The organism is Hymenobacter perfusus, from assembly GCF_003944765.1.
GTDB classification, from domain to species: Bacteria; Bacteroidota; Bacteroidia; order Cytophagales; family Hymenobacteraceae; genus Hymenobacter; species Hymenobacter perfusus.
Genome location: NZ_RWIU01000001.1, coordinates 229,539 through 286,121, shown reverse-complemented (window position 1 = coordinate 286,121; position 56,583 = coordinate 229,539). Strand labels below are relative to the sequence as shown.

52 protein-coding genes (2 of these 52 running past the window's edge) are annotated in these 56,583 nt (G+C 59.5%); 24 read left to right on the top strand and 28 right to left on the bottom strand.

Features of this window, described 5'->3' with window-relative positions:
* The 4 genes from EI293_RS01215 to EI293_RS01200 form a co-directional block, all read right to left on the bottom strand.
* Positions 1–419, bottom strand: partial view of a YDG/SRA domain-containing protein gene (locus EI293_RS01215; protein WP_125434935.1) — the 5' end (the start) only. 466 nt of this gene lie to the left of the window's left edge; only the first 419 of its 885 coding nucleotides appear in the window; it begins with the start codon at positions 417–419; its stop codon lies off the left edge, out of view.
* A 15-nt stretch (positions 420–434) separates the two neighbouring features.
* A complete protein-coding gene (locus EI293_RS01210) occupies positions 435–881 on the bottom strand; it encodes a YDG/SRA domain-containing protein (RefSeq protein ID WP_246010495.1) in 447 nt (148 codons plus the stop codon).
* Between the two features lie 78 nt (positions 882–959).
* On the bottom strand, positions 960–2,213 hold the full coding sequence (locus tag EI293_RS01205; protein WP_125434931.1) for a M16 family metallopeptidase: 1,254 nt from the start codon (positions 2,211–2,213) through the stop codon (positions 960–962).
* 344 nt (positions 2,214–2,557) lie between these two features.
* Complete coding sequence (locus EI293_RS01200) at positions 2,558–3,586, bottom strand: glycosyltransferase family 9 protein (protein ID WP_125434929.1); 1,029 nt, start codon at positions 3,584–3,586, stop codon at positions 2,558–2,560.
* 299 nt (positions 3,587–3,885) lie between these two features.
* On the opposite strand from EI293_RS01200, the gene EI293_RS01195 reads away from it, so the two are divergent.
* The 3 genes from EI293_RS01195 to EI293_RS01185 all read left to right on the top strand — a co-directional run bounded on the left by EI293_RS01195 (position 3,886) and on the right by EI293_RS01185 (position 7,669).
* Complete coding sequence (locus tag EI293_RS01195) at positions 3,886–5,175, top strand: aminopeptidase P N-terminal domain-containing protein (protein WP_125434927.1); 1,290 nt, start codon at positions 3,886–3,888, stop codon at positions 5,173–5,175.
* Positions 5,176–5,501: 326 nt separating this feature from the next.
* A complete protein-coding gene (locus tag EI293_RS22545; RefSeq protein ID WP_125434925.1) occupies positions 5,502–6,968 on the top strand; it encodes an OmpA family protein in 1,467 nt (488 codons plus the stop codon).
* Positions 6,969–7,114: 146 nt separating this feature from the next.
* The gene (locus tag EI293_RS01185) at positions 7,115–7,669 is read left to right on the top strand and encodes a DUF4252 domain-containing protein (protein WP_125434923.1); all 555 of its coding nucleotides are present in this window, start codon (positions 7,115–7,117) and stop codon (positions 7,667–7,669) included.
* Between the two features lie 105 nt (positions 7,670–7,774).
* Here the strand turns inward: EI293_RS01185 and EI293_RS01180 are convergent, their stop codons facing one another.
* From EI293_RS01180 to EI293_RS01165, 4 genes are all read right to left on the bottom strand, one after another.
* On the bottom strand, positions 7,775–9,349 hold the full coding sequence (locus EI293_RS01180) for a hypothetical protein (RefSeq protein ID WP_125434921.1): 1,575 nt from the start codon (positions 9,347–9,349) through the stop codon (positions 7,775–7,777).
* A 167-nt stretch (positions 9,350–9,516) separates the two neighbouring features.
* Entirely contained in the window at positions 9,517–9,924 is a 408-nt protein-coding gene (locus EI293_RS01175; protein WP_125434919.1) for an EVE domain-containing protein, read from the bottom strand.
* 162 nt (positions 9,925–10,086) lie between these two features.
* On the bottom strand, positions 10,087–10,461 hold the full coding sequence (locus EI293_RS01170; protein WP_125434917.1) for a hypothetical protein: 375 nt from the start codon (positions 10,459–10,461) through the stop codon (positions 10,087–10,089).
* A gap of 77 nt (positions 10,462–10,538) precedes the next feature.
* The gene (locus EI293_RS01165) at positions 10,539–10,934 is read right to left on the bottom strand and encodes a hypothetical protein (protein WP_125434915.1); all 396 of its coding nucleotides are present in this window, start codon (positions 10,932–10,934) and stop codon (positions 10,539–10,541) included.
* Between the two features lie 211 nt (positions 10,935–11,145).
* Here EI293_RS01165 and EI293_RS01160 point away from each other — a divergent pair, with 211 nt between their 5' ends.
* The 3 genes from EI293_RS01160 (at position 11,146) to EI293_RS01150 (ending at position 14,812) form a co-directional block, all read left to right on the top strand.
* Positions 11,146–12,900: a DNA polymerase/3'-5' exonuclease PolX gene (locus EI293_RS01160; protein WP_125434913.1), complete on the top strand. Its 1,755-nt coding sequence runs from the start codon at positions 11,146–11,148 to the stop codon at positions 12,898–12,900.
* Between the two features lie 78 nt (positions 12,901–12,978).
* Positions 12,979–14,043: a glycosyltransferase family 9 protein gene (locus EI293_RS01155; RefSeq protein WP_125434911.1), complete on the top strand. Its 1,065-nt coding sequence runs from the start codon at positions 12,979–12,981 to the stop codon at positions 14,041–14,043.
* 115 nt (positions 14,044–14,158) lie between these two features.
* Positions 14,159–14,812: a hypothetical protein gene (locus EI293_RS01150; RefSeq protein WP_125434909.1), complete on the top strand. Its 654-nt coding sequence runs from the start codon at positions 14,159–14,161 to the stop codon at positions 14,810–14,812.
* A 109-nt stretch (positions 14,813–14,921) separates the two neighbouring features.
* Here EI293_RS01150 and EI293_RS01145 read toward each other — a convergent pair whose 3' ends face one another.
* Entirely contained in the window at positions 14,922–16,661 is a 1,740-nt protein-coding gene (locus tag EI293_RS01145) for a hypothetical protein (RefSeq protein ID WP_125434907.1), read from the bottom strand.
* A gap of 488 nt (positions 16,662–17,149) precedes the next feature.
* Here EI293_RS01145 and EI293_RS01140 point away from each other — a divergent pair, with 488 nt between their 5' ends.
* The 4 genes from EI293_RS01140 to EI293_RS01125 are packed head-to-tail and all read left to right on the top strand — an operon-like array spanning position 17,150 to position 21,681.
* The gene (locus tag EI293_RS01140; RefSeq protein ID WP_125434905.1) at positions 17,150–17,719 is read left to right on the top strand and encodes a biliverdin-producing heme oxygenase; all 570 of its coding nucleotides are present in this window, start codon (positions 17,150–17,152) and stop codon (positions 17,717–17,719) included.
* The gene (locus tag EI293_RS01135) at positions 17,701–20,019 is read left to right on the top strand and encodes an ATP-binding protein (RefSeq protein WP_170170193.1); all 2,319 of its coding nucleotides are present in this window, start codon (positions 17,701–17,703) and stop codon (positions 20,017–20,019) included. The genes EI293_RS01140 and EI293_RS01135 overlap by 19 nt, the downstream gene beginning before the upstream one ends.
* Complete coding sequence (locus tag EI293_RS01130) at positions 20,016–20,459, top strand: response regulator (RefSeq protein WP_125434901.1); 444 nt, start codon at positions 20,016–20,018, stop codon at positions 20,457–20,459. The genes EI293_RS01135 and EI293_RS01130 overlap by 4 nt, the downstream gene beginning before the upstream one ends.
* 10 nt (positions 20,460–20,469) lie before the next feature.
* Positions 20,470–21,681, top strand: a complete 1,212-nt coding sequence (locus tag EI293_RS01125) for a sensor histidine kinase (protein WP_125434899.1) — start codon at positions 20,470–20,472, stop codon at positions 21,679–21,681.
* A 72-nt stretch (positions 21,682–21,753) separates the two neighbouring features.
* Here EI293_RS01125 and serS read toward each other — a convergent pair whose 3' ends face one another.
* The gene (gene serS, locus EI293_RS01120) at positions 21,754–23,028 is read right to left on the bottom strand and encodes a serine--tRNA ligase (RefSeq protein WP_125434897.1); all 1,275 of its coding nucleotides are present in this window, start codon (positions 23,026–23,028) and stop codon (positions 21,754–21,756) included.
* Positions 23,029–23,550: 522 nt separating this feature from the next.
* Here serS and rho point away from each other — a divergent pair.
* The 3 genes from rho (at position 23,551) to EI293_RS01105 (ending at position 28,489) form a co-directional block, all read left to right on the top strand.
* On the top strand, positions 23,551–25,782 hold the full coding sequence (gene rho, locus EI293_RS01115) for a transcription termination factor Rho (RefSeq protein WP_125434895.1): 2,232 nt from the start codon (positions 23,551–23,553) through the stop codon (positions 25,780–25,782).
* A gap of 602 nt (positions 25,783–26,384) precedes the next feature.
* Positions 26,385–27,704 carry a T9SS type A sorting domain-containing protein gene (locus EI293_RS01110; protein WP_125434893.1) on the top strand — a complete coding sequence of 440 codons (1,320 nt, stop codon included), beginning with the start codon at positions 26,385–26,387 and terminating at the stop codon, positions 27,702–27,704.
* 128 nt (positions 27,705–27,832) lie between these two features.
* Positions 27,833–28,489: a DsbA family protein gene (locus tag EI293_RS01105; protein WP_125434891.1), complete on the top strand. Its 657-nt coding sequence runs from the start codon at positions 27,833–27,835 to the stop codon at positions 28,487–28,489.
* A gap of 94 nt (positions 28,490–28,583) precedes the next feature.
* Here the strand turns inward: EI293_RS01105 and EI293_RS01100 are convergent, their stop codons facing one another.
* From EI293_RS01100 to EI293_RS01085, 4 genes are all read right to left on the bottom strand, one after another.
* Positions 28,584–29,213 (bottom strand): hypothetical protein, encoded by a 630-nt coding sequence (locus tag EI293_RS01100; protein WP_125434889.1) that lies wholly within the window; start codon positions 29,211–29,213, stop codon positions 28,584–28,586.
* A gap of 73 nt (positions 29,214–29,286) precedes the next feature.
* Positions 29,287–30,159 carry a UbiA family prenyltransferase gene (locus EI293_RS01095; RefSeq protein ID WP_125434887.1) on the bottom strand — a complete coding sequence of 291 codons (873 nt, stop codon included), beginning with the start codon at positions 30,157–30,159 and terminating at the stop codon, positions 29,287–29,289.
* A 67-nt stretch (positions 30,160–30,226) separates the two neighbouring features.
* Complete coding sequence (locus EI293_RS01090) at positions 30,227–31,021, bottom strand: class I SAM-dependent methyltransferase (RefSeq protein ID WP_125434885.1); 795 nt, start codon at positions 31,019–31,021, stop codon at positions 30,227–30,229.
* Between the two features lie 57 nt (positions 31,022–31,078).
* Positions 31,079–31,501: a hypothetical protein gene (locus EI293_RS01085; protein WP_125434883.1), complete on the bottom strand. Its 423-nt coding sequence runs from the start codon at positions 31,499–31,501 to the stop codon at positions 31,079–31,081.
* A gap of 350 nt (positions 31,502–31,851) precedes the next feature.
* Here EI293_RS01085 and EI293_RS01080 point away from each other — a divergent pair, with 350 nt between their 5' ends.
* From EI293_RS01080 to EI293_RS01050, 7 genes are all read left to right on the top strand, one after another.
* Positions 31,852–32,523: a hypothetical protein gene (locus EI293_RS01080; RefSeq protein ID WP_125434881.1), complete on the top strand. Its 672-nt coding sequence runs from the start codon at positions 31,852–31,854 to the stop codon at positions 32,521–32,523.
* A 77-nt stretch (positions 32,524–32,600) separates the two neighbouring features.
* Positions 32,601–32,894: a winged helix-turn-helix domain-containing protein gene (locus EI293_RS01075; RefSeq protein WP_125434879.1), complete on the top strand. Its 294-nt coding sequence runs from the start codon at positions 32,601–32,603 to the stop codon at positions 32,892–32,894.
* A 59-nt stretch (positions 32,895–32,953) separates the two neighbouring features.
* Positions 32,954–34,570 carry a DUF4153 domain-containing protein gene (locus EI293_RS01070; RefSeq protein WP_125434877.1) on the top strand — a complete coding sequence of 539 codons (1,617 nt, stop codon included), beginning with the start codon at positions 32,954–32,956 and terminating at the stop codon, positions 34,568–34,570.
* Positions 34,571–34,617: 47 nt separating this feature from the next.
* Complete coding sequence (locus tag EI293_RS01065; protein WP_125434875.1) at positions 34,618–34,857, top strand: hypothetical protein; 240 nt, start codon at positions 34,618–34,620, stop codon at positions 34,855–34,857.
* Between the two features lie 5 nt (positions 34,858–34,862).
* A complete protein-coding gene (locus EI293_RS01060; RefSeq protein WP_125434873.1) occupies positions 34,863–35,255 on the top strand; it encodes a hypothetical protein in 393 nt (130 codons plus the stop codon).
* A complete protein-coding gene (locus EI293_RS01055) occupies positions 35,243–35,623 on the top strand; it encodes a hypothetical protein (protein ID WP_125434871.1) in 381 nt (126 codons plus the stop codon). The genes EI293_RS01060 and EI293_RS01055 overlap by 13 nt, the downstream gene beginning before the upstream one ends.
* A gap of 276 nt (positions 35,624–35,899) precedes the next feature.
* On the top strand, positions 35,900–38,284 hold the full coding sequence (locus EI293_RS01050) for a transglycosylase domain-containing protein (RefSeq protein ID WP_125434869.1): 2,385 nt from the start codon (positions 35,900–35,902) through the stop codon (positions 38,282–38,284).
* 91 nt (positions 38,285–38,375) lie between these two features.
* On the opposite strand, the gene EI293_RS01045 is transcribed toward EI293_RS01050, so the two are convergent.
* The 4 genes from EI293_RS01045 to EI293_RS01030 form a co-directional block, all read right to left on the bottom strand.
* Positions 38,376–39,551, bottom strand: a complete 1,176-nt coding sequence (locus EI293_RS01045) for a hypothetical protein (protein WP_125434867.1) — start codon at positions 39,549–39,551, stop codon at positions 38,376–38,378.
* A 43-nt stretch (positions 39,552–39,594) separates the two neighbouring features.
* Complete coding sequence (locus EI293_RS01040) at positions 39,595–40,509, bottom strand: TIGR01777 family oxidoreductase (protein ID WP_125434865.1); 915 nt, start codon at positions 40,507–40,509, stop codon at positions 39,595–39,597.
* 81 nt (positions 40,510–40,590) lie between these two features.
* Positions 40,591–41,277, bottom strand: a complete 687-nt coding sequence (gene folE / locus EI293_RS01035; RefSeq protein ID WP_125434863.1) for a GTP cyclohydrolase I FolE — start codon at positions 41,275–41,277, stop codon at positions 40,591–40,593.
* A complete protein-coding gene (locus tag EI293_RS01030; protein WP_125434861.1) occupies positions 41,270–41,677 on the bottom strand; it encodes a 6-pyruvoyl trahydropterin synthase family protein in 408 nt (135 codons plus the stop codon). Before EI293_RS01030 ends, folE begins: the two co-directional genes overlap by 8 nt.
* 272 nt (positions 41,678–41,949) lie before the next feature.
* On the opposite strand from EI293_RS01030, the gene EI293_RS01025 reads away from it, so the two are divergent.
* Positions 41,950–42,660 carry a DNA repair ATPase gene (locus EI293_RS01025; protein WP_125434859.1) on the top strand — a complete coding sequence of 237 codons (711 nt, stop codon included), beginning with the start codon at positions 41,950–41,952 and terminating at the stop codon, positions 42,658–42,660.
* Positions 42,661–42,723: 63 nt separating this feature from the next.
* Here the strand turns inward: EI293_RS01025 and EI293_RS01020 are convergent, their stop codons facing one another.
* Together EI293_RS01020 and EI293_RS01015 are read right to left on the bottom strand one after the other, a co-directional pair.
* The gene (locus EI293_RS01020) at positions 42,724–43,320 is read right to left on the bottom strand and encodes an inorganic diphosphatase (RefSeq protein WP_125434857.1); all 597 of its coding nucleotides are present in this window, start codon (positions 43,318–43,320) and stop codon (positions 42,724–42,726) included.
* Positions 43,321–43,417: 97 nt separating this feature from the next.
* A complete protein-coding gene (locus EI293_RS01015) occupies positions 43,418–46,369 on the bottom strand; it encodes a M1 family metallopeptidase (RefSeq protein ID WP_125434855.1) in 2,952 nt (983 codons plus the stop codon).
* A 150-nt stretch (positions 46,370–46,519) separates the two neighbouring features.
* Here EI293_RS01015 and EI293_RS01010 point away from each other — a divergent pair, with 150 nt between their 5' ends.
* Positions 46,520–46,888, top strand: a complete 369-nt coding sequence (locus EI293_RS01010; protein ID WP_125434853.1) for a hypothetical protein — start codon at positions 46,520–46,522, stop codon at positions 46,886–46,888.
* Positions 46,889–47,063: 175 nt separating this feature from the next.
* On the opposite strand, the gene rplS is transcribed toward EI293_RS01010, so the two are convergent.
* The 8 genes from rplS to EI293_RS00970 all read right to left on the bottom strand — a co-directional run bounded on the left by rplS (position 47,064) and on the right by EI293_RS00970 (position 55,415).
* Entirely contained in the window at positions 47,064–47,438 is a 375-nt protein-coding gene (rplS, locus tag EI293_RS01005) for a 50S ribosomal protein L19 (RefSeq protein WP_044002956.1), read from the bottom strand.
* A gap of 181 nt (positions 47,439–47,619) precedes the next feature.
* Positions 47,620–48,297, bottom strand: a complete 678-nt coding sequence (gene trmD / locus EI293_RS01000; RefSeq protein ID WP_125434851.1) for a tRNA (guanosine(37)-N1)-methyltransferase TrmD — start codon at positions 48,295–48,297, stop codon at positions 47,620–47,622.
* A 9-nt stretch (positions 48,298–48,306) separates the two neighbouring features.
* Positions 48,307–48,888, bottom strand: coding sequence for a ribosome maturation factor RimM (gene rimM, locus EI293_RS00995; protein WP_125434849.1), 582 nt, complete (start codon positions 48,886–48,888; stop codon positions 48,307–48,309).
* A gap of 115 nt (positions 48,889–49,003) precedes the next feature.
* A complete protein-coding gene (locus EI293_RS00990) occupies positions 49,004–49,561 on the bottom strand; it encodes a 30S ribosomal protein S16 (RefSeq protein ID WP_125434847.1) in 558 nt (185 codons plus the stop codon).
* A gap of 195 nt (positions 49,562–49,756) precedes the next feature.
* Positions 49,757–50,512, bottom strand: coding sequence for an acyl-CoA desaturase (locus EI293_RS00985; RefSeq protein WP_125434845.1), 756 nt, complete (start codon positions 50,510–50,512; stop codon positions 49,757–49,759).
* A 249-nt stretch (positions 50,513–50,761) separates the two neighbouring features.
* Entirely contained in the window at positions 50,762–51,469 is a 708-nt protein-coding gene (locus EI293_RS00980) for an RluA family pseudouridine synthase (RefSeq protein WP_125434843.1), read from the bottom strand.
* Positions 51,470–51,588: 119 nt separating this feature from the next.
* Positions 51,589–52,404: a 3-methyl-2-oxobutanoate hydroxymethyltransferase gene (panB, locus tag EI293_RS00975; protein WP_044002947.1), complete on the bottom strand. Its 816-nt coding sequence runs from the start codon at positions 52,402–52,404 to the stop codon at positions 51,589–51,591.
* A 152-nt stretch (positions 52,405–52,556) separates the two neighbouring features.
* Entirely contained in the window at positions 52,557–55,415 is a 2,859-nt protein-coding gene (locus EI293_RS00970) for a putative LPS assembly protein LptD (protein ID WP_125434841.1), read from the bottom strand.
* Between the two features lie 87 nt (positions 55,416–55,502).
* Between EI293_RS00970 and EI293_RS00965 the strand changes: the two genes are divergently transcribed.
* The gene (locus tag EI293_RS00965; protein ID WP_125434839.1) at positions 55,503–56,309 is read left to right on the top strand and encodes an N-acetylmuramoyl-L-alanine amidase family protein; all 807 of its coding nucleotides are present in this window, start codon (positions 55,503–55,505) and stop codon (positions 56,307–56,309) included.
* 63 nt (positions 56,310–56,372) lie between these two features.
* On the top strand, positions 56,373–56,583 hold the 5' portion of the coding sequence (locus tag EI293_RS00960; protein WP_170170192.1) for an MlaD family protein. 794 nt of this gene lie beyond the right edge of the window; 211 of the gene's 1,005 nt are visible here — the first part of the coding sequence; it begins with the start codon at positions 56,373–56,375; its stop codon lies off the right edge, out of view.

Sequence of the window (56,583 nt, the reverse complement as noted above, 5' to 3'; positions counted from 1 at the left end):
ATGCGGTGGCCGGATTTTCCTGCCTCCTGGCTGAACTGCGTTACATAGTACAACCCGGCGTACTGGTAAAACGACAGGCTGCCTTCCTGCACTTTGCGGATAACCCGCACCGGCGTTTGCCGGGCGAAGCTCAGGCTCAAAGCCAGGTTGCCGCCGCTCAGCTGCTGGTCCGCTACCTGCCGGCCCTCCTGGTTGCCGCCTTCTCCGGTGTACAGGATGCAGCTGCCCAGGTCCATATCGTCCTCATAGCCGCCGGAAAGCACAATGGCCTCCGCGGGGTGGCACTTCAGGCTGGATATTCCCTTGTATAAGTCCCGGTGCAGACCGGCGCTTTTCACTTCCTGCCGGTTCAGAAACTCGTGGCCGGGGAGAATATTGGGTATAGTACCGAGCTGAACGGGTGCCGGTTGATGTCGCATAAATAATAGACTTGCTTATAATTTGAGAGAATCCGGCTCCAGCCGAAACTTCCACACCCGGAAGCCCGATTTGCCCGGCTCATACACCGCCCCGACTACCCGGTACAACCCTTCATAGCGGTAGCCGCTGCCCGTTATATCGTTGATTTTGCGGAAAACGCGCACCGGCCGGCCGGTTTCTAGGCTGCGGCGCAGCATCACGTTGCGGCCGGTCATCTGCTGGTGGGTGGTCTGCCGGCCGGTGCGCGGGTTGCGGCCCCCGCTGCCGGAATAGGTGATGATGGCTTCCTGAAAATCGTCGTCCTCGTACTGGTTGGCCAGGATGATGGATTCGGCCCCTTCCGCTTCCGAGCCGCTCACGCCCGTGCGCGGCGGCCGGTGCAGCCCCGCCCGACTCAGCGCCAGCCGGTTCTCCAGCACGTCGCCGGGCCGGTAGTAGCTGATATGGCCGAAGATGGGCAAGCGGTGAGGTGGTGAAATGGTAATTTAGTGAGTTGGTTGTTCTGTCATTGCTTCGGCTCCGCCTCGCAATGACGGGGACTATTTTACCTTTTTGGCCTTCTCTTCTGGTAAGTATTGTAGGATGCTCAGGTTCTCGTCGGTCAGGATGTCGTTGGCCAGCTCCAGCAGCTGCGGGGCGGTGATGCGGCGCACCTGCTCGAAGATTTCGTTGATGCTTTCCACGCGGCCGATGTCGAGGGTGCTTTTGGCCAGCAGCTGCATGAGGCCGCCGTTGCTTTCCTCAGCCATGGCCAGCTGGCCCATCAGCTGCTCCTTGGAGGTGTGCAGCTGCGAGGTGCCCAGCGTCTGCTCACGAAGCTTTTTTAGCTCCTTTTGCACCAGCGAAACGGTCCGGTTCACCTGCTTTTTCTCGGTGCCGAAGTAGATGCCGAACAGCCCCGTGTCGGTGTAGGGAGAGTACGTGGCGTCGATGGTGTAAACCAGGCCGTACTTCTCGCGCACGGCCAGGTTGAGGCGGGAGTTCATGCCGGGGCCGCCCAGCAGGTTGCTCAGCAGGAAAAACGGAATCCGCCGCTCGTCGTGCAGGGCGTAGGCCGGGCCGCCAATCAGGCAATGCGCCTGGGTGATGGGTTTGTGCTCCAACCGCTCCAGCCGCTGGTAGCCGCTGAACGAGAGCCGGGGCCGCGCGCCCAGCCGGGCCGGCAGCGGGGCCAGAAACTTGTCGGCCAGCCGCTTCACTTCCTTGAAAGGTAGGTTGCTCACCGAGCTGAACACCAGCCGGTCGGTGCGCACGTTTTCCTGCAGGAACTGGTAGAAATCGGCCTGCTGGAAGCCCGAGACACTCTCGCGAGTGCCCAGAATGTTGTGACCCAGGGAGTGGCGGGCAAATACCACGTCGTCGAAGTCGTCGATGATGGCGTCCTCGGGGGCGTCGTGGTACATGGCCATTTCCTCCAGAATTACGCCGCGCTCCTTCTCAATTTCCTTCTCGGGGAAGGTAGAGTTGAAGGTCAGGTCCGTCAGCAGCTCAAAGGCCCGCTCGAAGTGAGTGCTGAGCAAAGAGGCGTAGAAGCAGATTTTCTCCTTGGTGGTGTAGGCGTTCAGCTCGCCGCCCACGGTTTCGAGGCGGTTGAGGATGTGAAAGCTCTTGCGCTTCTCGGTGCCTTTGAAGGCCATGTGCTCCCAAAAGTGCGCCAGGCCCTGCTGGTGCGGCTTCTCGTCGCGGGAGCCAATGTCCAGCAGGAAGCCACAGTGGGCAATTTTGGTGTGCAGCACTTGTTTATGCAGAACCCGGATGCCGTTGGGCAACTCGTACAGGTCGTAGTCGGACATTTGATGGGGTCTTGGGGTCGTGGGGGCTATTAGGACCTGGTTTCAGCGGCCAGTTCCTGCCCCGGCCCGGTATAACCACGCCGGGCGGCATGTGGTTGCAAAGGTACGGGCGGTGAGTTAGTGATTCGGTGAGTTAGTGAGCAAGAGAACGTCATTGCGAGCAGCGCGAAGCAATCCTTCCTTTTTCAGGGTGCAGAGCGTCGGGCAGCAGAAAGCCCCGTGGCTCGCGCGGGTGTCAGGGGGCTTTTGAATAATGCAAGGGTTTGTGCTTCGTGAAGGAAGGATTGCGTCGGCTTCGCCTCGCAATGACGTTTACTAACTTGCTAAATCACCGAATCACTAACTCACCGAATCACCACTTCCGCTTCCGCCAGCACGGCCAGCAGCTGCTGGGTGCGGATGCCGTGGGCGCAGCGGAAGTGGCCCAGTGGGCAGGCTTTGTAGCCGTGCAGCCCGCAGGGCCGACATTCCAGTTCTTCCTCAGTTTCCACGATGCGCGAGAATGGACTCAGCGGCCCGAACCCGAAAAACGGCACTGTGGAGCAGTACACCGCGCACACCGGCGCGCCCACGGCCGAGCACAGGTGCATGGGAGCCGAGTCGTTGACGTAGTTGAGCACCGCCCCGCGCATAAGAGCCGCCGAGGCCAGTAACGACAACTTGCCCGATAGATTCACCACGCTGGGCCGCGGAGTACGCTCCAGCAGCTGCTCGCAGGCGGCCGTATCGGGCGGGCCGCCCAGCAGGTATACGGTGTACTGCGGGGGCAGGGCCGCCAGCAGCTTCAGCCATTCCTCCTCCGGAAACTGCTTGGTAAACCACACCGAGGTGGGCGCGATGCAGATATAAGGCCCCACGGCGGCGTAGGGTGCGGCGGCGGCTTCATCCTTGGGAGTAGGGTAGAGGCGGGGCGGTACCACCGGACCCTCATAGGCCGGGTCGAGCAGGTGCAGGTTGCGTGATACCTCGTGTACCCCCGCCCCGATAACGTGCGGAATAACCCTCGTAAACCGGAACGCCAGCGGATTCTTATCAAACCCAATCCGCTCGGGCGCGCCCGAAAAAGCCGTGAGCAGGCCCGTGGAGGCAAACCGCTGCAGCGTAACCACGCGCCCGTAATTTGTCTGCCGGATTTGCTTCAGCAGCTGCCAGAGGCCGCCGTACTTATTGGCTTTCTTATCCCACACCAGCACCCGGCGTACGTGCGGGTGGTGTTGCACCAGCCCCTCGTTGCCCTTGCGCACCAGAAAATCCACCGGCGTGGCGGGTTCCGTCTGGCGCAGGTACTCCAGCAGGGCCGTGGCCAGAATCACGTCGCCGATGAAGGCGGTCTGGATCAGCAGGATGGCGGGCGGAGCGGCTGGTTCGGGCATAGTGCAATATCAGGTCACAAAGATACCGGTTCAGCGCAGGCTTGCCACCTTTTCGTCTAATTTAAGCTGGGTCCGGAATCCGGCCTGTCCAGCCGCCCGCCGGAACGACTCTGCGCAAACCTCTGCGTCCTCTGCGGGCTAAAGACACCTGAACGATTCGCAACGAGTTTCTTTGCAAGCTCCGGCTGATGATTCGGGAACAGCCAGTGTCCTTATCCGGAAGCCGGCCGCTTCTGCCTAACTTGGGCCGGCCGCTTAGGTGGCCCAAGTTTCTGCCACTTTACCCCCGCTGCCACCCCATGCGCTACGGCTCCATCTCCCCCAACCTGTTCACTGAAAACCGCCGCCGCTTCCGCGAGCTGCTGCCCCCCGCCTCGCTGGCCATTTTCCACTCCAACGACGTGATGCCGACCAACGCCGACGGCACCATGGCCTTCCGCCAGAACAACGACCTGTTCTACCTTTCGGGTGTGGATCAGGAGGAAAGCATCCTGGTACTGTTCCCCGATGCGGTGCTGCCTCAGTACCGGGAAATCCTGTTTCTGAAGGAAACCAGTGAGCATATTCTGGTGTGGGAAGGCTACAAGCTCACCAAGGAGCAGGCCCGGGAGCAGTCGGGCGTGCCCACCATCATGTGGCTGGAATCGTTCAAAAGCGTGCTGCCGGCCCTCATGAACGAGGCCGAAAACGTGTACCTCAATACAAATGAGCACATCCGCTCTACGGTGGAGGTGGAAACCCGCGACGCCCGCTTTATTAAGTGGATTCGGGAGGCCTACCCGCTGCACCAGTACCGCCGCGCCGCCCGCCTCCTGCACCAGTTGCGCGCCATCAAGAGCCCCGAGGAAATCCGGCTGATGCAACGCGCCGCCGACATCACCGAAAAGGCCTTCCGCCGTTTGCTGGGCTTCGTGCAGCCGGGCGTGATGGAGTACGAAATCGAGGCCGAAATCTTCCACGAGTTCCTGCGCAACGCTTCCCGCGGGCCGGCCTACGGCAGCATCATCGCCAGCGGGGCCAACGCCTGCATCCTGCACTACGTCAGCAACGACCGGGAGTGCCGGGACGGCGACGTGCTGCTGATGGACTTCGGGGCCGAGTACGCCAACTACGCCGCCGACCTTTCGCGCTCCATTCCCGTGAATGGCGTTTTCACCAAGCGCCAGCGGGCCGTGTACGAGGCCGTGCTCAGCGTGATGAAGTTTGCCACCGCCCGCCTGGTACCCGGCGGCAACATTGAGGAGTACCACGCCGCCGTGGGCGGTCAGATGGAGCAGGAACTCATTAAGCTGGACCTGCTGAATGAGCAGGACGTAAAAAACCAGAACCCTGCTGCCCCGCTCTACAAGCAGTACTTTATGCACGGCACCAGCCACTACCTGGGTCTCGATGTACACGATGTGGGCTTTAAGTACCGCACCTTCGAGCCGGGCATGGTGTACACCTGCGAGCCGGGCATCTACATCCGGGAGGAAGGCTTAGGCATCCGCCTCGAAAACGACATCCTCATCACCAGGAACGGCCCCGACGACCTGATGAAGAATATCCCACTGGAGGCCGATGACATTGAGCGCCTGATGAAGCGGTAAGCCCATACCAAAATAAACCGAGCGGTGAAAGCCCGTTGTTCCGGCCGGAGCAACGGGCTTTTGTTATTTTTTTTGTGGGGGCTGACAGTAGGAGCTGGAAGCAGATCGGGGCCGCTGGCGCGTCGGAAGTAGCGAGGCTTGTGGTTGTATATAAATTGTTGAATATGTAGATTTTACCGGGTTGAATCGGCTTGAAAAAAGTTCCGTAAAGTAGAGCAGTCACAACTTTATTTTGGCCGGAGCGGTATAGGCCGGTAACCTGGCTGGTAGTACTACGCTGCTGCCGCAGTGCTTTTTGTGCCATCTGTTCCACCTACTTTCGCTCTATGAGACACCTTTTAGCAACTTCAACGGCCCTGGGTCTGACGCTTCTGGCGGCAGCTCCGCGGGCGCAGGCCCAGACGGCCGACCGCAAGACGGCCATCGGCCTCAACGTAAGCGCCATGCAGTACAAGGGCAACTTCGGCTCCGACTACTGGAAGTTCGGCGAGAACAAGTATGCCCCCGGCATCACTTTCAGCCGCTACATCTCGAAGGGCCTGGACGTGCAGCTGAGCGGCAACTATGTGGAGTTCAAGCAGACGGCTCCGAACAGCGCTCCGTACTTCGGCAGCAGCTTCGCCACCAACGTGGTAAACGTAAACCTGGGCCTGAAATTCAAGGCATTTAAGGAAGGGTCGCGGATTCGCCCTTACCTGCTGGCTGCTCCCGGCCTCACCTACATGAGCCGCGAAGCCACTATCAACCGCAATGGTACCTCTACCAATCAGGATGAGGACAAAAACCATTTCGACCTGTTCGGGGCCGCCGGTATCGACTTCCGTCTGGGAGATGCCGTGACCCTGTTCGTGCAGACCGGCCAGCACATTCCGCTAAACGCCAACATTGATGGCGACCCGGTGCGCGATGACAACAAGTTCGACGACCGGTTCCTGCAGCACACCGTGGGCCTGAACATTGCTCTGGGCAAAGCCAAGGATACTGACGGTGACGGTGTACCGGACCGCAAAGACAAGTGCCCCGATACGCCCAGCGGCGTAACCGTGGATGAAAACGGCTGCCCCCTCGATGGTGACAAGGACGGTGTTCCGGATTACCAGGATCAGTGCCCCACTGAAGCCGGTACGGCCGCTATGCAAGGCTGCCCCGACCGTGATAATGACGGCGTAGCTGATAAGAATGACGACTGCCCCGACGAGGCCGGCCTGCCCGCTCTGCGCGGCTGCCCCGATGCCGACGGTGATGGTGTTGCCGATAAAAACGATAAGTGCCCCGCTACCCCAGCCGGTACCCAGGTAGATGCCAACGGCTGCCCGCTGGTGGTTGACGCCGACGGCGACGGTATTCCGGATTCGGCCGATAAGTGCCCCGATACCCCCAAAGGTGCCAAAGTGGACGCTAACGGCTGCCCCATGGAAATTGATCCGGGCGTGCGCAAACTCGAGCAGCCAATCCGCTTCGAGACGAACAGCACTGTTATCAAGCGCACCTCGTATGGCACGCTTGATAAAATGACCAAGGCCCTGAAAGACCACCCCGAGTACAGCCTGCGGGTAATCGGCCACGCCGACTCGCGCGGTACTGATGAGTACAACCAGGCTCTGTCGGAGCGTCGCGCCGGTTCGGTGAAGCGCTACTTCACTGGCAAGCAGGTTGACCCCGCCCGCATCGTAACCGAAGGCCGTGGCGAATCGGAGCCCGCTGCTCCGAACACGTCGGCCGCCGGCATGTCGCAGAACCGTCGTGTAGAATTCAAGTTTGAGTTTTTCATCCCCGATGCTCCCCAGCCCTAAGGCCGGGAGGTAACTACCAAGAAAAGCGGCGTACCGGTTGGTACGCCGCTTTTTTTACGCCATCTGCCGTTGCCCGCCCGCTTTAGCTGAACGGTTGCGCCGGGGTTGCGTACAGACTTTTTACTCACTCCTTTTTTCTGTTCCGTATGAAACTGCGTCACTTTTCTTTCCTGCTGGCTTTTGGATTACTGCTGCTGGCTGGCTGCCGCGCTGGGGGGCCGGGCAACCCGGCCCGCACCGTTACCGAGTTCTTCAACAAGTACGAAAACCGCTCGGGCTTCAAAGCCACCGACTGGAACGCCGGCCTGGGTACGCGCTTCGTGCTGGGCCGCATTGCCAAGCTGGGCGGCGGCAGCGACATCAGCGAGGCCCTGACCTCTATCCGGACGGCCCGCATCCTCACCTTCACGCCCACCACCGGCAACGCCCGCGACTTGGTAGCGGAAGGTCTCACCAAGGAAGTAGATGGTCTGCTGGCCAATGAGCGGTACACGCCGCTGGCCGTTACCACGGCCGAAGGTCCTAACCAAATGCGCTACTCGGTGCGGGAGCAGGGCGGCAAAGTCTCGGAGTTTGTGGCCGTGGGTACCCAGGGCTCCACCGATTCATTTGTACTGGTTTCGGTAGCCGGCAGCTTCACCCGCGAGCAGGTGGCTCAACTCAGCAAAGTACTGCCCAGCGTTATCAGCGGCACGAATTAAGCAGCCAGAGCTGTAACAGAATAGCGGAGTAACTGAGCAACCGTTCTGACGCCACACTTGGTGCCAGAACGGTTGCTCAGTTACTCCGCTATTCTGTTACAGCTCTCAGAATTCCAGTACGTTCAGAAAGAAGACGTCGCGACCGGGGCCTTTTTCGGGACGTACGTGCTGGTAGCCGCAGGCTAGGAACCGCCCGCCGTACCACGTTAGCAGATGCTCCTGCGAAGTGTCGTTGGTTTTCTCCGTGGGGTCAGCGGGGCGGAGCTGAATCTGCCAGTCATTAGGCGCAGAAGCCGCTTGGTCTACCACCTTATAGTGAAATTCATCATTCTTCAGATAAGCCATAGCCATGCGGCGGCCATCGGAGAGAGGCCGCATTCGCACGGTTTCCTGCAGCTGGAAATGCTCAATTTCCTTTAATAAAAAAGAGTTGTCCCAGAGTAGATTGCCCTGCCGGTCAAACCCGCAGATGAGGGCGTGCGTGGTCCGGAAGCCTTCAGAAGCCCGGCGGTTGTTGTAGAAATTGTTGTAGCGCGAAGGATAGCCGAAGCCCCCATAGCCGTAATTGGCAAGGCTGCCCAGGTTACCGTAGTTGAAGTTGGAGGTATTGTAGCGCGGGTAGTACACCTCCGAGACCAGCACGAAGCCTTCGGCCGTGGGCACCATATCGTGCATGAGCAATTGGTAGCGGTGGCGGAACTGCCGGTCAGAAGCCCGAAGCCGCTCACTGCGCTGCCGCATGCGCGCTACTTTGGCCGGCTTCATGAAATCAAAGAAGTGCTTGAAATTCAGAAAATCATAGTACCGCAGGGAGCGCCGCTGACCGGTAGGAGTGACGCCGGCGGTGAGGTCGGAAGCAAACAAGCCCTGGGAATAGCGGGAGTCGCGCAGGGTATAGGTGCCGGCCAGCAGGCGGGCGGCACTGTCGCCGGGGCTGAGCTGCGCGTCCAGCAGGCCCCGCTCACTGCTGGCCTGCACGAACTCGGAGCGTATGAGGCGGCCGTCATCGGAGAGCTGCTTGAGCTGCAGCCGCGACTTGAAGCCGTTGGTTTCGCTCAGGATCAGCTCGGCCCGCTTCGTGACGGAATCGGCCAGAAAGGTGAAGCGGGCAGGTAACGGCTCATATACGGAAGGCAGAAACTGAAATTTGGCCGTGTGCAGATCCAGCAGCAGAATCGTCAGGTGCTGATCTACTTCCACCGTTACAAACAGATTGCCATCCAGGGCCTTCAACTCATGAATTCCCCGGGTGCGTTTGGTTTTAAACTCACCGTTACCCAACTCCCCCGTCCGCGAATCGAAGGCCGCAACCCAAAGAGTGCCCGGATCAAGGCCGCTGAAAATAGCATACACATCGGTGCCTTCGGAGCAGAGCCGCTGAAAATCGTAGCCGCGCGGCACCGGAATATCGGCCCGGCGGATGGGCTGCAGGTTGTGGTTGAACTTCTGGAAATAATACTCCGACTTACCGCTCAGAATAGGGTCGCGCTCCACCAGCAGTACCACGCTGCTGTCTTCGGGCAGCGGCTGCACCTGCACGTCGCTGCTGTAAGCCTCCAGCAGCAGCTCGGCCCGGGCGGGCTGGCTCGGCTCAACGGAGAACTTGGGCGGGGTGGCTTTCTGGGCCCAACCCGTCGAAATACTCAGCAGAAAGCCCAAAAACAGGTATAGTTGTTTCATAACACAAGCCAAAAATGCCAGGCCACGCTGTGCATTAGGAAGATACGGCGAAAGGCGCGCATCACCTAACACGGCCCGCTGGAAATAAGATGCCGACTTGGCCTGAAATGCACACGGCCCACCCTAAAATACTAGGGCAGGCCGTACGCAAAAGTTTGGGGCGGGGCTTAGCTGCCTAACTCCAGCAACACATCAAACTCCTCTGGCTTCAGGGCCATTACCGATAAACGGGACTGCCGCAGCAGGCCAATCTGGCTGAGGCGCGCGTCCTGCTTGATCTGGGCCAAAGAAACGGGCCGTGCCAGCGGCTGCTGCGGCTTGAGGTGAACGGCTACCCAGGTACTGCCGGCTTCGGCAGTAGCATCGGGCGCGGCGGGGGCAGCTACTTCGGCAATGCCTACTACCTGTTTGTCGGTTACGCTGTGGTAGTAGAGGACCAAGTCGCCAGGCTGCATCTGCTGCAGGAAGTTGCGGGCCTGAAAGTTGCGCACGCCGGTCCAGTCGGTGCCATTATCGCGCACAAACGTGTCCCAGGAGTACGCCGCCGGTTCTGATTTAACGAGCCAGTAGTTCAAAGGTGAAACGGGTAAAGAAGTGAAAGTGCTGTCCGGATAACCGGCAGCCAACAGCAATGGCCGGAGCGAAAATAGCACCGTCCCGGCGGGCGGCCACTGCCTCGTCATGACGAAGCAAAAGCCGCCCACCGGGACGGACCAGAAATTCAGGTTCGAAGGAGTCTATTGGCGGCGCGCCACCAAGCGGCCGTCTTCCACCGATTTTACTTCCAGCACGAAGCCGGTACGTTGCGCATCGGTGAACTGAATGCGGTAGGTATTGCTTCCGGCCGCTTCCCAAGTGCCGGGCCGGGTTTCTGGTGCATCGGCCGGCCCCAAACCGTGTTCCAGAAACGTGCCGTCGGTATTCAACCGGATGCCTTCGTAACGCCAGCCAACTGCTGAATTAGTTGGGGTGTACACATCGTATTGAGCTTCAGTTTTCTGGAAAGTGTTGAACCACTCCCGGTCGAGCAACGCGGCCGGCGGCGTCACTTCATCGGCTTTAGAACAGGCTCCTAGGGCCAGGGCCAGGCTGCAGGCAATAAAGAGGCGCATACGCATAAGGACTTTTAAGTGAGGAAAATACTATTGGCAGGAGTTTCCCTCGGCCCGAATGGTTGCAAGTGCTTCGGCTACAACTCAACCCGGCGCACTTTCAGCACGTCGTTTTCCAGCGACACTACTTCCAGCGTGTAATCGGGGTCTTTTTTGTCATCAAGGGTTATGCGCAGGGTATGGTCGTTTTCGGCGGTCCAGCGGCCCTTGCGGCCCTCAATGCCATCGGTCGGGGCAATGTCGAGCTGGGTGAACAGACCGTTATGGTCGAACGTGAACCCCGTACGGCCCCGTGACGGAGGAAAGGCATAAGTATTGGGCCGGTACACGCGTACATCGCCCTGGTCTTCTTCGTGGGCGTGCAGCCAAGTGCGCTCCAGTTGCTTCAGCTGGGCGTTGGCTTTCGGATCGGGGTTGCAGGTGGCGGCCAGGAGCAGCACGCTCAGGCAGGACAGCAGAGTGAACAGACGCATAGGTAGAGAAATGATGGCCTGAGCTGCGCCCAGGCCGTAGGAAGAAAATCCGGTGACCCGCTGCCTGGGCATTTGCCCCGTAGGTCAGGCCACTCAAAAGTAAACAAATTGGCCGCGTAGCCTGAAAAGCAGGCGGCGCTCCGGCTGTATACGGCCCCCCGCCCCGAAAGCTTAGGCCACGTTGGCCGCACCGCCTACCTTTGCCTGCCTTATGGATAACCGCGCCCTCATCCGAGCCTTCCGCCTCACTGCCCAGCTCATGGAGCTGCACGAAGAGAATCCGTTTAAAATCCGGGCCTACGAAGGCACGGCCAACGCGCTGGAGCAGCTCTCCGTGCCCGTGGCCGACCTGGACCGTACCGGCCTGCCCGACCGCACCGGTCTGAGTAAAACTGCCGCCGCCAAAGTGGCCGAAATGCTCGATACCGGCTCGTTTGAGGAGCTGACGCGCCTGCTGGCCGCCACGCCGCCCGGCGTAATTGGGTTGCTGGGCATCAAAGGCATCGGCCCCAAGAAAATCCGTAGTCTGTGGAAGGAACTGGGCATTGAAGGGCCCGAACAGCTGCGTGAGGCCGCCCAGAATGATGAGGTGAGCAAACTCAAGGGCTTCGGCCAGAAAACCCAGCAGGCCATTTTGGAAGCCCTCGATTTCACTGACCAGAGCCGGGGAAAACTGCTGTACCCGCCGGCCGAGGAACTGGCGCTCGACCTGCTGAACCGGCTGAACGCAACTGCCGGGGTAGAGCAGGCCGCCGTGGCGGGCGAAGTGCGCCGCCGCCTCGAAACGGTAGAAACCATCACGCTGGTAGTTGCCACCACTCAGCTGGCAGCCGTGCATCAGCTGCTGAATACGCTGGATGGCCTCACGCCCGACCCGCGCCGGAGCGGCCCTTTCGCGTGGCGTGGCTCGGCTACGGCTTCGGGGGTGAAAGTGGAAATAGTGCTGGTAGCTGCCCCCGACTTTACCAACCAACTCCTGCTCAGTACTGCTGCCGAGGCGCATTTATCCGAGCCGCTGGTCCAGGAACTGCAACCCGGCCAGCCGGCCACCCTGCGCCAATGGCTGAAGCGGGAACGGTTTGCCACCGAACCCGCGCTCTACCAGCGGGCCGGCCTACAATACGTGGAGCCGGAGCTGCGCGAAGGGTTGGGCGAGCTGGGCTTGGCCCGGGAAAATAAGCTGCTGCCTTTGCTGGAAGACGCCGACCTGCGCGGCTCCCTGCACAATCACAGTACCTATTCCGACGGCAACCACACCCTGCGCGAAATGGCCACCTTCCTGCGCGACCAGGGATACGAGTACCTCGGCATCTGTGACCATTCGCAGGCGGCGCATTATGCCAATGGCCTGCCGCCGGAGCGGGTACGCCAGCAGCAGCGCGAAATTGATGAGCTGAACCAGGAGTTGGCCCCGTTTCGCATCTTCAAAGGTATTGAGTCCGATATTCTGTCGGATGGCTCGCTGGATTACCCGCCGGCGGTGCTCGAAACCTTCGATTTTATTGTGGCCTCGGTGCATTCCAACCTCAAAATGGACGAGCGTAAAGCGACCACGCGGGTGTTGCGGGCCATCGAAAACCCCTATACTACCATGCTGGGGCATCCTACCGGCCGCCTGCTGCTGCGCCGGGAAGGCTATCCGCTCAACCACAAAGCCGTTATCGATGCCTGCGCCCAGCACAAGGTAATAATCGAAATAAATGCCAACCCCTGGCGCCTCGACCTGGACTGGCGCTGGGTGCGCTACGCCCTCGACCAGGGCGTGCAGCTCAGCATCAACCCTGATGCCCACCACACCAATGGCTACGCCGATATGCGCTACGGGGTGTTCATGGGACGTAAGGGCGGCCTTACCAAAGACATGACGTTCAACGCAAAATCAGTAGACGAAATAGCCGCCTACTTTGCCGAGCGTAAGGCGGGTATCAAACCCCCGCTGGAGTTTAAAGATTCGTTGTTTGGGTAGTGGCAAGTGTCGGTTACCCGCAACGGGGCTGTTTGCTTAAGCCGGGTAGCCCCTGATTTCCCGACGTCAACTGATCAAATGAAAATTCTTGTTCTGCGCTTTTCTTCCATTGGCGATATTGTGCTGACGACGCCCGTGGTGCGGGCGCTGAAGCAGCAGGTACCAGGCGCGGAAGTGCATTTTGCCACCAAGCCGGCTTTTCGGGGCCTGCTGGAGCCTAATCCGTACGTGGATAAGGTTCATTGCCTGACCGGCTCGTTGCCGGAGCTGGTGGCAGAGCTGAAAGCGGAACAGTTTGATTTCGTGGTGGATCTGCACCACAACCTGCGTACGGCGCTTATCAAGGCACAATTGGGCGTAAAATCAGCCAGCTTTGATAAGCTGAACTGGCGCAAGTGGCTGCTGGTGAACCTGAAAATCAACACGCTGCCCAACGTGCATATTGTGGAGCGGTACCTGGCAGCAGCGGCACCGCTGGGGGTGAAAAACGATAAGCAGGGGCTCGATTACTTTATTCCGGCCCAGGATGAGGTAGATATTTCGGCCGCGTTGCCCGCCGCTTTTCAACGCGGCTACGTGGCTTTTGCCATTGGCGCGCAGCATGCCACCAAGCGGCTGCCGGTGGAGCGGATTATTGAGCTGTGCGGGCAACTCCGGCGGCCTATTGTGCTGTTGGGCGGCCCCACCGATGAAAGTACCGGCCACATCGTGGAACTGGCTTTCGGACAGGGTACTGCCAGTTCGCCGCCGGCCCCCGGCCGTATTCCGGATAGCCCCTATTACTTTCCTGCAACGCCCCCCACTGCGGAGGCATCGGCAACGGTTATTTACAATGCCTGCGGTAAATTCAACCTCAATCAATCGGCCTCCCTGGTGCGGCAGGCCAGCCTGGTGGTCAGCCACGATACCGGCCTGATGCACATAGCCGCCGCCTTCCAGAAGGAAATCATTAGTGTGTGGGGCAACACCGTGCCGGAGTTCGGGATGTACCCGTACCGCACCGAGTTTCGGGTGCTGGAAGTGCCGGACCTCGCGTGCCGGCCGTGCTCCAAAATCGGCTACGAAAAATGTCCCAAAGGTCACTTTCGCTGCATGCATGATATCCGCTTTGACCTGGACTTGCCGGACCCCTACGGATTGTAGTAGAAAAAGGTTGCGGTTGAGCTGCCGGAAAATGAGAAATATTCTGCCTGGTTTGTAATATTGTGTGATTCGGTCAGGCAGAATCCTATTTTTCTCATCTTCCTACTTTCTCTTTATGCGAGTTTCTACTCTGCGTCTTTTAACGTTTGCCGTTCTGGCAGTATGGCTGACGGCCTGCGGCCCGAGCATTTACATGGCGCAGGATTTCCGTGCCTACGTTCCCAAGCACAAAACGGTAGCTATTCTGCCGGCTTCAGTTACCATGCAGCTGCGCCCCAACCAGGCCCGCAATACCTCGGCCGAGCAGCTGCGGAACCTGGAGCAGCAAAGCGGTTCCGATTTCCAGGAGAAAATCTATTCGTGGCTGTTGCGCCGCGCCGGCCAGCGCGCTTACACCGTCCAGTTTCAGGATATTATGCAAACCAACTCCCGGCTGCGGGAAAGCGGCATTCCGTTTTCGGAGCTGCGTAACCACTCACCGCAGGAGCTGGCCAAAATTCTGGGCGTAGATGCCGTGCTGACCACCAGCGTGCGGACCAGCAAACCCATGAGCGACGGGGCCGCCGTGGCCCTGGGAGTACTGGTAGGAGCCTGGGGGGCCACCAACCAAGCCAATATCACCGTGAACATTCACGAATCGGATGCCGGCAAACTACTGTGGAAGTACGACTACGTGGCCAACGGCTCGGTGGGCAGCTCTACCGAGGGCATGGTGAACGTCCTGATGCGCAACGCTTCCAAGAAATTTCCTTACACCCCCAAATCGTAACGTGGCGGCTGCCTGACCAGCCACCTACGGGGCACTTACCGGAAGGGCCGCTTTTGCACCAGGCAAAGGCGGCCCTTTTCTATGGCCGGATCAGGTAACCTGCGCGGACTTACCTGGTGGTAGCCGGGACAAAAATCACCCGCTGCTCCACTACCTGCTCCGTGTAGCCAAACGGCTGCAGCAACTGCCGCAGGTACGGCCGAACAGGATGCGTACGGTAGCTGGAATCAATGACGAAAGCGGCTGGCTTATACCGTTGCAGAAAGTCCCGCACCTGCCCGGGAGTCGGCGACGAGCCCAGCGAGTCAGGGTGCGTTTGTACCTGCAGCAAGGCCCGCAGTACGGGTTGCTGCCGGAGGGCAACAAACAGCTCCGGCTTCACGCGTGAGAGGTAACCGCCGGGCAGCTTCTTGCGGTGAAATGCCTGATAGAAGAGCTGTTCAGTGGGCAGGTGGCCTGCCTGCCGGTTACCATCCGTAACACCTAGGGGAATGGGTATCAGCGTGGTGCCGGGCCGGGCCGCCAGCTGCCGGTAGAAAGCCGGAACCGACGCGGCCGTTGCCTGGTAATAGGTTTTTGGCCAGAATTCCAGGGCTACCACGGCAAACAATACCCCACTGAGCAGGTAACGTGAAGATGGCTTCAGTCCTTGCCAGGCCGCTTCCAAAGCACTGAAGGAAATAATGGGCAGCAGCAGCCCCACCAGCATAATCCAGCGCGTAGGGCACCGGATGTTGTTGAAGAAGGGAATAAAGTGCAACAGGGAAGTAGGCAGATTCAGCCGCTCATGGCCATATATCCGGAGCGTAGGTACCGTAAAGAGCAGAAACATAAGAAGTACCCATAGTAATGGCTTCCCCTGGGCGTCCTGGGCGCGGAGCGAGCGGGGCCGGCGTCTCCACAGCCAGAGGCTGAGGGCCAGCGCCGGAAGCGCGTACCCAATGAATAGGGTGTTTTCTATCGAGCCGGGCATGTTGAACAAAGAAGAGTTGTACAAACGACCGGCCCAGGCAAAATCCAGCCAGCGGCTGGTAGCTGGTGGCAGCAGAAACGCCACCACGTCGCCTCCCCACCATTTACCCGAATCGGGCACGCCAGCCAGGCGGAGCAGCCGGATGCCGATGTGGCTCACGAGGAGTATGCCTGCCAGTACGGCCCAGGTCCGCCAGTTGCGCCAGTTGAGCCGGCCAATGCGCAACCAGTACCAGCTGGCATACAGCAGCGAGAAGTAAATGAGGCCGAACAGAACGTAATAGTCGCTCAGTAACGTGATGATGCCCAGCAGGCAGCACGCCAGCACCGCCGCCCGGCTCCTGACTATCGGCAGCAGCCGGCCTTCCCGAAATTCAAATGCGCGCAGAAAAGCCAGCACGTAAAAGGGTACGGTGGCGGTCAGCACCAGATTGAAGTGTTCGGGCAGCCGCTGGAGCTTGTAGGGTGAGTAGGCGAAGATGAAACCCGCCAGCAGCCCCAGCACCGGGCTTTTTACCCAGCGTCGGGCCAGGTAATACGCCCCCGTACCCGACAGCGCGTAACTGGCCAGTAGCCCCAGGTTGATGGCCAGCATCTCATTCCCGATCAGCACCGCCAGCATCCCGATGATGGGAATGTAAGCGTGCATGATCAGTCCCGAGCCGGCGGGGTAAAACAGCCAGTCAGTGACAAACGGATTGTGCCCGGTGGTTGCGGCTTCCCGGAAGTGCCAGACGTTCCAGTAAAACTGGTAGGAATCGTGGCCGGGAACTGCCGGAAAAGCCGTGGCAAAATTGCCCGCCAGGGGCCAGGTGAAGACGATGAATACGCCTGCATAGAAGAGCAGGACAACCAGTGAGCGTAGAATACGAGGCATCGAAACGATAGTAAGGGGCTGAGCATAGGCCCTTTGTACTGGCGCCTGTTATGGGTCGGGTCGGCGAATAAGTTGGCAAGATAGGCAGGGCGGCAGTTGCCGGCCAGGCTGGCCCGCTGCCACTGGGCGGCGTTTACTCAACTTTCCCCCACTAGGCTTTCGTATGAAGTAGGCCGTAATTGCTCCGGCAGTGCTGATAAAATTGGGGCCCGCCGCCCGGATAGCGGCTGTCGGGGCCGCGGCCATGACGGGTACGAAGGTGCTTCCCAAAACAGACGTGCTAGCCGGTATTTTCAGGCTGCCACCCGATACTAGCCTCCGTTGAGCCGGGTGGGCATGGTACTACGTGTTATACAGTCAGTGCCGATGTACGGCCCGCAGAAGCCTTGGTGCGCGTTCTGCAAAAATGCATAAATGAATTCTCCGCTACATTTGCTTGTAGTACCAGATGACCGCCTGCCTGATTTTTTGGTGGTTAGTACTTGCTTATGACCTTATCTGCCGGCTCTGCCGATGTTCTGACCCGCCTGCGCCAGGAAACCCGTCCGTATCATGATGCGCTGGAGGACACCGAGTTTAATCGGCAGCTGAAAGCCGGCACGCCAACCGAAGCCGCCACGGCCCGCTTTCTGGCGAAGCTTTACGGGTTTGTGGTACCGTTTGAAGCCCAGTTACGTGCCCACGCCGAGGAGTTTGGCCCGGAATGGGAGCTACCGCGCCGCTACCGGGCTCCGCTGCTGCTGCAGGATCTGCCCGCCGCCGCTACGCTGCCGCTGGCACCCAACCTGCCGCCTTTACACACCCGTGCCCAGCTGCTGGGTGCTATGTACGTGCTGGAAGGCTCCACGCTGGGCGGCCAAGTAATTGCCCGGCAGCTGGCGAAGGCCGGTATTTCGGCCCGGGCGTATTTCAGCGGCCATACCGAGCAAACCGGTCCGCTCTGGAAATCTTTTGTGGGGTTGCTGGCCGAGGCCGCTACGCCCGCTACCACCGACGACATTGTGGCCTCGGCCGTTCTCACGTTTCAACGTTTACACGCATGGATAGAACAGGCGTAATTTACACCGACGAAACCCTGTTAGGCGCAGAAATCAACCTGACCAACTGCGACCGGGAACCTATTCACATTCCCGGCCTGATTCAGCCCTACGGCTTTCTGCTGTGCCTGCACGAGCAAACGCGCCGTGTGGTGCAGGCCAGTGCCAACACGCAGGATTTGCTGGGCATTACGGCCGAAAGCCTGATCGGGCAGGGGCTGGACTGCCTGTTCGATCAGGCCCGCCTGGCTGATATAGAAATCCAGCTCACCATGCTGACGGAAGGGCACCGCCTAGTAGGTGTTCGGCTCGATAAGATACCCGCGCAGCCGTTCTACAAGCTGATTATGCACCGCTTCGATGCCCTGCTGTGGCTGGAATTTGAACCGGTAGCTGAAACGACGGACGGCCCCCTCAACCTGCCTTCCCTCAATGATGCGCTGGGCCAGATGCTGGCTGCTGCTTCCGTAGTAGAGTTCTGCGAGTATGCCGTGCAGCAGGTGCGCGAAATCACCGGCTTCGACCGGGTAATGGCCTACCGGTTTGCCGAGGATGAAAGCGGCGAGGTAGTGGCCGAAGCCCGCCGCTCCGACCTGGAGCCGTTCCTGGGGCTTCACTACCCGGCCACCGATATTCCGAAGCAGGCCCGGGCCATGTACCTCAAAAACTGGCTCCGCTTTATTCCTGACGTGGAATACGTGCCCGTGCCGCTGGTACCGGTGCGCAACCCGGCCAGCCAGCGCCCCCCCGATATGACCTACTCCGTGCTGCGGAGCGTGTCGCCCATCCATGTAGAGTACCTGAAGAATATGGGCGTGGGTGCCACCATGACGATTTCCCTGATTCGGGATGGGCAGCTGTGGGGGCTGCTGGTGTGTCATCATTACGCACCGCGCCTGGTAAGCTACGAGCTGCGCGACCTGTGTCAATTCATTGGAAAAACCTTCTCCGCTCTGCTCAAAAGCAAGGAGCAGGCCGATGATTTTGCTTATCAACTGCGTCTGCGCGAACATCAGGCCCGGCTCTTTGGACTGATGGCCGAATTACCGGATTTCCGCCAGGCCCTCTACGACCATTTGCCGGTAGTGAAAGACGTGTTTGACTGCGGCGGCGTGCTGGTGAGCTTCGATGGCCAACTGGCTACCTACGGCAGCACCCCTGATACCACCCAGATACGGGAGCTGCTGGCGTGGCTGAGCACACACGCCACCGGGGAACTGTTTCATACCAGTTCCTACGCGCGGCACAACCCGGCCGGCGTAGCCATCCGCGCCACGGCCAGCGGCATCCTGGCCATCCGGCTCGATAGGGCGGCCGGCGACTTTATCGTCTGGCTGCGGCCGGAAGTGTTGCAGACCGTTACCTGGGCCGGCCAGCAGCAAAAGGCCGAAGTGATGAAAGACGGTCAACTCCATCTGTCGCCCCGGCACTCGTTTGCGGCCTGGAGCGAATCGGTGGAGAATATGGCCGAGGCCTGGAAGCCCATCGAAATCGAAGCCGCTCAGGAAATCCGGCTGCGCATTGCCGATATCCGCCTCAAGCTGTTCAACGAAATTCAGGCCCGGGCCCTGCAGCTCAGCCGCCTCAATGCCGAGCTGGAACGCAGCAACGATGAGCTGGATTCCTTTGCCTACGTGGCTTCCCACGACCTGAAGGAGCCCCTGCGCGGTATCCACAACTACTCCGTTTTCCTGCTGGAAGACTACGCCGATAAGCTGGATGCCGATGGCGTGGATAAGCTGCAGACCCTGGTGCGCCTGAGCCAGCGCATGGAGTCCCTGATTGAGTCACTGCTGCAGCTCTCCCGCGTGGGCCGCTTGGAGCCGGATGTGCAGCAGGTAGATTTGAACCGGATACTGGCCGAAGTCATGGAAATACTGCAGCCTCGCCTGGAGCAAACCGGCACTCTGGTTACGGTAGCGCAGCCTCTGCCCACCGTACCAGCCGACCCGGTGCGGTTGCGCGAGGTGTTCAATAATCTGCTGACCAATGCCATGCGTTACAACGATAGTGCCGTGAAAACCGTAGAAATAGGTGTTGCTCCCGCAGGCACTACCGGCCCGCGTGGGAGCATGAACCCGGCAGCATTCCATGTACTCTTTGTGCGTGACAACGGCATCGGTATTGACTCCCGGCACCACGAGAGTATTTTCAAAATCTTTAAGCGTCTGCACAGCCAGGATAAATATGGTGGTGGCACTGGGGCAGGCTTAGCCATTGTGAAAAAGATGATAGAGAAGAGTGGCGGCCAGCTCTGGGTGGAGTCTCAGCCAGCGCAGGGGGCTACTTTCTTCTTTTCGCTTCCGAAATACACCGCATGAGTTCTGCCTCCCTGAAACCCATTTTAGTAGTCGAAGACAGCACCGAGGACTTTACGGCTCTGGGCCGGGCATTCCGCAAGCACGCGTTGCAAAACCCGGTACTGCGCTGCACCGACGGCGACCAGGCGCTGGAATATTTGCAGGGCTACGGCCGCAACGTCAAGTGGCCGGCCTTGCTGCCCGCCATCATCCTGCTCGACCTGAATATGCCTGGTACCGATGGCCGGGCGGTGTTGGACGTGGTGAAACACGATGACGCCCTCAACACCATCCCGATTATCATTTTCAGTACGTCTTCCAACAGCAAGGACATTGAGGAGTGCTATCGGCTGGGAGCCAACAGCTACCTCACCAAGCCCATTGACTATGCGGCTATGGAAGAAAAAGTGCGCCTGATTGTGCAGTACTGGCTGAGCGCGGTAGAACTGCCCAGCAACTAAGCCGCCGTCCGTGAAAAAAATACTGCTGGCTGATGACAACGTAACCGACCGGGTACTGTACCGCCGCTTTCTGGGAAAGCAGCTGGGGCACGAGAGCTTGGAGTTTTATGAAGCTACCTCCGGTGCGGAAGCCGTGCGCCTCTTCGACCAGATCCGGCCGGACTGTATGTTGCTCGACCACAATCTGCAGGATATGGACGGGTTGCTGGTACTGGAGCAGCTAAAGCAACTGGCGCGCCCAGCGGACCTGTGCGTAATAATGATAACCGGCAGCGGCAACGAAACCCTGGCTGTGCGTGCCCTCAACAGCGGGGCTTCCGACTACCTCGTGAAAGGGCAGTTCGACCGGGAGCTGCTGGCGCGAACCGTAACGCACGCCATCGAGAAAAACGAGTGGCAGCAGTACCAGACGCGCTACCACCAGGAACTGCAGGTGATGAACCAGCAGCTGCGCGAGTCCTTGTCGGAACTCACCGAAACCCGCCAGCAGCTCCAGTCCCGTAACCAGGAGTTGGCGGCCATCAACCAGGAGCTGGGCCGCACGAATGCCGATCTGGACAACTTCGTGTACGCCGCCTCGCATGATCTGCGGCAGCCCGTGCACAATCTACAGGGCCTGTTTGAGGAGCTCCGCCGCTCCGCCACTTTCCACGACCCCGAGGAAGCGCACGTTCTGAGTCTGGTCGATTCCTCCCTGCGGGCTCTGGTAACCACCATTACCGACCTAGCTATGGTCGTGCAGGAGCAGCGCCAGACCGGCGACCAGGCAACCGAGCCGGTGCAGGTGAGCGAAGTAGCCAAAGAGGTCTGTCATTCGCTCCGCCCTCAGGTGGAGGCCACTGCTGCCCGCATTACCACTGACTTCAAGCAGATGCCGGAGGTTGTGTACATCCGGTCCAACCTGCGCACAATTCTGCTGAATCTGCTGTCCAACGCACTTAAATACCGGCACCCTGCGCGCCGCCCTGAGGTAATAGTGCGCACGGGCTGGCACAACGACCAACCCGTTCTGGAAGTGCAGGACAACGGCCTGGGGCTCGATATGGCCCGCCACGGTGCCGATTTGTTCCAGCTCTTTCGGCGCTTTCACCCCGGCGTGGAGGACGGCACCGGCGTGGGGCTGTTTCTGGTGAACCGGCTGGCCCAGACGGCTGGTGGCCGGGTGGAAGTGGAAAGTCAGGAAGGCGTCGGTACAACTTTTCGGGTGTACTTGCGCAGCTGATTTTCAGCTAGGATTTACACCAAAAAAGCCTGCTTACAGAACGGAAGCAGGCTTTTTTGGTGATGAGCAGCTTTAACCGATCTGGCTGAAGCCGCAGTAGGAGTGCAGCACTGCCGGCAGGCGGATACCCTCGGGCGTCTGGTTGTTTTCCAGCAGGGCCGCCACAATGCGGGGCAGCGCCAGCGCCGACCCGTTGAGCGTGTGCAGCAGTTGTGTTTTGTTGTTTTCGGTGCGGTAGCGCAGCTTCAGGCGGTTGGCCTGGTAGGTTTCAAAGTTAGACGCCGAGCTTACCTCCAGCCAGCGTTGCTGGGCCGCGCTCCATACTTCCAGGTCGAAGGTAAGAGCCGACGTAAAGCCCATATCCCCGCCGCAGAGGCGCAGCACCCGGTACGGCAACTCCAGCTTCTGCAGTAGGCTCTCAATGTGCGCTACCATCCCTTCCAGAGCCAAGTAGCTCTGCTCAGGCTGGGTAATTTGTACAATCTCAACTTTATCGAACTGGTGCAGGCGGTTGAGGCCCCGGACGTGGGCACCCCAGCTGCCGGCCTCGCGGCGGAAGCAGGGCGTGTAGCCAGCATTCCGGATGGGCAGTTGCTCGGGCGCAATAATCTCGTCGCGGTAGAGGTTGGTGATGGGCACCTCGGCCGTTGGAATCAGGTACAGGTCGTCGGCCGTGGAATGGTACATCTGGCCTTCCTTGTCGGGGAGCTGGCCGGTACCGTAGCCGCTGGCTTCGTTGACCAGAATCGGGGGCTGAATTTCCGTGTATCCGGCGGCCCGGGCCTCATCCAGGAAAAAGTTGATGAGCGCCCGTTGCAACCGCGCACCCTGGCCCTTGTAGACTGGGAAACCGGCTCCCGTAATCTTGTTGCCCAGCGCGAAGTCGATGATGTCGTACTGCTCAATCAGGTCCCAGTGGGGTTTGGCGTCGGCGGGTAGCTCAGGCTTGGTGCCTACTTCCCGCACTACCTCGTTGTCGTCGGCCGAGCGGCCCGCCGGCACGCTGCTGTGGGGCACGTTGGGCAACTTGTAGAGCGTTTGCTGCAGCTCCTTTTCTACTTCGGTCAGTTCTTCGGCGTGGGCCTTGTTCTGCTGCTTGAGCTCAGCAGTACGGACTTTTAGCGTCTCGGCCTCGGCCTTATTGCCGGCCTTCATCAGTCCCCCGATCTGGCGGGCCAGCTCATTCGCCTCGGCCTGCGCCTGGTCGTGGGCGGTTTGCAGATCCTTCCGCCGCTGATCCAGCGCCAGAATGGCCTGCACGTCGGCTTCGGCAGTTTTATAGTTTCGTTTGGCCAGGCCAGCCAGCACGGCGGCGGTATGTTCTTTCAGGACGGAAACTTGCAGCATAACGGCAGAAAACGCGGATTGGAATTAAACAAAAGTAGAAGTTTGCGGCCGATGAAGCAGAATTCCATTGGCCACTCTGGCCAGTGAAGTTCTTGGCAGGTTACGGAACAGGCCGGAATGCGGCCCTGTTTCTGGCACTCCGGGCGGCCGGGAACTGTTCCGCTGGCTTGCGTCGTTGGCAATCCAAGCCACTGTTTAAGTGGTTAAACGGCTGTATCCTTTGGGGCAAAACCTGCGTACGCTACCCAAACTGCAAAATCCATCATCCGATTTGGCAGTTCCCCCGCATTCCGCTAACATTGCACATACAAGCTGACCCTGGTTGGCGGGCCCGATGGCATTTTTACCGCGCCTGGCCTGCACTCCGCTTTTCGCGCCAGTTGGCTCCACCCACGGTTTTTACTTCTCGCTTCTTTCTGCGTTGGGCGCCGCGTTGCGGCTGTCTTTTGTGCCCAGACTGGCCTGTGCTGCCCCATTTTAGGCTTTTCGCCGCCCCGCCCCTTTTTTGCTTCACCGCTACCTATGTACACTATTGACGAGTTAAAGGACCGTTTGCTGTCCGAACTAAAAGAAGTTGCTGAAACCCTGAAGGTGGGTAATTTCAAAAAACTCAGCAAACAGGATCTTATCTATAAGATTCTCGACCAGCAGGCCATTACGCCCACTGATAAGCTTCCCCAAAAAGTGAAATCCGGCGAAGTTGCCGTGCCTGCCACGCCCGCCGCGCCCGATCCGGAACCGGTGGAAGTTCCGGCGGTTAAAACGCCTGTGGCCAAAGCGGCTCCCGCCGCCAAAACCACCGGTACGCGTGCGGCCCGCCCGGCGGCAGCCCGTCCGGCTCGCGGCAAAGTGGCGGCCCCGGCCTCTGCCGAAGTAACCGCCGGTGAAACCGAAACTGCCCCCGTAGCCCTTGCAGGTCCTGTTGCCCCGGAAGCTCCGGCCGTAGACACGGAATCAACCCCAGTTGCTACCGAACCTGCCGTGGCTGAATCAACCGGTACGGCTTCCGCTGAGGAGACTCCGACTGAGGATTCGGCCAGCATCGAGCGTCCTGTGAAGCTGTACCAGCGGCCGGAGCGCCGTACGCGCACCGACCGGGCCGGTCGGCCTATTGTAGCGGGTACTGAAGCCGCAGCAGCAGCCGAGGAAGCTGCCCCGGTTACTGAAACGGCCGTGGAAGCTCCCGTAGCTCCGATGCGTGACCCCCGGCCCATCGACCCCACTGCGCCTGCGCCACTGCGTGAGGGCCGCCTCGAGCAGCCACGTATTTTCCGCGACGGTCGGGAGTACATTCCCCGGGAAGCGCGTACGGACGCTGCCCGCACCGAAATCCGGCCCGACAGCAACAGCCGCGCCGAGCAGCCTCGGGACCTGCGCAATGATCAGCCCCGCACCGATGCCCGCCAGGAGGGTACCCCGCGCGACGGCAGCCGCCCCGAACAACCCCGCAACCTGCGCGAGGGCGGCCGCCCCGACGCCCGCGACCAGCGTGAGCAGCGCCGCGAGGAACGGTATGCGGCCCGGGAACTGCAACGCCAGCAGCGCCAGGAGCAACGCCTCACTGAGCGCCAAAACGGTACCGGCGAGCAGCCGGCCCGTGCCGAGCGGGCGGAGCAGCGGCCGGCACGACAGGACTTCGATATTACCATTCCCGGGGACGGAACCCTGGAAATGATGCCTGACGGCGGCTATGGCTTCCTGCGCAGCCCTTTCTACAACTACCTCGCTTCCCCCGACGATATTTACGTGGCTCCGCAGCAGGTGAAGCAATTCGGCCTGAAAGCCGGTGACACGGTGAAATGCACCATCCGGCCCCCGCGCGATGGAGAAAAATACTTTGCGCTGGTAAGCGTGGAAGGCATAAATGGTCGCTCGGTGGAAGATGCCCGGGACCGGATTCCGTTCAGCAACCTCACGCCCCTGTTTGCCGAGGAACGCCTGAAGCTCACCACCAAATCGGCCCAGTACAGTACCCGGATCATGGATCTGTTTGCGCCCATCGGCAAAGGCCAGCGCGGCCTGATTGTGGCGCAGCCTAAAACGGGTAAAACCGTGCTGCTCCAGGAAATTGCCAATGCTATTTCCGAAAACCATCCGGAGGTTTATCTGATGATTCTGCTCATTGATGAACGCCCGGAAGAGGTAACGGACATGGCCCGCTCGGTGAAAGCCGAGGTGCTCAGCTCAACCTTCGATGAAACGGCTGACCGCCACGTCAAAATTGCCACCATTGCCATGGAAAAAGCCAAGCGCCTCGTGGAGTGCGGCCACGACGTAGTGATTCTGCTCGACTCGATTACCCGCTTGGCCCGCGCTTACAACACGGTGCAGCCGGCTTCGGGTAAAATTCTCTCGGGTGGTGTGGATGCCAATGCGTTGCACAAGCCCAAGCGCTTCTTCGGGGCGGCCCGCAACGTGGAAAATGGCGGCTCCCTGACCATCGTGGCTACGGCCCTCATCGAAACCGGCTCCAAAATGGACGAGGTTATCTTCGAGGAATTCAAAGGCACCGGCAACATGGAACTGCAGCTGGACCGTAAGCTGGCCAACAAGCGCATCTTCCCGGCCATCGATGTACCCGCATCCGGTACCCGCCGCGAAGACCTGCTCATGAGCAAGGACGAACTGAACCGCATCTGGGTACTGCGCAAGTTTATGTCGGACATGACGGCGGCCGAGGCCATGGAGTTCCTCAAGGACCGCATGAAAGGCACCCGCGACAATAACGAGTTCCTGCTGGCCATGAACGGCTAAGCAACCCTGCTGATTTAACGACAAGAGGCCCGATTTGCAGCTGCAAATCGGGCCTCTTGTCGTTAAATCAGCAGGGTTGTGAAAAAGCTGTTCTAATAAGAGTAAGCTCTACCACACAGTATGGAATATAGTAAGTGAGTAGCTATATGACTGATAAGAAATTCCCATTTTGAATATATGTGATTCATAGTAGGAATAAGATTGTTTTATTTATTACTTTACGCAAAAAAATTTGCACTCATCTAAGCCTGGTCATGCTTATGCACACCTCAACCACGCTGCCACTCTGGTTTCAATCATTGTCTGTGAAGAAATCTGGATTTCCGCTGCTTTGTACTTGGCTGTTTGTCTGTCTAATGGGTACCAGTTCGCACGTACAGGCCCAGTGCACAGAAACAATCAGCAACAATGGTAACCGAACCTACACTACCGCGGGGCCTAACCAGACAATCTGCGTGGCTACCGTCGGCTTCAGTAGAACTATCATAATAAACCATTCCGGATGTACCCTAAACATTAATTCAGCTTCCGGTATTGACGCCACAGCGACGATAACGCTCAATGCAGCGGCTACCTCTCTTACCATCAATAACAATGGGACGATGAATGCCACCCTAGGAACGTTTCGGGGTGGTACTATCAATAATACGGGCTCGTGGGGTGGCAACATTGATGGGGTTACGGCTGCCACTACGGTTGCTAACAGCGGTACATGGGCCTCTGCAAGCCGGTTCAACGGCGTAGCGGCCCCGCTTACTCTGACCAACGCCAGTGGGAGTACATGGAGCACGACTATCAATACGGGTGCAGGCAGTTCGCTCGATATTACTAATAACGGGACGTGGAATGTAGGCCTGGGCTTATCGCCCGGCACCAACCGCTTCACCAATACCAACACTGCTACCTTCCCCACGCTGGGCTTTAATGGTACCTCCACGCAGTTAGTTAATCAGGGCTCAATGACGTTCGGGGCCAGCCGGGTAGACGTGCAGAGCACAGCTACCATTACCAATAGCAGTGGTGCCACGCTCACGACCAATGCCCTGAGTATTAATAGCACTGCCACGCTCACTAATGCGGGCACCGTGCAGGCCACTACTTTCTACAACGACCAGGGCACGACTACCAACACGGGTGTGCTGCGTACTTCCGCTGATTTCTTTAACTACAGCGGTACCGTCACGAATACTAACCGGATCATCGTGGCTGGAGCTTTCACTAATAACGGCACGTTTGCCGGCCCGGCCGCGCCCGGACGGGGAAGTGTTACGGTAGCGGGAGCCTCAACCAACACTGGTACCTTTGGGGTATCCGGCCGGCTCGACTTCTGCGACGCCGGCAACCCCACCAGCGGGTTCGACACGCAGAATGGCACAGTAGGGGCAACTACCACGTTCTGCTCCGCTACGCCGTTGCCGGTTACGCTGGTCAGCTTTAGTGCCGTGCGCCAGAGCCAGGGCGTACTGGTGAAGTGGAGTACGGCTATGGAAATGCAGAACGCTTACTTTGTGGTGGAGCGGGGTGCTAATGCCGAAAATTTTCAGCCTCTGGCGAAAGTAAAAGGTATGGAAAACGGCTTTCAAGGAGCAGAATATGTGTTTCTGGATGAACAACCTCTGGTGCAGCTAACATACTACCGGCTGCGGCAGGTAGATACGGATGGCACCGGTACTTACTCATCGGTAGTAGTGGTGACGGGGCCGGAAACCTCAGCTATGGCGCTGGTGCTGCTGCCTAATCCGGCCCAGCAGTATGTGCAGGTGCAGGGAGCCGCAAACCGACCCATACAGTTGCTGGACATGACTGGCCGGGTGCTACGTATGCAGCCTGCCGGAAACAGCCTCCTGCAGTTGTCAGGCGTGAAGCCCGGCCTGTATCTGGTGCGAACCGGAATGCGTACGGCCCGGCTGGTAGTGGAGTAACTAAAGTTAATTTGCTGAAGTATACTGTGCCCCGGTCTACAAGCCGGGGCATTTTGTTGCTGGCACGGCCATCTGGATAAACCGATGATGGATTGGAGTAAAAGATTGTTCCCGGTACTTTTGCCCTCATGGAACAACAACCTGACCTGCCTGAACTGCTTTACCTCTCTGACCCCTTGTGTGGCTGGTGCTACGGCATGAGCCCCGTGATTCAGCGGGTGCAGCGGGAGTTTGCCGGGCGGGTAGCTGTATCGGTGCTGTGCGGTGGCATGATAACCGGCGAGCAGGTGGGACCCATCGGGGAGAACTGGCACGGCCTGACCGGCGCACTGGCGCAGGTGGCCCGTGTTGCCAGCGTAGAGTTTGGGGCCGCTTTTCAGGAGGTGGGGCAGGAGGGCAGCCGCCGGCAGGATTCGGAGCCGCCGAGTAGGGCCATTCACGCTTTCCGCCAGCTGCGCCAGGACGAGGCTGCCCAATTCGCCCACGAGGTGCAGCAGGCCTACTTTCAGCACGGAGCCGACCTCAACGACCCCGCCACGTACGATGCGCTGGTAGCTCCCTACGGCCTCGACACGGCCGACTTCCGGGCGCGTTTAGCAAGCCGGGAAGTTATTCGGGGGACTATTCTGGAATTTGCCGCCGTGGGAAAAATTGGCGTGCAGGGGTTCCCGACTAGTATTCTACGGATTGGCTCGCAGGGCTACGTACTGGCTCGGGGCTATCAGCCCTACGAAACCTTTGCCGCCCGTCTGGAAGAGGCCCTGAACCAACCTGATAATGCGTAAATACCGAAAGGTAGCCGCCACAAAAAAGCCGAAGCACAAGCTGCTTCGGCTTTTTCGGTAGCGCACATAGGAAATAATCAACGCCAGACGTCGGCTATGGCAGATGTACCACCTGTTTGCGCAATGGCGACCAGGCAATGGCGCGGCGGTCTTCCTTGCCCACCAGATAATGAAAGCTGACGGCCTCGGGGCGGCGCTGCAGGTCTTGCCAAGCGGCCTGATCGAGGCCGGCCGGAGCTTCGGCCGCCGCCGGGTAAGTAGCCGTTTTAGGTACTGCCGGGCGGTGGAAATTCTTTTCGGCGAAGAAGTCCTTGGTACGTTGGCGCACGTAGGCTTCGCGCTCCGCCTGGGTAGCTGTTGGGCCTTTCATCTCATACACCATAGCCGCCTCCAGATCAGAAGAAGACAGGACTTCGCGGAAGATTACCTCTCCCGAAGCGTTGGTAACGGTCAGGGTTGCTTCACCAGTCAGGACGGAAGAGCCACGCAACACCAGTGAAAATACGTCGGGCGAAGCGGCGGAGGAAAACAGATGGCGGCTGCGGGCGGTGAGTAGCGTATCGGCCTGCGCGTCCACCGTGGCCGGGCGGGTTGTATCCATCGGCTCCAGTTGGGTGGTTGCCGAGTCGGGGAGGGGCGCGGAAGAAGTGGCGGTAGCCGTTTGCTCGGGGGAGGAACAGGCCACCGCTAACGGCAGCAGGGGAAGTAGCAGGGACAGACGCATGCAGTAAATGGGAATACGTGGGAGAACGTAATAATTTCCTGATACGCAGGCAACGGCCCGGCCGTTGGCTTGGCTACCAGAGCAGCATCAGCGCAAATGCCACGCTCATACACAGGGAAGAAACCTGGTTCATGCGCATCGTGTGGTCAAAGTCGGCGGCGGCCTCCTGCTGCCACACGGCTCGGGCCCATTGCCCAAACAGGAACACAACCGGCCCGGTAGCCACCAGAAACAGCAACAGATGCCGCTCCTCCTGCCGATATAAATAGGTGGCGGCCAGCAGAGCCGCCCCAGCCGCCAGGGCCAGTCCCGCAAACACAAACGTACCCCGAATGCCCAGCCGCAGGCTCAGCGTCCGGTCGCCGCGCCGCGCATCTTCCTCGTGCTGATACACCTGGGTAAGCGGATAGGAGCCGCACAGAAACAGGCTGCTCACCAGCGCCAGCACCAGATTATCGGGCGCGGATACCTGGGTAAGACTGGCGGCCACGCCTACCTGCGTCATCAAGAACGTGTAAGCCCCCTGAAATACCACCACCACGGCCGTACTCAGCAGCGGATACTTTTTCAGGCGAATTCCTTCGTAGCTGTATGCCTTGGATACCAGCAGGTACACGGCTACCAGCGCCGCAAACCACAGGCTCAGGAAGCCCGCGCCCACCACGGCCAGCACATCGAACAGCCACACCAGATGCAGCAGCTCGCGGGATACTTTCGGCGGCCGGCGCAGCCCGCCAATACTGCCCTCGTCCCGGTCGTAGTAGCTGTTGTAGCCGTTGGAAGCCGGATATGCCAGCAGGTGCAGCACCACAAACACGCCGGCGGCCCGCCACGGACTAAATGGCTGCCGCAGCGCGCTCAACCCAAACCAGAACACCGGCATGAGGTACACGGAAAACGGAATGCGCAGCAGGGGCAGGGCCCGACGGTAGGCGGTGAGCGGCATGAGGGAAGCAGGGCAGAAACAAGGACGATAACTCCGGCGGAAGCCGGTGCGTGCCGCAAGCTAAAGCTTACGCCCCGGTTTCTGCCGGAGTTCCTATCAGATACGTAACCTGCGGCCCCCACCAGTGCCGCACTACTCCCGCCTGCCAGTGAAAAGTGCCTTCCGGGTCGGCCCGGTGGGCCAGGGCCAGCAGCTGCGGCGGCGGGTACATACGCAGGATACTCACGCACCCATCCCAGATGGTGAATATCGGAATCAGGGGAATGAGGTAGGTGAAAACCAGCCGACTGAGGCTGAAAGGCCGGATAAAGGGCGTAATGAGCAGTTGCACCACTGGCAGCACGGTGCAGGCCAGCAGCAGTTCCAGCCAGTGCTTTCCCGCGCCCTCAAATACGCCAATGCCGGTTTTGTGTCGCACTGCATCGGCCAGCAATGCCTCGGCCGCAGCGGGCGGAAAATGGTGAAACGCCGAGAAGACCGTGCGCAACCCCGGCAGGTCAGCCGGCACGGCCGTAGCATCTACCGGAGCTTCTGCAAACCACAGTCCCGGCGTGGTTCTTTGCAAAAGCCGCCAAGCGGCTGGCTGCGGGTACAGATCGGTAAGGCAGACCTGCGCATCGGGCAAGCCGGTAGTACGCAGGCGGTGCAGGATGCCGGCCGTGCCCCCACCCGCGCCCGCGCACAACTCCAGCAGCTGAGTCTGGCCGGTTTGCTGCAGAGCCGTCCGCAGCAGCGGCACAACAGGCTGGTACGTCCCCAGCGTTGAAATCATGAACCGCAGATAATCCATCATGCCGGCCCGAATCACACCCGGAAACCACGGCAGATCTTCAAACTCAAACAGCTGGAGGCGAAGCTTCATACCGGCTCCTTACGCAAGTAAAGGGCCGCTGGCTGCCGCTTGGTTTGGGAAGGCCGCTTAATTAACTGCTACCACCCGCCGCGCCGGCCCGTACAGCCACAACACGGCCAGCACCGCCGCTCCCCAGTACGGCAGCGACATGGGCAGCAGGCCCCGGAGCGAGTTAATGGGTAGCAATAAGAGCAGCAGCTGATTGGCCAGAAGGAAAAAAAGCGTGACACCGCCCAGAGCCAGCGTCCGGCGCGACCAGCTGGCCCGCAGGCCGCTCATCAGCGTGAAAAAAGGCACGACCAACGGCACCATTGCCAACGAAACCAGCGCCGCTACTAACCCCGACATCAGGGCAATGGAATAATCCTCCAGGCGGTCGGAGGCGAAATCGAAGGTCAGCCACAACGTACCGCCCACATTGCTGAGCAGCCACAGGATAAGCGTACGGGTAATAGTCGATTGGCTGGTGGCGGCGTAGTAATGAAGCATATCGTGAGGCTAAAGCAGTGAGAAGAAAGGGGTATTGCATCTGGATAGTGACGAGTTGATTTACGAGTCGTGAAATACTGCTGGTTTGATGTATAGCAGGTTTTTGTTGGGAAACACTCGTTTCAAAATGGGGCCTGATAAGGGCGCGTGCAGTACGCAAAAAAGTCGCAAGGCAGCAGGCTGGCGGGCTTTTTGGGTATGCAGCCTGTCCCGGAATGAAAGCAATGGGATGCCTGCCGCAACGGACCGTGAAGTGGGAACTGCCGGCTGCCGGTCAGAATTAAATTGAGCCCGGGATTTGGAAAGGCGTCCGACTTATGTTTGCTTTGTAACGCAAAGTGCTTTAAACTATGGCAAAGCCTATCATTGACCCATTAGCCCAGCTCACTGAGATTCGCTCCATCATGGAACGGTCGTCGCGCTTTATTTCGCTTAGTGGCCTTTCCGGGGTAGGGGCCGGGGTGGTGGCATTGGTGGGAGCCGGCATCGGACACTGGTATCTGCAGCAGCGCTATGCGCAGGAGGGCTATTCGTACGGGGGCTTTATGCGCCTGCTCCAAAGCACCGCCGAAGAGCGGCTGTTGGTGCTGCCGTTTCTGCTGGTGCTGGCGGCCGGTATTGTGGGTGCGGCGCTGGCCGTAGCTACCTTCTTCACGGTGCGCCGGGCGCGGCGGGCCGGGCAGCCGGTGTGGAGTGCGCTGGGGCGGCGGCTGGCCATTAGCCTGGCTATTCCGCTGGTGGCTGGCGGTCTGTTCTGCCTTGCCCTGTTTGTGCAGGGAGCCGTAGGGCTGGTGGTGCCGGGGATGCTGTTGTTCTACGGGCTGGCCCTGCTCAACGGCAGCAAGTACACGCTCGATGAAATTCGGTGGCTGGGCCTCACCCAGATAGGCCTGGGTTTGGTGGCCGTGTTGTTCCCCGGCTTCGGGCTGGCGTTCTTTGCACTCGGCTTCGGCCTGGGCCACATCGGCTACGGCCTGCTCATGTACAACCGCTACGAAAGAGGAACCGGAAGCCAAAAGTGAAAAAGCTGGGTGGGAAAGCCTGTTTGCTTCTTCCTCCTGCCGGCTGTCCATTCTGATTTTACCTCCTGTCTTCCCCTTTGAAACATCTTATTCACACGCTCAATAAAGCTTTCGACAACCGCGTACGGTTGGGCGTGATGGCCGTACTCATGGCAAATGAATCGGTGAGCTTTAACGAGCTGAAGGAAGCCCTGGACCTGACCGACGGGAACCTGGCCAGCCACGTTGCCGCGCTGGAAAAGGCCGGGTACGTGGCCGTGACCAAGCAGTTCATCGGGAAGAAGCCCAACACAACGTACGCCGCTTCGAAAGAGGGAAAAACGGCCTTTCAGGAGCACCTGACGGTATTGGAAAAGTTGTTGCGCGGATAAGTGCGTCTTTTTTTTGCCTATTTACTTTGAAATGCAAAGTTCTTTTTAAATAAAAAAACATGACTACTATTTCTGCCTCCTTTGCCAGCCCCGGCCCGGTAGTGCGCCGGGTCCCGCTGCCGCTCACGGCCCTGCAAAAGCTGCTGATTCCGGTCGGGGCGGTGCTGTTTGATGTGTTGTTCTGGAATCAGGAAATCGGGCTGAATCTGGCTTTGTACACGCTGTTTGTGGTAGGAGCCACCCTGGCGGGCCTGCCCCGGCACGCAGCGGCGTGGCGCTCCGGCTACTTCCGCTTGCTGCTGGCCGGCACGCTGCTGAGCGCGGGCACGGTGGTGTGGTACGGCTCGGGGGCGGCGGCGCTAGCCTGCGTAGCTTCCCTCACGATGCTGCTGGGCTATGTGAACCAGCCCCACCTGAAACTGGTGGCCTATGCCCTGCTGACGGCCGTGGCGGGCGCGGCGCGGGTGCTGCCTGGACTACTGCCGTATCTGCGGCTGCCGGCGGGCAAGGGCAATTGGGCCCGCACCCGCTTCTACGGCCGGCTGCTGGCAGTGCCGTTGCTGATTCTGGTGGTGTTTCACATCTTGTTCGTGCTGGCTAACCCGGTGTATGCCCGTCTGACGGACGCGGTGCTGACCAACCTGGGCGCGTGGCTGGCGGCGTTGCTGCCTGCCATTTCGGTGCCGCACCTGCTGTTTTTCCTGCTGGGTCTGGCCCTCACGGCCGGGGCACTGGTAGTCGTGCCGTTTCACTTCTTCCTCGACCACGAGTCGCGCTTTGGGGAGTTTGTGCTGCGGCAGCGCGACCGGGTGGCGTCCTTCGGGGTACGCCGGCCCGATTTCCGCCTTCAGAACCGCCGCACCCTCGACCTGCGCAAAGAGTACCTGGCGGCCCTGGCCGTATTCGGGCTGGTGAACCTGCTGCTGCTGCTGGTGAACGTTATTGATATCCGCTGGATCTGGTTCGGGTTCCGGCCCGAGCCGGGCTTCGACCTCACCCAGTTCGTGCACGAGGGTACCTACGTGCTCATTCTGAGTATTCTGGTGGCCATGGGCATTGTGCTGTGGTTTTTCCGTCGCAACCTCAACTTTTACCAGCAGGGGCTGCCGGCACTGCGCTGGGGCGCTACGGTCTGGGTGCTGCAAAACGCGGTGCTGGCGGTATCGGTGGGGCTGCGCAACTACTATTATATCCTGCATACCGAGCTGGCTTACAAGCGCATCGGAGTGTACGGGTTTCTGCTGCTGACTTTGTTTGGCCTGCTGACGGTACTGCTCAAAATCTGGCAGCGCCGCTCGGCTTACTCGCTGGTGCGCCTCAACGGGTTGGCGGTGTACGCGCTACTCCTGCTGCTGGCCCTCGGCAACTGGGAAATCTGGATTGCCCGCTACAACCTCAGCTCCCGCTTCCAGACGTTGAACCTGGGCTTTCTGCTGGCCATGCCCGAACGGGTGCTCCCCGAACTGGCCGCCCGCCAGAGCGTGCTCGACGGCATGACGCGCATTATCATTAGTCCGCCCGGTGCCTACACCGAAACCACTGCCACGCCCGCTGAGGCCCGCGCCGCCGTGCAGGCCCGCCTGGCCCAGTGGCAGCAGGCGTACCCGCGCTACCACCACTGGCAAAGCTGGACTCAGGCTGAAGCAACGGCCTACGAGGCCATCCGGGCTCGGTAACGGAGGTGCCCACTCAATCTGAAAACGTCGTTTCACTGTTTTTACCCATGAATATTCTGCAAATAGGATTGTCGTTGCTGGGCGTGCTGTGGTGCGCCGGGAGCGTGGCTATGCTGGCCGCGTTGCTTACCTGGCGCGAGCGGGCCGCCACCTTCATGGCCCGCAGCCAGCGGCTGTTGTTGGTGGTATTGCCCGGTGCTGCCGTGTTGCTGGGCTCGGTGCTGTGGGTGCTGCTACACGTAATGTTGCTGTGGGGACAAAATGCGCCGGCTGTGGCGGTACGGTGATGAGCATGACGAAGCATCTTTCTGCGCCGGCTTCTCACTCCGCCGGCCGCAGCCTGGCCGTGCTGCTGGCCGTCGGCGCACTGCTCTGGACGTGGTGGCAGATTCCGAACTGGTACCGGCTGGGCACGCTGGAAGCCCGGCACCTAGCGGCCCTGGTGCAGCTCTGGCAGCAGCCGTGGCTGCTGGCGCTGGTGCTCACGGCGGCCAACGCGGCGGTGTTGTACCGGGCCACACTGCCGCTGGCGCTGCCCTCGTCGCCGGGGAGCCTGCTGGATACGGGCCGGTTTCTGCCCGGACTGGTCTTCTGGCTGTGCGTGGGGTTTCACCTGCTCAGTCTGGTTGGGGTGGGGCTGCTGGCTATGGGCTGGCTTACGTTGCAGCCGCTATGGCCCCGGTAAGCTGGCTGGATGAGGCGGCCGCCCGCCTCTGGCGCTTTGGCTGTCATACGGTGTTGCCGGCCGTGCCTCGTAGGGGCTGGTTGGTGGTGGGGCTGTTCTGGGTTGGGCTGCTGAATCTGGGATTCGTGCGGGAAATCTGGCCGCATTACCCGCAGGCTGAAGGCTGGTTCTGGGGGCTGCTACTTGGCTGCGGCCTGCTGTTGCCGTGGCAACTGGCGGCTACGGCCCGGCAGGTTTCGCAGGTTGTGGGCGGCGGATGGCAGTTGCTGTGGCAGCTGTTGGCCTGGCTGGGCTACGCCGCTGCCGTGCTGGTTTCTATTCCGGCGCTTATCGGCTTTATGCTATGTCTGATGAAGGTGTTTCGGTGAAAAGCCGAGGAAATTTTTAGTGACTACATGAAGTGTACTATCCCCGGTAATCCGGCGGCGCGGCTACTGACGGCGCGGCCGGATTACTGCTATATCCGGGCCGAAAAAAGCGGCAGTCCGTTCCTGGCTGAGTACAATCCACGGCCCGTCGAACCACCGTCCGCCGGCCACTAAAGCAAGCTCAGGCTGAGCCGTAGCTTTCGGCCCGCCCGCAACTGGTATATTTGCGGCTCCGAAACCGGCCCGGCTGGTTTACTTCGCCTCACTGCGCTCTGCATGCCCGCTCCCAAGTCGCCGAATATTCCTGCTTCCGCCGTGCCCGCCCGCCGGTGGCCCAATCGTGTTTCGCGGGCCTTGTGGGCGCTGTTTACCGTGGGCGTTGGCACGTTTCTGCTCTACCCGATTCTGGTGAGTATGAACTTCCTGTTCCTGTTTGGGAAGTCGCCGAGCCTGGAGGAACTGGAAAATCCGCGCGTGGAGCAACCCTCCAAAGTATTCACTGCCGACGGCGTGCTGCTGGGCCGCTACTTCCGCGAAAACCGCTCCCCGGTGCCGCTCAGCAAAATGTCGCCCTGGCTGATAAAGGCCCTCGTGGCCACCGAGGACGTGCGCTACCAGGACCACGCCGGCATTGACCCCATTGCCATTGCCCGGGCCGTGGCCGGAGCCGTAACCGGCGGCAGCGGGGGCGGGGGCTCCACCATCACCCAGCAGCTGGCCAAAAACCTCTACAAAACCCGCCGCCAGGAAAATACCGGCCTGCTGGGCCACGTCCCGCTGGTGGGCACGCTCATCAGCAAAACCAAGGAGTGGCTCACGGCCGTGGAGCTGGAGCGCCGCTACACCAAGGACGAAATCCTGGCCCTCTACTTCAACACCGTGGAGTATGGCTCACAGGCCTACGGGGTGAAAGTGGCCGCCAAAACCTTCTATAGCACCTCACCCGATAGCCTGACGGTGGAGCAGGCCGCCATGCTGGTGGGCATGCTCAACAACCCCACCGCTTTCAACCCGAAATTTCACCCGGAGCGGGCCAAAACCCGCCGCGACCTGGTGCTCACGCGCATGGGCCAGGCCGGCGTACTGCCGGCCGCCCAGGTGCAGACCGAGCAGGCCACGCCCATCGTGCTCCGCTACCAGGTGGAAAAGCACGTCGATGGCCCCGAAACCTACTTCCGGGGCGCTATCAGCCAGGCCGCTAACGCGTGGTGCAAGCAGAACGGCTACGACCTGTACCGCGACGGGCTGCGGGTGTACACCACCATCGACTCCAGGATGCAGGAGTACGCCGAGGAAGCTGTGCAGAAGAAGATGAAGACGCTGCAACGCTCCTTCGATAACTTCTGGCGCAACCGCGACTCCAACCCCTGGGTAGACGAAGATGGTAAGGAGATTCCCAACTTCATCGAAACCCAGATGAAGCGCACCGAGCAGTACAAGGCCCTGGCCGCCCAGTACAAAGGCCGCCCCGACCTGCTCGACTCGGCCCTGCACCGCAAGCACCCCACCAAGGTGTTCACCTGGAAAGGCGACGGCGACACCACCCTTATGTTGTCCCCGCTTGACTCACTGGCGTACTACAAGCACTTCCTGCACGCCGGCATGATGACGATGGACCCCTTCACCGGCCAGATTAAGGCGTGGGTAGGCGGCCTCAACTATCGCTTCTTCCAGTACGACCACGTGAAGCAGGGCAAGCGCCAGGCCGGCTCCACCTTCAAGCCCTTCGTGTACCTCACGGCCCTCGATAACGGCTACTCGCCCTGCGACCGAATCCGGGATGAGCGCGTCACTATCAAGTACGTGGAAGACGGCAAGCCCATGGAGTGGCAGCCCGACAACGTGACGCGCGAGTACACCGGCATGAACATGACGCTGCGCTATGCCATGGCTCGTTCCGTCAACTCCGTCACGGCCCAGCTAACCGAGAAAGTAGGCTGGGAGAACGTGGCCAAATACGCCAACAAAGTGGGCATCCGGAGCAAGTTGCTACCGGTGCCCAGCATCGGGCTGGGCTCGGGTGGTGATGTAAGCGTGTTTGAGATGGTGAATGCCTACAGCACCTTCGTCAACCAGGGCTTCCGCACCGAGCCCATGCTGATAACCCGCATTGAAGACGCCAACGGCAACGTGTTGGCCCAGTTTGACCCCCAGCAGAAGCGCGTCATTCCGGCCGAAACGGCCTGGCTGATGACCTATATGCTGCGCGGCGGGATGGAGGAACCCGGCGGCACCTCGCAGGCGCTGTGGGACTACGAGCTGTGGAAAAAGAACAACCAGATTGGCGGCAAAACCGGCACCACCAGCAACTATTCCGATGGCTGGTACATGGGCATCACCAAGGATCTGGTAACCGGCGTGTGGGTAGGTGGTGAAGACCGGAGCATCCACTTCCTAAACTCCCAGCAGGGCGAAGGCGGCCGCATGGCGCTGCCCATCTTCGGGACGTACATGGAAAAGCTCTACCAGGACCCCGAGTTGGACATCCGGATGGGGCCGTTTCCGCAGCCTACTGTCAAAATCAACAAGAAATACACCTGCGTAACGGCCGAACCCCGCCGCCGCCGTGAGGAAGTAGTAGATACCATTGTGGTCGATAACCTGCTGGAAAACCTCAACAATGGCACCGTGCCCCTACCCGACAGCCTAGGCGGCCAGTAAGTTCGTTTTTCGGTATTGGGTTTTTCGTTGTTCGTTTTAGGTTTTGATACCTGGTCAGTCATGCCCGGAAAGCCACTGACAAACAACGAATCTACCGCCGCCTGGTAAGCCACAGCGGGACGAGTAGCAGGACCATTACTGTGGCCGATAGCAGTTGAAAGGTAGTGCGCCAGCCGAACGCGGCGTGAAGCGGCTTGTGTGGTTCCAGTGAGTTGCTCCAGGCAATAAAGGCATCGGCAATGGGCAGCTGGCCGCCCAGGTAAAACTTGCCGGCCGTGCCGTGCCACGGGAGCCCAAACGCCTCGATGCTGTTGCGCAGTCCCACCGCCACGGTGGTGTCCTGGAAACGTTGCATGGTGCGCCGCCCGACCAGCGAAGCCGCACCGCCCACGCCCCAGATAACGGGTCCCGAGTCAATATCCTCAGTGGTTGGAGCGCCAATAGCCGATTCCTGCACGCCGGGCAGCCCCAGCCGCCGCGTCAGGAATAAGCGGCGGTACTGCCGGAACTGCTGATGAGCAAACGCGGAGTCAATTTCAACCAGAAAGTTGAGCAGCTGACTTTGTGACGAGCCCCTGGCCGGTTCCTGTACCAGTCCGGTAGCGGCTTGCACGCTGTGTGGAATCAGGCCCTGCGCATCCAGCCGCTGCCGGACCTTGCGCGTCCACTCTTTGAGCAAGGAACCGTATCGAGGCGGTTGGAGCCGGTCGTGCCAAGCCAGGGCCGCCGCGCCCATCACGCCGTCGGCTGACCAGGCAGCCCCGGCGTAGGATTCCAGGTAAGGGGAACTGCTGCTGTGCAGCGCTTCGGCAATAAGCGCGCACTGCCGTCGGAATCGGCTCAGCTCGGCTGAGTCGCGCTGGGACGGGGGCAGGGCCGCCAGGTAGCGCCCCGCGCAGTATGCCGTCCAACCTTGGTAAAATGCGCCGAGAGGCAGCCGTAAGTCTTCGTCGAAGGTGAGCTGCGCGGCCGGGGCCTGTAGTTCGCGCAAGGCCCATTGAGCTTCTGTGCGGGCTTGCTGCTGTAGTCCCGAGCCGGGAGCCGTATGGGGCAGCAGCTCAATCCAGGAAAGCGCGTACAGGGTGTTCAGGTACACGAAGCCCTCCGGGTACAGCTTCTGCATTTCTGCGCCCGCGCCGTGGTGCATCTTCCCCCGCAGAAACTGTAGCTGGCTCACCACTTCCTGGTTGAGCGGGTACGCGCCCTCCGGAGCCGGTTGCGGCGCGTAAAACAGCTTGACGTTCAGATAGAGTACCAACAGCAACAAGCTGCCGCAGAGGAGTTGCCCCAGTATCCGCATGCGGGTCGCGCTATTCCTCGCCGTAGAACGACTTCAGCGCCCCGCGTAGCTGTGGATGCTCGAAGGTGAAGCCGGTGCGTAGGACTTTCTCGGCACTCACGCGCTGCGAAGCCAGTACAATCTCGCTCATCTCGCCCATCATCAGCTTCAGGCCAAACTCGGGTACCTTAGGCAGCACCAACGGACGGTGCAGCACGTCGGCCAGCGTTTCGGTGAACTCTTGGTTAGTGACGGGATTAGGTGCCACGGCATTGTAGGTGCCCTTCCATTGCGCATCCTCCAGAGCCTGAATGAATAAGCGGCACAAATCGTCAAGGTGAATCCAGGACATAAACTGCTTACCCGAGCCCAGCGGCGCGCCCGCCATCAGCTTCACGGTGCGGGCCAGGGGCACCAGCGCGCCACCCTCAGGGCTTAGCACAATACCGATGCGGATGATAGCCGTTCGGATGTTATCGTGGGTGGCTACGCTTTGCGCGGCAGCCTCCCATTGCCGACATACCTCAGCCAGAAAATCATCGGCGGCCGGCAGGGTTTCCTCGTTTACTAGCTGGTCGTCCCGGTCGCCGTAGATGCCAATGGCCGAGGCCGACAGAAACGCCCGAACGTGATGGTTATCCTTGGCCAGCTGTTTCGCCACCAGCTGCGTCCCGGCCAGGCGGCTCGAAAGAATTTCGCGCTTGCGCTCCTGTGTCCATTTGCCGTCCGATACGCTGCTACCGGCCAAGTTGATGATGTAATCGGCGTACGGAACGGCCGCTTCATCAATGGTGCCGGCCAGCGGGTCCCAGCGGAAACTGCGGTAACGGCCGCTGCCGGGCGTACGGCTGAGCAACGCCACTTCGTAACCGGCATCAATCAGCATTTCAGCGAGGCGGGTGCCAATCATGCCGGTACCGCCGGTAATCAGAACTTTACGGGACATTCTAAGGAGAACTGTGGTCTGGAAACGAGTAACCGGGCGGAATACGAAGAAACCGGACCGGAAAGCTAGCAGCTTGCCGGTTTATTTTCCAATCAACCGCAGGAACTCGCGCCGCAAAGCTTCGTCGCGGCCAAAAGCGCCGCCGTACTCGGCCGTGATGGTGCTGCTGTTCGTGTCATTGACGCCCCGGCTCATTACGCAAAGGTGGTCAGCTTCAATCAGTACGGCTACGTCTTCCGTATTTAGCGCGTTCTTGAGTTCCTCGGCAATCTGGCGGTTGAGGCGCTCCTGCACCTGGGGGCGGCGGGCAAAATACTGTACCACGCGGTTCAGCTTGCTCAGACCCACCACATGCTCCCCCGGCAGATACGCTACATGCGCCTTCCCAATGATGGGTACAAAATGGTGCTCACAGCATGAGAAAAGCGTAATATCCCGCTCTACCAGCATGTTGTGGTACTGGTAGCGGTTCTCGAACAAGCGTACGTCGGGTCGGTGTTTCGGGTCCAGTCCTTTAAACCACTCCTGCACGTACATTTTAGCCACCCGCTTAGGTGTGCCGCTCAGGCTATCATCATTGAGGTCGAGGCCCAGCACCAGCATGATTTCACGGAAGTGAGCCGCAATAGCCGCAATCTTCTCGTCGTCGCTGAGGGCAAAGGCATCGGGGCGAAGGGGCGTGCGCAGGTCAGCCGGGAGGTGGGTATCAATGGCAGGACGGGCGGTGGCACCGTTCGCGGCGGAGGCCGCAGGCACGGAGTTATCCATGGTATTCTACAAAATTGCGTTCAGTCTCGTACAGCGTGACCGACAAGGCCAGGCGTTCCTCCAAGTGAGGGCGCAGGCGGTTCCAGATAACCACGGCAATATTTTCGGCCGTGGGGTTTAGGTGGCGAAACTCCGCCGTGTCCAGATTTAGATTCCGGTGGTCAAAGGTATCCAGAATCTCGCGCTTGATCAGGTCGCTCAGCCGCTTCATATCATACACGTAGCCCGTTTCCGGGTCAATGCTTCCGGTCAGACGCACGATGAGCTCGTAGTTATGTCCGTGATAATGAGGGTTGTTGCACTTGCCAAATGTGGCCTGGTTCTGCGCGTCGCTCCAGGCTGAATTATGGAGGCGGTGGGCAGCGTTGAAATGCTCTTTACGGCAGATGGTAACAGTCATAGTCGGCATTGAACCCGGGAAAGTTGCTTTTGTTCGGGATATGCAAAGATTATCAACTAACTACATTGAGCGAGTATAGATATATGACAATGTTTTTATGGTACCTAAGTAATGTTGGATGGTAATTTTCTGACAAAACACAGCTTTCTTCAAAAAAAACAATCTTGGGCATAGCAACATGATAGGAGTCTGGTTAAATTTGATGAGCCGGATACAGTAAGCCGGCGTTTATCACCTGCATTTCATTTCTTCTCACTCTATTTCATTCCCGTATGAAACGAGGCGTACTCTTCTCTCTGCTGCTGGTATTGGCAACGACGGTGACTAGCTTCGCGCAAAAGTCGCCCGTTGACGAAACGGATATGGCCATCAAAGGCATTCCACGCAAGGGGCAGCGCGTTTCTATGCAGCTTGACAGCAAGCGCGTAGAAGATTCCTGGAAAAAGCAGCTGGACGAGCAGTTCGGCAGCAAAGTAAAGGCCGACAAGGGTGTCTACACCATGGACGGCGTTGTAATTGAAGCCGTTGCCAAAACGCCGGTTCGCGTAATCAGCAAAGTGGATGCCGTGCCAACCGGTACTACCGTATGGTGGTCGATAGACCTGGGCAACGCTTATCTGAGCAAGGATGCTACCCCCGTGCAGTGGAAGGCCGCCGAAGGCTACCTGAAGGATTTCGCCCGCAAGCTCTACCGCGAAGACTTGGCCCTGCAGGTTTCCTCCGCCGAAAACGCGCTGGTGAAGTCGCAGGACAACCACATGGCCGTAATTGCCAAGGCCGATGCCATTAAGAAGGACATCGAAAAGAATAAGGTACGTAAAGTTGAAATTCAGCAGCAGCTGGCGCAGAACGCCGCTGAACTGCAGCAGTTCAACAACCAGGTTGACTTGAACCTGAAAGAGCAGGAAGCTGCCCGCGCCGACATTGTGAACATGCGCGTGGCGCTGGAAGCCGTGAAGGAGCGCATGAACAAAATTGAGTAGTTAGGCCTGCCTGCTGCTTTACAAAAAGCCCCGCTGACTACAGTCGGCGGGGCTTTTTGCTGTTTATTGCATCCAGTTGCGCACTTCCTTTTCAGCGGCCTTCTCATCCTTCCAGCCCACAATGCGCGTTTGAGCGGTACGGTGCTGGAACCACAAACTCAGGGAAGCCCGTACGCCCGGGTAGCGGCGGTTGAGCGTGGCCCAGTCGGTGGCATCGGGCAGAATGCGCAGGGCCGGGCGGGCGGGTACGCTAAGCAGCACGTTCTGGAGCGTGCCGTTTACATCCAGCGTGAGCAACGCCACCGGCAGCACTTCCAGCACCGTACCCGTTGGCTGACTTTCCGCCAGTACCAGGGCCGGCAGCGGCCCCTCCGGGACCGGCTCACGACCTGGCGACCGGGTGCCCGGTACGAAACCCAGGTTGCCGGGTGTCGGTAAAAATTCGATCAGTTCATCGGATCCGGCCTGCTGGCTGCGCTCCAGTTCGTTGGTTGCCGCGTTGTAATGCTGCACGTGGCTTGTGCCGGCGGGCATTTCCACTACCACTTGTAGCAGCTTCCGCTCCGTTGAAAACGTGGGTAAATCGGCGTATTTGGTCTGGCAGCCCAGCAAAACGGACGTGCCAAGTAAACTCAGCCGAAACAAAATAGGCGGGTGCATAGGCGTGGGAATGAGGAACGGGAAACTGCCGGAAAGGTAAGAAGCCCGGTCAGCATCTGAAATGCCAACCGGGCTTCGCACAAAGAGCAGAATAGGATTACTGGGCCAGTTGCTGATTCAGAATCCGGAACGGATTCAGCTCCTCCAGATGCAGCACGAAGCGGATCTGGTCGGTGAAGTTTTTGCGGCTGCTGGGCAGGCCGTTGGCGTACTGCGTACCGGCTAGGGGCAGGTAGAGCCGCAGGATATTCTTCGCTACCGGCAACACCAGGCCGGCATCGTAGTAGAAGCGGTGCGGGCCCCGGCCTTCCGTCTGGTAAAACTCCCGGGTGGCGCCCAGGTCGGCAAAAACGGCCAGAGGCGTTACCGGCAGGTCGGCTTCCAGACCCAGGGTGGTCAGCCAGTGGTTGCTGGCCACGGGCTGGTACGATTTGAACGAGCCATCCCGATCATCGGTCTGGTGCTGCTGGGCCGTGAAGGTGTTGGAAATTTGCTGGCGGTCCAGGAACGTGGTCTGGCGGCGGTAGTCGAAGCTGCCACTCAGGCCCATCTGAAACGCGGAGCTCGATTTCAGGAACGTGCCCCCGAACAAGCGGGCCCGGATTTGCTTTTTGGCGCTATAGTAGCGGCCGTAGGTGGCCGTGGCGCGCAGCAGGGCGGCTTCCTGGCTGGAGTTATCTACGTCGGCATCGGCCGTGAGGTAGTTCAGCTCCACATTGGCCGACCAGTTCTGCAGAGCGTTACCATCGCGCACCACGTATTCCAGCGTCTGGAAGCTGCTGGTACGGTCCAGGTCCTGGTTGCGCACGGTAGTGTTGGCCACGCGCACCAAGTGCTGCGCCTGGTTGAAGGCCGAATGGGGCAGGAGCAACGTCAGGCTCGGCTCAATTTTGCGGAACCGCTCAAAGCGCGTGAGCTGAATGCTGGTGAGCAGCTGCCGGACGCGGGTGCGGGGTAGCACGTTCAGCGTCAGGTTACCGATGCCGTTCAGCTCGTTGCGGTTGAAGCTGTACATGGGCATGGCCAGAAAGTTCAGCCGCTTCGGCGTCAGCAGGTTGTTATAGAATGCCGCCCCCAGCATAAATTTATCGGAAGTATTCGCGCCCACAACGGGAACCCAGTTGATGAAATGCCGGTCCCAGCGTTCCAGACTGGCCAAGGGCTTCAGCTGCAACGGCTCCCAGCTCCGGAACGAGCCGGTGGTTTTCAGCCGGTCGTCGTGGCGGTTCAATTGGGACGTGAGGTAGCCGGGGTCCACTACCACGGCCGCCACGTTCTGGCGGCGGAAGTTGAGCTGGGTTTCATCTTGCTCGTCGTCCTCGGTACCGCCAAACACGGGCGTCCATTGCGTCTCCAATACCCGGCCCTGGGCATCAACGGTGGCGACGGGCACGGCAAACGGGGCCGGCGAATCGTTGCGCACCAGCACTTTCACGGCGTCGCCCTGCACCAGTACATCGGAGGCGGCGGCTTCGTAGTGGTTCTGGGTCGTGAGCATATCCCGGAAAAACCAGTCGAGGTTCTGGCCGCTCACTTCCTCAAACACAGCCTCCATATCGGCCGGGTAGGGGTGGCGGAACTGCCAGCGCTGATAGTAGGTCTGCATGGCCGCGTCGAACTTGTCCTGCCCCAGGTAGCCGGCGAGGTACTTCAGCGCGGCGGCCGTTTTGCCGTACACGATGAGGCCATAATTCAGCTTGCCGTACTCGGCCGAGTTGGGGCCACTCACCGGCTGGTCGAGGCCCCGGGAGGCTACGGCCGCGTACTGCACCTGATCCAGGGCAGCAGCCGGCAGGTTATCCAGGCCAACGGCAGCGGCCAGTTTGGGCGTCTTTTTCAGAAATCCGCTGGGGCCTTTGCTGCTGTCCTGCGCGGCTATGCGGTTTTCCACGTAGGAATTCACCCCTTCATCCATCCACGGAAAATCCCGCTCGTTGGAGCCCAGAATGCCGTAAAACCAGTTGTGGCCCACCTCGTGAACAATAGCCGACGGCTGGGTGACGGTTACCATCGGATATTCCATACCGGAGCCGGCACTCAGGGCTCCATCAACGGCCGTAGCGGAGGCGTACGGATACTCGCCCACCCACTGTGAGTAGTAGGTAAGCGCTGTATTTACATCCTGGAGGCCTTTAATCCACTTCTGCGCGTCCTTATTGGTGAACATGACCCAGGAAGTCACCTGCCGGCCCGAGGGCAGCGTCACGCCGCTTTTCAGCACGTTGAAACGCTTGTCGGCAAACCAGGCGAAGTCATGCACTTTGTCCTGCACGTAGCGCAGGGTTTTAGTTTCGGTAGCCGAGGCCGGGAAGCTCAGGTCGTTGCCGAAGTCCTTGGCTGTTTTCTTGGTGGCTGCAGTGGCGGCCAGCTGATCAAGGCGCTGCTGCTCGTCAGGGTTATGCAGTACGCCGGTAGCTCCTACCACGTAGTTGGCGGGCAGCGTAATGCGCACGTCAAACGCTCCAAACTCAGAGTAAAACTCGCCCTGGTCGAGGTAGGGCATCTGGTGCCAGCCCTTCTGGTCGTACACGGCGGGCTTGGGGTACCACTGGGTAATCTGGTAACCCTGCCCGACGTGGCCGAAACGCGAGAACGAATCCGGGATTTTTACCTTGAACGGCGTGTTAATGGTCACGCTGGCCCCCGGAGCCAGCGGCTGGGCCAGGATCAGCTTGGCCATATCGGGACTACTAGCGTCATACTCCAGACGGGCGGGCTGGCCATTTACCTGAAAATCGAGGCCGTCAATGGAGCCGCGCTGCTCGGGCCGGGCAAATTGAAACTTGCGGCTACCGTTGCGCAACTGCTGTCGGGCAAAGGCGGTGTTATTGTCGCGGTAGGCGTTGGGCCAGAGGTGAAACCAGATGTAGGGCAGCACGTCGGGGGAGTTGTTGGTATAGAGCAGCTCCTCGCGGCCACTGAGGGTATGCTGGCGGTCATCCAGCGCGACATCAATAGAATAGTTGACCTGCTGCTGCCAGGTAGCCGACTGGGCCAGGCCCAGCAACGGTCCGGCCAGCAGCGGGCCTAGGACTAGAAATTTCTTCATGCGAAAAAAATAGGAGAGGGGAAAACGACGGTAACAGCCACGAAAGTAGCCCTTCGGCCCGTAAGATGCGCCACAACCTTTGCCCGTTGCCTGCGTTTGGATGCCTATTCCCAACCTCCGCCGTACCCGGCGGAATAACCTTTGCTACCGATGTCCTTCCACAAGCAACCAAAAGACGATACCCAACACCAGAACCACCTTGACGGCACCGCTAAACTGCTGGGCCTCGATTTGCAGGAAGAAGCTGAGCGTTCCGGCCTCGATAACCATTTTCAGCGCTGGATTGAGGACCTGAAAGACGTAAGCAACCCCGAGCTGCACCAGCTGGTAACCGACCTGCAGGATCTGAAAGCGCACTTCAACGGTGGCAGCATCGATAAGGACAAAGTAGCGCAGCTGCTGGGGCGCCTCGGCGAAAACACCACCAAGGCTGCTGTATTCGCCGAAAACCCGAACACGGCTGAGCGCGTGGAGAAACTGGGCGCTGCCCTCACCGCCGCCGCTGCTCAGGTGAAGTAATTGCTCCCATAGCGCACAGGCGCGTCCTCTGCGTTGTACAGCAAAATAAACACCCCGGTTCCTCTGGCAGGAGCCGGGGTGTTTTGCTGTATGTAAGGGAAGCGGATAAACGTCAACGGCCGGCTCCCTGTGAAGGAAGCCGGCCGTTGTATGAAAGGGCGGGTACGATGCGTGCTTATGCAGCAGCAACGATTACGCGACGCTTTTCTTTGATACGAGCCGCTTTGCCCGACAGACCACGCAGATAGAACAGACGAGCACGACGTACTTTACCGCGACGGATTACTTCGATCTTGTCGATGTTAGGCGACAGGAGGGGGAAGATACGCTCGGTACCGATCTGGTTCGAAATCTTCCGAACGGTGAAAGTCTCGCCGTTCGAGTTCGTGTTTTTGCGCTGGATAACTACGCCCTGGAACTGCTGAACGCGCTCCTTGTTGCCCTCGCGAATTTTCACGTGGACGATGACGGTATCACCGGCGGCAAACTGGGGGAAGCTGGCGCGGCGCTCCTGGGATTCCTGCTGGATAAAATCGAGTAGTACGCTCATGGCTGGAAAAACTGTGAAGGACGGCCGCGCCGCCCTGAAGGGTTTCAGGTAAAGAGGCGCAAATATAGCCCTCTGTTTTTAAATTGTGAAATTGTGAGTTGGTGAAATTGTGAGTTTTGCGTTCTTACTGTATCTGTGACAGTGTCTGAATAGCAAATCCAACTTTCACCGCTTCGCAACTTTACTCTTGTAATAAGTCTGGCCGGCGCTGTTCGGTGCGGGTCAGGGCTTGCTCATGCCGCCAGACGTCTATTTTCGGGGTGTTGCCCGAAAGCAGAATGTCCGGTACCTGGAGTCCGCGCCATTCGGCCGGGCGGGTATACACGGGCGGAGCCAGCAGGTTATCCTGAAACGAGTCGCTCAGGGCTGATTCCTCATTGCCCAGCACGCCGGGCAACAGCCGTACCACCGCATCCACCAGAATGGCCGCCCCTAGCTCACCCCCGCTCAACACGTAGTCACCTACGCTGATTTCGTGAGTGATGTAGGCTTGCCGGATGCGCTCGTCCACGCCCTTGTAGTGGCCGCAGAGGATGAGCAGATTCCCCGCCAATGACAGCCGGTTAACTAGCGGCTGGCGCAACGTTTCGCCGTCGGGCGTCATGTAGATGACGGCATCGTAGGCGCGTTGGGCCAGCAGTTCGTCGAAGCAGGCGGCAATGGGTTCCACGCGCAACACCATACCGGCTCCACCGCCAAACACGTAGTCATCAATCTGACCGTGTTTGTTGATAGCGTACCGGCGCAGGTCGTGCAGATGGATTTCGGCCAGTCCTTTCTCTTGCGCCCGCTTCACGATGGAAACGGCAAAAGGGCTGGTCAGCAACTCCGGCTGACACGTCACGATGTCGATCCGCATGGGCAGAGCCTAAGCGACGGTTTCCTCGTCGGCGTCTTCCGGCTCCGGGGAGGATGGCGAAAGGTACACGTCGAGCAAGCCTTCCGGCAGGTTCACGAACAGCTTCCGGGCGGCCTGGTCGGCGTTCAGAATCAGTTCATCCACCACCGGAATCAATACCTCCTGGCCTTGGTAGCGCATGGCCAGCACATCCTGTTGCGGCAGCTCGTAGAAGGTCTCTACGGTGCCCAGGGTACCCAACTGCTGATCCACCACGGTGTAACCAACTACATCATGGAAGTAGAACTGGTCGTCCTTCAGGGCCGGCAACTCGGCCAGGGGACGCCACAGCTTGGCGTTGCGCAACGGTTCAGCCTCCTCAATCCGGTCGATGCCCTGGAGTTTCAGCAGCACCCGGCTTTCGGCCTGGGGCTGAAACTTTTCCACGCCGTACGGCACCAGCTTACCCGGGGCCGTGGGCATTTCCAGCAGCACCGATTTGAGCTGACGGTAGTCGTTGAGGTCATCCACGTCGAAGAAAGCCACCACGAAGCCTTTGAGGCCGTGCGGCTTCCCGAGGGAACCCAGTTGGTAGCAGTCGTCGAGAGTCATGAGCAGGAGGTGGGTATGAAAGTGAGGAGTTCAGGAGGAAAAGGCTGGTAAACCGTAGCAGGATGCTGCCGGCCGCAACTTATTCCTCTTGAACTCCTCACATCAGGACCGGAAATTAAGCGCCGGCTTCCTCAGTGGTATCGGCCGAAGCTTCAGCCTCCGTGGTTTCGCCTTCAGCGGCAGCGGCCGGAGCCGGAGCGTTGGCTGCTTCCAGGGCAGCCAGCTTGGCGCGCTGAGCCTCGGAACGAGCCTCTTTTACTTTGGTTTCGGCGGCCAGACGCTGCTGACGAGCCTCATCTTTGGCGGTGCCGAGCGAAGTGCGCTTGCCTTCGATTTTAGCGTCTTTCTGCTCTTTCCAGTCGGTATAGCGCTGATCGGCAACTTCCTGCGAAATAGCGCCTTTGATTACGCCAAGTTGCAGGTGCTTGCGGTAGAGCACACCACGGTAAGAGAGCATAGCCCGAACGGTATCGGTGGGCTGGGCACCTTTCATGATCCAGTCGAACGCCTTGTCACCATCGAAGTTGATGCTGGCGGGGTTGGTCTGGGGGTTGTAGGTACCGATTTTCTCGATGAAGCGGCCGTCGCGGGGCGAGCGGGAGTCAGCAACAACGATGTCGAACTGTGCGGCCTTCTTGCGGCCACGACGGGCGAGGCGGATTTTAACTGCCATAAACCGGTTTGGTTAAGCGACGCATCCCGTGCGTCTGGTTGAAAATGAGGTGCAAAGGTAATCACAGATTTACCGGATTAAAAGGATTGCGCAGATTCAACGTGCCGGCCGCTGCAAAAGGGAATAGGTAAAAAGATAAAAAGGCCGTTTCTGAGTAGAAACGGCCTTTTCATAAGAAAATATGTTTCGGCAAACTTACGCCGCCATCTGCACGGCTTCCTGCCATTTGCGCTTCACCTTCACGATACCCACTTTATCCAGCATCCAGATGAAGGCGTAGGTGGGGTCCAGCTCCCACTTCTTCACGCCGAAGTTGACGCGCATGGGCAACTTATGGTGGTTGTTCTGGAACAGCTCGCCAAACGCCAGGAAGTCGAAGGGAAGCGTGTTCTTGGATTTATCGTGGTTGTCGAAGTTCTGGTAGCCGTACTTGTGGCCGCCCCAGTTGACGATAGCGCCGTGGATGGGGCCCATCAAGAAGTGGATGGGCAACAGCAGAAACTGCCACCACGCTGTGGCAAACTGCACGTAGAACAGTACGTACAGCGCCCCCCAGCCAATACGGGAATACACTGTGCCGCCGAAAGCCTCTAGTGACTTCCACTCCGGAGTATCGCCCTCGAAACGCTTAGCTTCCTCGTAGCGGTTTTCCACTACCTCACCATAAATCACTTTCGTCTTCCACATCATGCTGAAGGCATTGGAGGAGAAGTGGGGCGAGTGGGGGTCCAACTCGGTATCGGAATACGCGTGGTGCATGCGGTGCAGCAGCGCGTAAGCCCGCGGCGAGAGGAACGAGGAACCCTGGCAGATGTAGGTGAACAGGAAGAAGAACTTCTCCCAAAACTTGTTCATCGTGAACATCTTGTGGGCCGCGTACCGGTGCAGGTAAAACGTCTGGGTGAAGAGCGATAGGTAGTAGTGCGCTACGAAGAAAACGAGTATTGCCATTGGGCAGAAATGATTAGAGGTCGAAACCGGGAACGGCCCGCACATTTGAGGGCAAAAGCCTAAACTGACTATGAAAGTTCAAGAGCCGTTTTACAAAACTACTGCCACGCCTGCCCCAAGTGCAATTTCCTCATCAAAAGGCCAAAATGTTATTAGTAACAGGAAGTACGACAGACGCAGTGAGCGGAATAACCTCATCAGGCGAGTCATCCTGTTCACTGCGTCTGTCGTACTTCCCGCTGCTGGCTTCTAGTAATAAGCTTCGGCTGCTTCCCAGTGAGCAATGTGGGGCAAGGGAGCCTTGAAACACATGGCTTCTTTGGTGACGGGGTGCTGAAACTCTAGCTGACGCGCGTGCAGGGCAATGCTCACGTCGGGCAACGGCGCCAGGAACCCGTACTTTACGTCGCCGACGATGGGCGTGCCGAGGCCGGAGCTGAGCTGCACCCGAATCTGGTGGGGGCGGCCCGTAATGGGGTTCACCTGCACCAGCCAGCGGTTGCCGGCTTGGCCCAGCACCTGGTAGTCCAGGTCGGCTTTCAGGCCTTGGCCGTGGCGTTCGGTATAGGCCTTAGTGGTGTTGCGGATGGGGTCTTTCACCAGCCAGTGCGTGAGGTGGCCCTGGGTGGGCGCGGGGCACTTGCCGATGAGAGCCCAGTACGTTTTATGCACCTTATTGTCGCGGAACAGCTCGTTGAGGCGGCTCAGGGCTTTGCTGGTTTTGGCCAGGGCCACCACGCCGCTCACGGGCCGGTCGAGACGGTGGGCCACGCCTACGAAGGCTGCGCCAGGCTTCTTGTACTTGAAGCGCAGGTACTCCTCGGCCTTGGCCGAAAGCGGCTCATCCCCGGTAGCGTCGCCCTGCACGAGCAGGCCGGCGGGCTTGTTGATGATGAGCAGATGATTGTCTTCGAACAGAATTTCCTTCCGCTCCGACCACAGATTCGGACGATTCACTCTTGGAGAATTAAGAATTAAGAATTGAAAAAGCGCTGAATTGAGCAGTGCGGCTTCATCTAAGCCAGCAGACATAATTCAGCGCTTTTTCAATTTTCAATTCTTCATTTTTAATTGATTTAGTACGCTTCGTCCGGGGTGGGGAAGTCGTTGGCTTTTACGTCTTGGATGTAGCGCTGCACGGCGTCGTGCATCAGGTCGCCCAGTTCGGCGTAGCGACGCAGGAAGCGGGGCTTGAACTCCTTGGTGATGCCCAGCATATCGTGCACCACCAGTACCTGCCCGTCCACGTCGGGGCCGGCTCCGATGCCGATGACCGGAATATCCAGCTTCTCGGCAACTTGTTTGGCCAGGCTCGACGGAATCTTCTCCAGTACCAGCGCAAAACACCCGATTTCCTGGAGCAGCAACGCGTCTTCAATCAGCTTCTGCGCCTCGGCTTCTTCCTTGGCCCGCACGGTGTAGGTGCCAAATTTATAAATACTTTGGGGAGTAAGCCCCAAATGGCCCATTACGGGAATGCCGGCGGTCAGAATTCGCGTGATGCTGTCTTTGATTTCGGCGCCGCCTTCCAGCTTGATGCCGTGCCCGCCCGACTCCTTCATGATGCGAATAGCCGAGCGCAAGGCTTCCGATGAATTGCCCTGGTAGGATCCAAACGGCATATCCACTACCACAAAGGCGCGCTTCACGGCCCGCACCACGCTTTGGGCGTGGTAAATCATCTGGTCGAGGGTGATGGGCAGGGTGGTTTCGTGGCCGGCCATGACGTTGGAGGCCGAGTCGCCGACGAGCAGCACGTCGATGCCGGCCCCGTCCAGGATCTGCGCCATCGAGAAGTCGTAGGCGGTGAGCATGGAAATTTTCTCACCGCGTTGCTTCATTGCCAGCAGTTGATGCGTGGTCACGAGCTTGACTTCTTTATGCTGGGACATGGGAAAGGAAAGTGAAGTAAGACAGAAGCCGGCATCAGAAGCCGGAAGTGGGGCAAAAGTGCCTAAATTCTTCCAATCCGTCCCGCCCGCCGCCCGCCCCCTGGCTCAGGCTGTTCCTGCTTGCTGCGGCCAGCGTTTCAGCAGAGCAGCCGTTAATAGTTCAGGAAGGTGCGGTTGCGGCTCAGCTTCAGGTCCTGCAACAGAGCCGATTTGGCTGCAATGGTCACGAAATAGCCGCGGGTGGGGCCGAAGGGCCGCCAGTTGCCGTTGATCTGCCAGCAGTGCAGGTCCTTGGTGAAATCGAGGCTGGTGAAGGCGGGGGTCTTGTTGATGAAGTCGTAGTTGGTGCTGAACCCGAAGCGGAAGGTGTCGGTGAGCTTCACGGAGCCGTTGAGGTTCAGCGTGGCGGCCGTGTACGCCGATTTGCGCGGGCGGCTGGGTAGCTCCGGCAACGGGCCCTGGTTGGCGTACGAGGCCGTGAAGCTGGTGCTCAGCTCCCACGGAATGCTAAAATCAACGTAGTCCTCGTAGGGGTTGAGCTGGCGCGGAGAGCCCAGCTGCGGGTCGTTCACCGGGGCCGCGTCGCGGCGGATGGTGGATTTTTTCTGGCCCTGGCTGGGGTTGAACTGGTAGGAGAGGGAGGCGTTGGCCGTGCTCAGGCGGGCCAGCTTAAAGTTGCTTTGCTGCCAGAGAAACGAGTTGATGGGCTGGCGCAGCGAATCCTGCTGGTAAAAATCGAAGTTGCCGTTGATGGTAATCTGCAGCTTGCGGGCTACCTGGGTCCGAAACGTAACCGACAGCGGGTCGAGCTGAAAAGTGTCTTTGGCCAGGTCGTAGCCGGTGCTGAAATCCAGCCCGTCAATCAGGCTGACTTTGTTGAACGGGGTGTTGCCAGTAGTGTCCTGGGAGTTGCGCACTTTCATTTCCACGGCATTCTGCAGCGCAAAACTCACTCGGCTCACTCGGCTGCTGGTGGGTACTCCGTAGAGGAAACCGTTGTAGCGGGGCAGTAAAAAGCCTTCGTTGGTCCTGTACGTACTGCCCTCCGAATACAGGCGGCCGGTGGCCGGGTCGCGCAGGCCGGTCAGTTGCACGCGGCTAAAGGCCGGGTCGTTTTTGCTGGTGCCGGGCGCATAGTTGTAGTTCAGGCTGGGCGTCACCTTATGGCGCAACGCCTGAATCTTGCGGGTGCCTTTGCGCACGATGGTGCCGTAAAAGTTGGTGCTGAGGTTGACGCCACCCGAAACGTTGTACAACCGGTTGAAGCTGGCCGTGGTATCCACGCGCACGGCCTTGGCGGTTTCGCTGTACGTGTAGTCCAGCCGCTTGAAATACCAGATTTCGTTGTAGGAAACGCTGGGGCTGATGTTGACGTGGGCGAAGTTGTAGCTGCCCAGCGTGATACCGAAATTGTGACGCATGCCGGTCTGGGAGTTGCGCAGCAGCTTATCGATGCTGCCCAGCTTGACGGGCATTATAAAGGCTGTGTTGGAACCTCCAATGAGCGGAATAGCTCCACCGTTTACCTGACGGGCCGGGATAGAGTTGGAGAGCTTGTTCTGGAAAGTCAGGTCGTAGGAGAAGGCCAGCTGCTCGTAAAGCTTACGTGGCTGCAGCCCCAGAAGGTCGTACACGTACTGACGGGCCAGTTGGGCCGTCACATCGGGCAGGGTAAAGTCCATCGTACCGGTCTGCGTGTTCTGGCTCTGGCTCAGGTTCACGCTGTAGTTGATGGGCGCGTTGCGCAGCTGCTTGGAGTAGCTGATGTTCGACTGAAAGGCCGAGGTAAGGTAGTTGCGGACGTTATAAGAGTTTTGCCGGAAGTAGTTGTTGCTGCTCACGTTCACGTTGGCCGAGAACCGGCCGCCGTTGGGGCGCGGCACCGGCGTGTGCGTCCACATGAGCGCAAACGTTTTGGAAGAGCGCGGAATGTTGAACGCGGGGTTGGTATTGACGTCGGTGGTGCCCAGCAGCCGCTCGGTGGGTTGGGAGCTGTAATTGAACGTGAACAGGCCCTGGTAGCGGTAGCGGGTGATGTACTGCATTTCGGCCGTGCCCCGCCAGCCCCCAAATTGCTCGGCGTTGCCGCTGTAAATGTCACCCGTCAGGCGCACCCCAATGTGGTCGTTGGCGGCCCAGTAGTAGCCGCCGTTGCGCAGGAAAAAGCCCCGGTCGGCGGCCTGCCCGAAGGTGGGGATAATCAGGCCCGAGGCCCGCTTGTTGGATTTGGGGCTCGGGAAATACCCGAACAGAAAGCCCAGCGGCGTGGGAATATCCCCGATAACCAGGTTGAACGGGCCCGTGACCACGCTCTGGCCCGGTATCACCTTCATTTTGGAGGCGTTGATGAAGAAGTGCGGGTGCTCCAGGTTGCAGGTGGTGTAGCGGCCATGCACCCCAAACAGCTCGTTGTAGCTGTTTTTCTTGATGGTTTCGGCGTGGATGTAGCCTTCGCCCTGCTGGGTGACTACGTCGGTAATGCGGCCCCGCTTGCTCTTGAGGTTGTAGTCGATGCGGCCGGCCTGGTAGTTTTCGGCGCCCTGCTTGAACACCGGCCGGTCGCGCATGCGGCCGGTAGAGTCGGCGGCCCCCTCGGCCGTTACTAGGTTCTTGCTGTAATCCACCGTGATAAGGGCCGCTTTCAGGTTCATTTCGCCGTACTCCACGTCAGCTTTGTCGTAGAGGATGGCGCGCTTGTTCTGCACTTCGAAGCGGATGGAGTCCTGGGCCTTGTACTTCACGGTGGTTTCCACCGCGCCCTTGCGGCCCCCGGCTGCTACGCGCAGCGAGTCGGGCGAGCCGGAAACCAGGCCTGTGGTATCACGTACCGGAGAAGCGGGGGCCGGTGGGTTGAGTACCTTGGGTGCGGGCCGCACATCGGCGGGTACGTTGGTGGTGCGGGGGCGCTGCTGGGCTTGGGCGGGCACGAGCAGGCCCAGGCTCAGAAATAAAATGAGCAGGCCGAAAAGCCGCCGCAGCGGCCGGAACGCACGCAATACAGGATGGAACACAGGCGCGGATGAGGCCACGTAGTTTTTATCGTTTATTTTGTGGCGGTTTGCAAAGGTAGCGGGTCGCTGCCCCAACTAACGAACACCGTGCGGAATATTGTCGCTCTGGGCACGGCGGCCCTCTTACTGTTCGCCGGCTTTTCTGTTCCCCGGGCTTCGGCCCCTACGGCCCAGCCGCCCGCGCGGTACCGGCTGCGCACAGTTGTGCTCGATGCGGGCCACGGCGGCAAAGACCGTGGGTGCGCGGGCGTGAAGGCCCGCGAGGCCGATGTGGCCCTGAAAATTATTCTGGCGCTGGGACATCAGATTGAAGAGAACATGCCCGACGTAAAGGTTGTATACACCCGCAAAACAGATGTATTTGTGGAGCTGGCCGACCGGGCGGGTATTGCCAATAAGAATAATGCGGATCTGTTTATCTCGGTACACTGCAACGCCAGCGCGCCGGCCGCCAATGGTACCGAAGTCTGGACGATGGGGCCGCACAAAACCGACGCCAACCTCTCGGTTGCCAAGCGCGAAAACGCCGTAATTCTGCAGGAAGACAACTACAAAGAGCGCTACAACGGCTTCGACCCGACTTCGCCCCAGAGCCACATCCTGTTTTCGCTTTTCCAGAGCGCCCACATGGTAAACAGCATCCGGTTTGCCCAGAAGGTAGACCGGCAACTGCGCACAACCGTTAATCGGCCCTCGCGCGGGGTGAAACAGGCGGGTTTTCTGGTGCTCTGGAAATCCACCATGCCGGCCGTGCTCATCGAGTCAGGCTTCCTTACCAACCGGCAGGAGGAACTGTATCTGAACGATAAGGCCAATCAGTCGTATATGGCCTCGGGTATTTACCAGGCCTTCCGCGACTACAAGAACGAGCTGGAAGCGGCCTCGGGCGAATAACCGGCCGGTTGTGCAACCGGCCCGCTTCCTTCTGACTCTCCCTCCAACCAACCGCTGACCCCCGTGTCGAAAGAAATTAAAGTGGCCCTGCTGGGCATTGTGGCTGTTGCCCTGCTCGTCGTGGGCTTTCAGTTCCTGAAGGGCAGCAACCTGCTCTCCTCCGACCGCACCTACTACGCCAAATACGATAACGTGGACGGCCTGAACGTGGGCAATCCGGTTATCCTGAACGGCATCAAGGTGGGCCAGGTCAAGGAAATGATGCTGGTGCCCG

Excerpts from the sequence above, each read along its gene's own strand:
- EI293_RS01185 (WP_125434923.1), top strand. The coding sequence starts at position 7,115 with ATGAAACTGCGTCACTTTTCTTTCCTGCTGGCTTTTGGATTACTGCTG.
- EI293_RS01095 (WP_125434887.1), bottom strand. The coding sequence starts at position 30,159 with ATGCCGCTCACCGCCTACCGTCGGGCCCTGCCCCTGCTGCGCATTCCG.
- panB (WP_044002947.1), bottom strand. The coding sequence starts at position 52,404 with ATGTCCCAGCATAAAGAAGTCAAGCTCGTGACCACGCATCAACTGCTG.
- EI293_RS01065 (WP_125434875.1), top strand. The coding sequence starts at position 34,618 with ATGAATATTCTGCAAATAGGATTGTCGTTGCTGGGCGTGCTGTGGTGC.
- EI293_RS01140 (WP_125434905.1), top strand. The coding sequence starts at position 17,150 with ATGACCTTATCTGCCGGCTCTGCCGATGTTCTGACCCGCCTGCGCCAG.
- EI293_RS01150 (WP_125434909.1), top strand. The coding sequence starts at position 14,159 with ATGCGAGTTTCTACTCTGCGTCTTTTAACGTTTGCCGTTCTGGCAGTA.
- EI293_RS01070 (WP_125434877.1), top strand. The coding sequence starts at position 32,954 with ATGACTACTATTTCTGCCTCCTTTGCCAGCCCCGGCCCGGTAGTGCGC.
- EI293_RS01090 (WP_125434885.1), bottom strand. The coding sequence starts at position 31,021 with ATGAAGCTTCGCCTCCAGCTGTTTGAGTTTGAAGATCTGCCGTGGTTT.
- EI293_RS01130 (WP_125434901.1), top strand. The coding sequence starts at position 20,016 with ATGAGTTCTGCCTCCCTGAAACCCATTTTAGTAGTCGAAGACAGCACC.
- rho (WP_125434895.1), top strand. The coding sequence starts at position 23,551 with ATGTACACTATTGACGAGTTAAAGGACCGTTTGCTGTCCGAACTAAAA.
- EI293_RS01085 (WP_125434883.1), bottom strand. The coding sequence starts at position 31,501 with ATGCTTCATTACTACGCCGCCACCAGCCAATCGACTATTACCCGTACG.
- EI293_RS01180 (WP_125434921.1), bottom strand. The coding sequence starts at position 9,349 with ATGAAACAACTATACCTGTTTTTGGGCTTTCTGCTGAGTATTTCGACG.
- EI293_RS01050 (WP_125434869.1), top strand. The coding sequence starts at position 35,900 with ATGCCCGCTCCCAAGTCGCCGAATATTCCTGCTTCCGCCGTGCCCGCC.
- EI293_RS22545 (WP_125434925.1), top strand. The coding sequence starts at position 5,502 with ATGAGACACCTTTTAGCAACTTCAACGGCCCTGGGTCTGACGCTTCTG.
- EI293_RS01170 (WP_125434917.1), bottom strand. The coding sequence starts at position 10,461 with ATGCGCCTCTTTATTGCCTGCAGCCTGGCCCTGGCCCTAGGAGCCTGT.
- EI293_RS01100 (WP_125434889.1), bottom strand. The coding sequence starts at position 29,213 with ATGCGTCTGTCCCTGCTACTTCCCCTGCTGCCGTTAGCGGTGGCCTGT.
- rimM (WP_125434849.1), bottom strand. The coding sequence starts at position 48,888 with ATGACTCTCGACGACTGCTACCAACTGGGTTCCCTCGGGAAGCCGCAC.
- folE (WP_125434863.1), bottom strand. The coding sequence starts at position 41,277 with ATGGATAACTCCGTGCCTGCGGCCTCCGCCGCGAACGGTGCCACCGCC.
- EI293_RS01155 (WP_125434911.1), top strand. The coding sequence starts at position 12,979 with ATGAAAATTCTTGTTCTGCGCTTTTCTTCCATTGGCGATATTGTGCTG.
- EI293_RS00990 (WP_125434847.1), bottom strand. The coding sequence starts at position 49,561 with ATGGCAGTTAAAATCCGCCTCGCCCGTCGTGGCCGCAAGAAGGCCGCA.
- EI293_RS01205 (WP_125434931.1), bottom strand. The coding sequence starts at position 2,213 with ATGTCCGACTACGACCTGTACGAGTTGCCCAACGGCATCCGGGTTCTG.
- EI293_RS01105 (WP_125434891.1), top strand. The coding sequence starts at position 27,833 with ATGGAACAACAACCTGACCTGCCTGAACTGCTTTACCTCTCTGACCCC.
- EI293_RS01040 (WP_125434865.1), bottom strand. The coding sequence starts at position 40,509 with ATGTCCCGTAAAGTTCTGATTACCGGCGGTACCGGCATGATTGGCACC.
- rplS (WP_044002956.1), bottom strand. The coding sequence starts at position 47,438 with ATGAGCGTACTACTCGATTTTATCCAGCAGGAATCCCAGGAGCGCCGC.
- EI293_RS01060 (WP_125434873.1), top strand. The coding sequence starts at position 34,863 with ATGACGAAGCATCTTTCTGCGCCGGCTTCTCACTCCGCCGGCCGCAGC.
- EI293_RS01200 (WP_125434929.1), bottom strand. The coding sequence starts at position 3,586 with ATGCCCGAACCAGCCGCTCCGCCCGCCATCCTGCTGATCCAGACCGCC.
- EI293_RS01160 (WP_125434913.1), top strand. The coding sequence starts at position 11,146 with ATGGATAACCGCGCCCTCATCCGAGCCTTCCGCCTCACTGCCCAGCTC.
- EI293_RS01030 (WP_125434861.1), bottom strand. The coding sequence starts at position 41,677 with ATGACTGTTACCATCTGCCGTAAAGAGCATTTCAACGCTGCCCACCGC.
- EI293_RS01025 (WP_125434859.1), top strand. The coding sequence starts at position 41,950 with ATGAAACGAGGCGTACTCTTCTCTCTGCTGCTGGTATTGGCAACGACG.
- EI293_RS01145 (WP_125434907.1), bottom strand. The coding sequence starts at position 16,661 with ATGCCTCGTATTCTACGCTCACTGGTTGTCCTGCTCTTCTATGCAGGC.
- EI293_RS01165 (WP_125434915.1), bottom strand. The coding sequence starts at position 10,934 with ATGCGTCTGTTCACTCTGCTGTCCTGCCTGAGCGTGCTGCTCCTGGCC.
- trmD (WP_125434851.1), bottom strand. The coding sequence starts at position 48,297 with ATGCGGATCGACATCGTGACGTGTCAGCCGGAGTTGCTGACCAGCCCT.
- EI293_RS01080 (WP_125434881.1), top strand. The coding sequence starts at position 31,852 with ATGGCAAAGCCTATCATTGACCCATTAGCCCAGCTCACTGAGATTCGC.
- serS (WP_125434897.1), bottom strand. The coding sequence starts at position 23,028 with ATGCTGCAAGTTTCCGTCCTGAAAGAACATACCGCCGCCGTGCTGGCT.
- EI293_RS01110 (WP_125434893.1), top strand. The coding sequence starts at position 26,385 with ATGAATGCCACCCTAGGAACGTTTCGGGGTGGTACTATCAATAATACG.
- EI293_RS01195 (WP_125434927.1), top strand. The coding sequence starts at position 3,886 with ATGCGCTACGGCTCCATCTCCCCCAACCTGTTCACTGAAAACCGCCGC.
- EI293_RS00985 (WP_125434845.1), bottom strand. The coding sequence starts at position 50,512 with ATGGCAATACTCGTTTTCTTCGTAGCGCACTACTACCTATCGCTCTTC.
- EI293_RS01010 (WP_125434853.1), top strand. The coding sequence starts at position 46,520 with ATGTCCTTCCACAAGCAACCAAAAGACGATACCCAACACCAGAACCAC.
- EI293_RS01015 (WP_125434855.1), bottom strand. The coding sequence starts at position 46,369 with ATGAAGAAATTTCTAGTCCTAGGCCCGCTGCTGGCCGGACCGTTGCTG.
- EI293_RS01020 (WP_125434857.1), bottom strand. The coding sequence starts at position 43,320 with ATGCACCCGCCTATTTTGTTTCGGCTGAGTTTACTTGGCACGTCCGTT.
- EI293_RS01055 (WP_125434871.1), top strand. The coding sequence starts at position 35,243 with ATGGCCCCGGTAAGCTGGCTGGATGAGGCGGCCGCCCGCCTCTGGCGC.
- EI293_RS01135 (WP_170170193.1), top strand. The coding sequence starts at position 17,701 with ATGGATAGAACAGGCGTAATTTACACCGACGAAACCCTGTTAGGCGCA.